Annotated in this window: 54 protein-coding genes (2 of these 54 cut by a window edge); 13 read left to right on the forward strand and 41 right to left on the reverse strand. The window is 69.4% G+C overall.

The genetic code is table 11. The features are described 5' to 3' along the window. From ACIPY8_RS18105 to ACIPY8_RS18135, 7 genes are all read left to right on the forward strand, one after another. Nucleotides 1-462, forward strand: partial view of a heme-copper oxidase subunit III gene (locus ACIPY8_RS18105; protein ID WP_153302215.1) — the 3' portion only. 192 nt of this gene lie to the left of the window's left edge; the window shows 462 of its 654 coding nt (coding positions 193-654); its start codon lies off the left edge, out of view; the stop codon is at nt 460-462. A gap of 20 nt (nt 463-482) precedes the next feature. Beyond that, nucleotides 483-1,286 carry a c-type cytochrome gene (locus ACIPY8_RS18110; RefSeq protein WP_400821435.1) on the forward strand — a complete coding sequence of 268 codons (804 nt, stop codon included), beginning with the start codon at nt 483-485 and terminating at the stop codon, nt 1,284-1,286. Nucleotides 1,287-1,322: 36 nt separating this feature from the next. Next, nucleotides 1,323-2,399 (forward strand): Rieske 2Fe-2S domain-containing protein, encoded by a 1,077-nt coding sequence (locus ACIPY8_RS18115; protein WP_400821212.1) that lies wholly within the window; start codon nt 1,323-1,325, stop codon nt 2,397-2,399. Further along, on the forward strand, nt 2,396-4,210 hold the full coding sequence (locus ACIPY8_RS18120; protein ID WP_400821214.1) for a cytochrome bc complex cytochrome b subunit: 1,815 nt from the start codon (nt 2,396-2,398) through the stop codon (nt 4,208-4,210). Before ACIPY8_RS18115 ends, ACIPY8_RS18120 begins: the two co-directional genes overlap by 4 nt. 77 nt (nt 4,211-4,287) lie before the next feature. Next, on the forward strand, nt 4,288-4,701 hold the full coding sequence (locus ACIPY8_RS18125) for a RidA family protein (RefSeq protein WP_400821217.1): 414 nt from the start codon (nt 4,288-4,290) through the stop codon (nt 4,699-4,701). Continuing rightward, on the forward strand, nt 4,698-5,198 hold the full coding sequence (locus ACIPY8_RS18130; RefSeq protein WP_400821219.1) for a GNAT family N-acetyltransferase: 501 nt from the start codon (nt 4,698-4,700) through the stop codon (nt 5,196-5,198). The genes ACIPY8_RS18125 and ACIPY8_RS18130 overlap by 4 nt, the downstream gene beginning before the upstream one ends. Nucleotides 5,199-5,284: 86 nt before the next feature. Beyond that, nucleotides 5,285-5,704, forward strand: a complete 420-nt coding sequence (locus ACIPY8_RS18135) for a rhodanese-like domain-containing protein (protein WP_400821221.1) — start codon at nt 5,285-5,287, stop codon at nt 5,702-5,704. Between the two features lie 58 nt (nt 5,705-5,762). On the opposite strand, the gene ACIPY8_RS18140 is transcribed toward ACIPY8_RS18135, so the two are convergent. From ACIPY8_RS18140 to ACIPY8_RS18160, 5 genes are all read right to left on the reverse strand, one after another. Further along, nucleotides 5,763-6,197, reverse strand: a complete 435-nt coding sequence (locus tag ACIPY8_RS18140) for a cytochrome c oxidase subunit 4 (RefSeq protein WP_050723757.1) — start codon at nt 6,195-6,197, stop codon at nt 5,763-5,765. Between the two features lie 3 nt (nt 6,198-6,200). Then, nucleotides 6,201-7,934, reverse strand: coding sequence for a cytochrome c oxidase subunit I (gene ctaD, locus ACIPY8_RS18145; protein ID WP_400821224.1), 1,734 nt, complete (start codon nt 7,932-7,934; stop codon nt 6,201-6,203). A gap of 3 nt (nt 7,935-7,937) precedes the next feature. Continuing rightward, nucleotides 7,938-8,840 carry a cytochrome c oxidase subunit II gene (coxB, locus tag ACIPY8_RS18150; protein ID WP_050723755.1) on the reverse strand — a complete coding sequence of 301 codons (903 nt, stop codon included), beginning with the start codon at nt 8,838-8,840 and terminating at the stop codon, nt 7,938-7,940. 96 nt (nt 8,841-8,936) lie between these two features. Then, a complete protein-coding gene (erpA, locus tag ACIPY8_RS18155) occupies nt 8,937-9,302 on the reverse strand; it encodes an iron-sulfur cluster insertion protein ErpA (protein ID WP_400821226.1) in 366 nt (121 codons plus the stop codon). Nucleotides 9,303-9,375: 73 nt separating this feature from the next. Continuing rightward, nucleotides 9,376-10,797, reverse strand: coding sequence for a dipeptidase (locus ACIPY8_RS18160; protein ID WP_400821229.1), 1,422 nt, complete (start codon nt 10,795-10,797; stop codon nt 9,376-9,378). A gap of 46 nt (nt 10,798-10,843) precedes the next feature. Here ACIPY8_RS18160 and ACIPY8_RS18165 point away from each other — a divergent pair, with 46 nt between their 5' ends. Further along, nucleotides 10,844-11,431, forward strand: a complete 588-nt coding sequence (locus ACIPY8_RS18165; RefSeq protein ID WP_400821231.1) for a DUF3043 domain-containing protein — start codon at nt 10,844-10,846, stop codon at nt 11,429-11,431. 67 nt (nt 11,432-11,498) lie between these two features. On the opposite strand, the gene ACIPY8_RS18170 is transcribed toward ACIPY8_RS18165, so the two are convergent. From ACIPY8_RS18170 to ACIPY8_RS18220, 11 genes are all read right to left on the reverse strand, one after another. Continuing rightward, nucleotides 11,499-12,527, reverse strand: a complete 1,029-nt coding sequence (locus ACIPY8_RS18170) for a quinone-dependent dihydroorotate dehydrogenase (protein ID WP_400821234.1) — start codon at nt 12,525-12,527, stop codon at nt 11,499-11,501. Between the two features lie 10 nt (nt 12,528-12,537). Beyond that, nucleotides 12,538-13,008 (reverse strand): transcriptional regulator NrdR, encoded by a 471-nt coding sequence (gene nrdR, locus ACIPY8_RS18175; protein WP_400821237.1) that lies wholly within the window; start codon nt 13,006-13,008, stop codon nt 12,538-12,540. 10 nt (nt 13,009-13,018) lie between these two features. Next, nucleotides 13,019-14,326, reverse strand: a complete 1,308-nt coding sequence (hisD, locus tag ACIPY8_RS18180) for a histidinol dehydrogenase (protein ID WP_400821438.1) — start codon at nt 14,324-14,326, stop codon at nt 13,019-13,021. After that, the gene (locus ACIPY8_RS18185) at nt 14,326-15,558 is read right to left on the reverse strand and encodes a hypothetical protein (protein ID WP_400821239.1); all 1,233 of its coding nucleotides are present in this window, start codon (nt 15,556-15,558) and stop codon (nt 14,326-14,328) included. The genes hisD and ACIPY8_RS18185 overlap by 1 nt, the downstream gene beginning before the upstream one ends. Before the next feature lie 129 nt (nt 15,559-15,687). Beyond that, the gene (gene dnaE, locus ACIPY8_RS18190) at nt 15,688-19,206 is read right to left on the reverse strand and encodes a DNA polymerase III subunit alpha (RefSeq protein ID WP_400821241.1); all 3,519 of its coding nucleotides are present in this window, start codon (nt 19,204-19,206) and stop codon (nt 15,688-15,690) included. Nucleotides 19,207-19,294: 88 nt separating this feature from the next. Then, on the reverse strand, nt 19,295-20,395 hold the full coding sequence (locus tag ACIPY8_RS18195; RefSeq protein ID WP_400821243.1) for a hypothetical protein: 1,101 nt from the start codon (nt 20,393-20,395) through the stop codon (nt 19,295-19,297). Continuing rightward, a complete protein-coding gene (locus ACIPY8_RS18200) occupies nt 20,370-20,975 on the reverse strand; it encodes an RNA polymerase sigma factor (RefSeq protein WP_400821245.1) in 606 nt (201 codons plus the stop codon). The genes ACIPY8_RS18195 and ACIPY8_RS18200 overlap by 26 nt, the downstream gene beginning before the upstream one ends. Before the next feature lie 67 nt (nt 20,976-21,042). Next, complete coding sequence (locus tag ACIPY8_RS18205) at nt 21,043-21,615, reverse strand: GNAT family N-acetyltransferase (RefSeq protein WP_400821247.1); 573 nt, start codon at nt 21,613-21,615, stop codon at nt 21,043-21,045. 35 nt (nt 21,616-21,650) lie between these two features. Then, on the reverse strand, nt 21,651-22,358 hold the full coding sequence (locus ACIPY8_RS18210; RefSeq protein ID WP_400821249.1) for a hypothetical protein: 708 nt from the start codon (nt 22,356-22,358) through the stop codon (nt 21,651-21,653). Continuing rightward, the gene (locus ACIPY8_RS18215) at nt 22,355-22,804 is read right to left on the reverse strand and encodes a DUF6114 domain-containing protein (RefSeq protein WP_400821252.1); all 450 of its coding nucleotides are present in this window, start codon (nt 22,802-22,804) and stop codon (nt 22,355-22,357) included. The genes ACIPY8_RS18210 and ACIPY8_RS18215 overlap by 4 nt, the downstream gene beginning before the upstream one ends. Further along, on the reverse strand, nt 22,795-23,412 hold the full coding sequence (locus ACIPY8_RS18220; RefSeq protein ID WP_400821254.1) for a DUF6230 family protein: 618 nt from the start codon (nt 23,410-23,412) through the stop codon (nt 22,795-22,797). Before ACIPY8_RS18220 ends, ACIPY8_RS18215 begins: the two co-directional genes overlap by 10 nt. Nucleotides 23,413-23,508: 96 nt before the next feature. Between ACIPY8_RS18220 and ACIPY8_RS18225 the strand changes: the two genes are divergently transcribed. Beyond that, on the forward strand, nt 23,509-24,108 hold the full coding sequence (locus tag ACIPY8_RS18225; RefSeq protein WP_400821256.1) for a TetR/AcrR family transcriptional regulator: 600 nt from the start codon (nt 23,509-23,511) through the stop codon (nt 24,106-24,108). Nucleotide 24,109: 1 nt separating this feature from the next. Here ACIPY8_RS18225 and ACIPY8_RS18230 read toward each other — a convergent pair whose 3' ends face one another. From ACIPY8_RS18230 to ACIPY8_RS18320, 19 genes are all read right to left on the reverse strand, one after another. Further along, nucleotides 24,110-25,030, reverse strand: a complete 921-nt coding sequence (locus tag ACIPY8_RS18230) for an RluA family pseudouridine synthase (RefSeq protein WP_400821259.1) — start codon at nt 25,028-25,030, stop codon at nt 24,110-24,112. A 2-nt stretch (nt 25,031-25,032) separates the two neighbouring features. After that, entirely contained in the window at nt 25,033-25,698 is a 666-nt protein-coding gene (lspA, locus tag ACIPY8_RS18235; RefSeq protein WP_400821261.1) for a signal peptidase II, read from the reverse strand. Nucleotides 25,699-25,706: 8 nt separating this feature from the next. Continuing rightward, nucleotides 25,707-26,303 carry a DivIVA domain-containing protein gene (locus tag ACIPY8_RS18240; protein ID WP_400821263.1) on the reverse strand — a complete coding sequence of 199 codons (597 nt, stop codon included), beginning with the start codon at nt 26,301-26,303 and terminating at the stop codon, nt 25,707-25,709. Nucleotides 26,304-26,456: 153 nt separating this feature from the next. Next, nucleotides 26,457-26,753, reverse strand: a complete 297-nt coding sequence (locus tag ACIPY8_RS18245) for a YggT family protein (protein ID WP_400821266.1) — start codon at nt 26,751-26,753, stop codon at nt 26,457-26,459. Between the two features lie 3 nt (nt 26,754-26,756). After that, nucleotides 26,757-27,233 (reverse strand): cell division protein SepF, encoded by a 477-nt coding sequence (locus tag ACIPY8_RS18250; RefSeq protein ID WP_400821270.1) that lies wholly within the window; start codon nt 27,231-27,233, stop codon nt 26,757-26,759. Nucleotides 27,234-27,276: 43 nt separating this feature from the next. Next, nucleotides 27,277-27,957 carry a YggS family pyridoxal phosphate-dependent enzyme gene (locus ACIPY8_RS18255; protein WP_400821274.1) on the reverse strand — a complete coding sequence of 227 codons (681 nt, stop codon included), beginning with the start codon at nt 27,955-27,957 and terminating at the stop codon, nt 27,277-27,279. Then, nucleotides 27,954-29,111, reverse strand: a complete 1,158-nt coding sequence (gene ftsZ / locus ACIPY8_RS18260) for a cell division protein FtsZ (protein ID WP_400821276.1) — start codon at nt 29,109-29,111, stop codon at nt 27,954-27,956. Before ftsZ ends, ACIPY8_RS18255 begins: the two co-directional genes overlap by 4 nt. Before the next feature lie 202 nt (nt 29,112-29,313). Beyond that, complete coding sequence (locus tag ACIPY8_RS18265) at nt 29,314-30,243, reverse strand: FtsQ-type POTRA domain-containing protein (RefSeq protein WP_400821278.1); 930 nt, start codon at nt 30,241-30,243, stop codon at nt 29,314-29,316. A gap of 3 nt (nt 30,244-30,246) precedes the next feature. Beyond that, complete coding sequence (gene murC, locus ACIPY8_RS18270; RefSeq protein ID WP_400821280.1) at nt 30,247-31,644, reverse strand: UDP-N-acetylmuramate--L-alanine ligase; 1,398 nt, start codon at nt 31,642-31,644, stop codon at nt 30,247-30,249. 65 nt (nt 31,645-31,709) lie between these two features. Then, nucleotides 31,710-32,786 (reverse strand): UDP-N-acetylglucosamine--N-acetylmuramyl-(pentapeptide) pyrophosphoryl-undecaprenol N-acetylglucosamine transferase, encoded by a 1,077-nt coding sequence (locus ACIPY8_RS18275; RefSeq protein ID WP_400821282.1) that lies wholly within the window; start codon nt 32,784-32,786, stop codon nt 31,710-31,712. Further along, complete coding sequence (ftsW, locus tag ACIPY8_RS18280) at nt 32,783-34,039, reverse strand: putative lipid II flippase FtsW (RefSeq protein WP_400821284.1); 1,257 nt, start codon at nt 34,037-34,039, stop codon at nt 32,783-32,785. The genes ACIPY8_RS18275 and ftsW overlap by 4 nt, the downstream gene beginning before the upstream one ends. After that, entirely contained in the window at nt 34,008-35,543 is a 1,536-nt protein-coding gene (murD, locus tag ACIPY8_RS18285; protein ID WP_400821286.1) for a UDP-N-acetylmuramoyl-L-alanine--D-glutamate ligase, read from the reverse strand. Before murD ends, ftsW begins: the two co-directional genes overlap by 32 nt. Further along, a complete protein-coding gene (gene mraY, locus ACIPY8_RS18290) occupies nt 35,533-36,645 on the reverse strand; it encodes a phospho-N-acetylmuramoyl-pentapeptide-transferase (protein WP_400821288.1) in 1,113 nt (370 codons plus the stop codon). Before mraY ends, murD begins: the two co-directional genes overlap by 11 nt. Then, nucleotides 36,642-38,054: a UDP-N-acetylmuramoyl-tripeptide--D-alanyl-D-alanine ligase gene (gene murF, locus ACIPY8_RS18295; RefSeq protein ID WP_400821290.1), complete on the reverse strand. Its 1,413-nt coding sequence runs from the start codon at nt 38,052-38,054 to the stop codon at nt 36,642-36,644. The genes mraY and murF overlap by 4 nt, the downstream gene beginning before the upstream one ends. A gap of 28 nt (nt 38,055-38,082) precedes the next feature. Continuing rightward, nucleotides 38,083-39,870, reverse strand: a complete 1,788-nt coding sequence (locus tag ACIPY8_RS18300) for a peptidoglycan D,D-transpeptidase FtsI family protein (RefSeq protein WP_400821292.1) — start codon at nt 39,868-39,870, stop codon at nt 38,083-38,085. Between the two features lie 40 nt (nt 39,871-39,910). Beyond that, a complete protein-coding gene (locus ACIPY8_RS18305; protein ID WP_400821294.1) occupies nt 39,911-40,480 on the reverse strand; it encodes a hypothetical protein in 570 nt (189 codons plus the stop codon). Further along, nucleotides 40,477-41,412 carry a 16S rRNA (cytosine(1402)-N(4))-methyltransferase RsmH gene (gene rsmH / locus ACIPY8_RS18310; RefSeq protein ID WP_400821296.1) on the reverse strand — a complete coding sequence of 312 codons (936 nt, stop codon included), beginning with the start codon at nt 41,410-41,412 and terminating at the stop codon, nt 40,477-40,479. Before rsmH ends, ACIPY8_RS18305 begins: the two co-directional genes overlap by 4 nt. Before the next feature lie 117 nt (nt 41,413-41,529). Beyond that, entirely contained in the window at nt 41,530-41,961 is a 432-nt protein-coding gene (gene mraZ, locus ACIPY8_RS18315) for a division/cell wall cluster transcriptional repressor MraZ (protein ID WP_050723728.1), read from the reverse strand. Between the two features lie 277 nt (nt 41,962-42,238). Continuing rightward, nucleotides 42,239-42,616 (reverse strand): DUF3040 domain-containing protein, encoded by a 378-nt coding sequence (locus tag ACIPY8_RS18320; RefSeq protein WP_400821299.1) that lies wholly within the window; start codon nt 42,614-42,616, stop codon nt 42,239-42,241. 96 nt (nt 42,617-42,712) lie between these two features. Between ACIPY8_RS18320 and ACIPY8_RS18325 the strand changes: the two genes are divergently transcribed. Continuing rightward, the gene (locus ACIPY8_RS18325; RefSeq protein WP_400821301.1) at nt 42,713-43,801 is read left to right on the forward strand and encodes a polyprenyl synthetase family protein; all 1,089 of its coding nucleotides are present in this window, start codon (nt 42,713-42,715) and stop codon (nt 43,799-43,801) included. A 22-nt stretch (nt 43,802-43,823) separates the two neighbouring features. On the opposite strand, the gene ACIPY8_RS18330 is transcribed toward ACIPY8_RS18325, so the two are convergent. Then, a complete protein-coding gene (locus ACIPY8_RS18330) occupies nt 43,824-44,129 on the reverse strand; it encodes an Rv2175c family DNA-binding protein (protein ID WP_400821440.1) in 306 nt (101 codons plus the stop codon). Between the two features lie 198 nt (nt 44,130-44,327). Between ACIPY8_RS18330 and ACIPY8_RS18335 the strand changes: the two genes are divergently transcribed. Continuing rightward, nucleotides 44,328-45,560 carry a LysM peptidoglycan-binding domain-containing protein gene (locus ACIPY8_RS18335; protein ID WP_400821303.1) on the forward strand — a complete coding sequence of 411 codons (1,233 nt, stop codon included), beginning with the start codon at nt 44,328-44,330 and terminating at the stop codon, nt 45,558-45,560. Nucleotides 45,561-45,639: 79 nt separating this feature from the next. Then, a complete protein-coding gene (gene pknB, locus ACIPY8_RS18340; RefSeq protein ID WP_400821305.1) occupies nt 45,640-47,586 on the forward strand; it encodes a Stk1 family PASTA domain-containing Ser/Thr kinase in 1,947 nt (648 codons plus the stop codon). A gap of 174 nt (nt 47,587-47,760) precedes the next feature. Here the strand turns inward: pknB and ACIPY8_RS18345 are convergent, their stop codons facing one another. Then, nucleotides 47,761-49,101 (reverse strand): class II 3-deoxy-7-phosphoheptulonate synthase, encoded by a 1,341-nt coding sequence (locus ACIPY8_RS18345; protein ID WP_400821307.1) that lies wholly within the window; start codon nt 49,099-49,101, stop codon nt 47,761-47,763. A gap of 38 nt (nt 49,102-49,139) precedes the next feature. Continuing rightward, the gene (locus ACIPY8_RS18350) at nt 49,140-49,838 is read right to left on the reverse strand and encodes a lysophospholipid acyltransferase family protein (RefSeq protein WP_400821309.1); all 699 of its coding nucleotides are present in this window, start codon (nt 49,836-49,838) and stop codon (nt 49,140-49,142) included. Between the two features lie 162 nt (nt 49,839-50,000). On the opposite strand from ACIPY8_RS18350, the gene ACIPY8_RS18355 reads away from it, so the two are divergent. Then, nucleotides 50,001-51,833 carry an AMP-dependent synthetase/ligase gene (locus ACIPY8_RS18355; RefSeq protein ID WP_400821312.1) on the forward strand — a complete coding sequence of 611 codons (1,833 nt, stop codon included), beginning with the start codon at nt 50,001-50,003 and terminating at the stop codon, nt 51,831-51,833. 57 nt (nt 51,834-51,890) lie between these two features. On the opposite strand, the gene def is transcribed toward ACIPY8_RS18355, so the two are convergent. The 3 genes from def to ACIPY8_RS18370 all read right to left on the reverse strand — a co-directional run. Next, a complete protein-coding gene (def, locus tag ACIPY8_RS18360; RefSeq protein WP_400821315.1) occupies nt 51,891-52,382 on the reverse strand; it encodes a peptide deformylase in 492 nt (163 codons plus the stop codon). Then, entirely contained in the window at nt 52,382-54,097 is a 1,716-nt protein-coding gene (locus tag ACIPY8_RS18365; RefSeq protein ID WP_400821318.1) for a MinD/ParA family protein, read from the reverse strand. Before ACIPY8_RS18365 ends, def begins: the two co-directional genes overlap by 1 nt. A 66-nt stretch (nt 54,098-54,163) precedes the next feature. Then, on the reverse strand, nt 54,164-56,764 hold the 3' portion of the coding sequence (locus ACIPY8_RS18370) for a pyruvate carboxylase (RefSeq protein WP_400821321.1). The gene runs 807 nt beyond the window's last position; the window shows 2,601 of its 3,408 coding nt (coding positions 808-3,408); its start codon lies off the right edge, out of view — the gene reads right to left on this strand; it ends in the stop codon at nt 54,164-54,166.

The raw sequence follows: 56,764 nt of genomic DNA on the forward strand, positions 1-56,764 counted from the left end.
GCGTTCGTGAACACCGCGATCCTGGTGCTGTCCTCGTTCACGTGCCAGATGGGCGTCTTCGCGGCCGAGGACCTCCAGCCCTACCGCATCGCCAAGGGCCAGAAGAACGGCGCCGGTCGTCGCCGCCTGTTCGGCTGGGGCATGGTCGAGTGGTTCTTCCTCACCTTCGCCCTGGGTGCGATCTTCGTGTCGGGTCAGGTCTGGGAGTACGCGCAGCTCGTCGCCGAGGGCCTGCCGATCAGCGCCGACTCGTACGCCTCGGCCTTCTACATCACGACGGGCTTCCACGCCCTGCACGTGACCGGCGGCCTCATCGCGTTCCTCCTCGTCATCGGACGCGCCTACGCCGTCAAGAACTTCCGGCACAAGGAGGCGACCTCCTCGATCGTGGTGTCCTACTACTGGCACTTCGTCGACGTCGTCTGGATCGTGCTGTTCGTCGTTATCTACTTCCTGAAATGAGAGCGGAGCTGATCCCCGAGATGGCACGAGAGAAGAAGCGCCGTTCGAACGGCCGTCGCAGTCCCCTGGCTGCGGCCGCCCTCATCGGCGCAGGCCTCATGATCACCGGCGCGGTGTACGCCGGAGCGTCCGCGGCATTCGCCGCGACCGACACCCAGACGACCGCGTCGAGCACGCTCACGGTCGAGGACGGCGAGAAGCTGTTCCAGGCGAACTGCGCGACCTGCCACGGTCTCGACATGCAGGGCACCGCGAACGGTCCGAGCCTCTACGGCGTCGGCGAGCTGGCGGTCGAGTTCCAGATGTCGACGGGCCGTATGCCGCTGCAGATGCAGGGCCCCCAGGCTCCGCAGAAGCACCCGCAGTTCACCGAAGACCAGATCCTGGCCGTCTCCTCGTACGTGCAGTCCGTGGCCCCCGGCCCGACGTTCCCGTCCGAGGAGACCCTGGACGGCAAGGGAGACGTCGCGCACGGCGCCGAGCTCTTCCGCGTCAACTGCGCGATGTGCCACAACGTGGCCGCCGCCGGTGGTGCGCTCACCGAGGGCAAGTACGCCCCCGCCCTGACCGAGACCAGCGCGCTGCACATCTACGCCGCCATGGTCACCGGCCCCCAGAACATGCCCGTCTTCGGCGACATGAACCTGTCCGACGAGGACAAGCGCGACATCATCTCGGCTCTGCTCTTCCAGCAGCAGTCCGTGCAGATCGGCGGCTTCTCGCTCGGCTCGCTCGGTCCGGTGTCCGAGGGCCTGTTCGTCTGGATCTTCGGAATCGGCGCCCTGGTCGCCATCACCGTGTGGATCACGGCGAAGTCCAACTGACGCATATTCATCGAAGAGGAACGTACGAGGAGCACCATGGCACACGACGACGACTCGCAGGCTCTCGAAAGGGCCTACCAGCCCTCTCCGGGGCTGGGTGTCGCAGTCAGCGACCCCGTGCAGAACCCGGGGCTGCCGCCGCACCGTGAGCGGATGACCGACAAGGACCCGCGCGCCGAGAAGACGGCCGAGCGCACGGTCTACACCCTGTTCTACCTCTCGCTCGCGGGCAGCATCTGGGCGGTCGCCGCCTACATGCTGTTCCCGATCGAGAGCGGCGCGCTCATCGACATCCGCCAGAACAACCTCTTCATCGGTCTCGGCATCGCGCTCGCGCTGCTGGCGATCGGCATCGGCGCGATCCACTGGTCGAAGGCGCTGATGAGCGACAAGGAGCACATCGAGCACCGCCACCCCACCCGGGGCAAGGACTCGACGCGTGAAGCCGCCGTCGCCGCGTTCGCCGCCGCGAACGAGGAGTCGGGCTTCGGCCGTCGCACCATGATCCGCAACTCGCTGTTCGCGGCGATCATCGCGTCGATCATCCCCGGCGTCACGCTGTTCCGCGGTCTCGCACCGCACAGCACCCCGGAGGACCCGACGGCCGGCGACCCGGTCGCCCTGCTCAAGCACACCATGTGGGAAGAGGGCGCTCGACTGGTCCGCGACCCCGACGGCACCCCGATCCGCGCCGCGGACGTGACGCTCGGTTCCGCGTTCCACGTGATCCCCGAGGAGCTCGCGACCCTGAGCCACCACGACGGCTACCTCGAGGAGAAGGCCAAGGCCATCGTGCTAATGATGCGCCTGCGTCCCGAGCAGCTGATCGAGTCCGAGGAGCGCAAGGACTGGTCGTACGACGGCATCGTCGCGTACTCCAAGGTCTGCACGCACGTCGGCTGCCCCGTCGCCCTGTACGAGCAGCAGACGCACCACCTCCTCTGCCCCTGCCACCAGTCGCAGTTCGACGTCACGGACCACGCCAAGGTCATCTTCGGCCCGGCCGCGCGTCCGCTGCCTCAGCTGCCCATCACCGTCGACGACGAGGGCTACCTCGTCGCCCGCAGTGACTTCACCGAGCCCGTCGGCCCGAGCTTCTGGGAGCGCCATTGAGCACCGCAACGCTGTCCAAAGAGGACAAGGACACCAAGGCGCCTCTCGGCGGCCGCTTCGTCGGCGCCGCGTCGAACTACATCGATGAGCGCACCAGCCTCTCCGGCTTCGTCAAGGAGCTGGGTCGCAAGATCTTCCCCGACCACTGGTCGTTCATGCTCGGCGAGATCGCGCTGTGGAGCTTCGTGGTCGTGTTCCTCTCCGGAACCTTCCTGACGTTCTTCTTCCAGGCCTCGATGGTCGAGACGCACTACACGGGCGCCTACGCGCCGATGCGCGGCATCGAGATGTCCGCCGCCCTCGAGTCGTCGCTGCACATCTCGTTCGACCTGCGCGGCGGCCTCCTGGTCCGCCAGATCCACCACTGGGCCGCTCTGGTCTTCGTCGCCGGCATCGGCGTGCACATGCTGCGCGTCTTCTTCACCGGTGCGTTCCGCAAGCCGCGCGAGCTCAACTGGGTGATCGGCTTCGTGCTCTTCATCCTCGCGATGGCCGAGGGCTTCACCGGCTACTCGCTCCCCGACGACCTGCTCTCGGGCAACGGCCTCCGCATCATCGACGGCATGATCAAGGGCTTCCCGCTCGTCGGAACCTGGATCTCGTTCCTCCTGTTCGGCGGCGAGTTCCCCGGAACCGACATCGTCGGCCGCCTGTACACGCTGCACATCCTGCTGCTCCCGATGCTCGTGATCGCGCTCATCGTCGTTCACCTCATGCTCATGATCGTGAACAAGCACACGCAGTTCGCCGGCCCCGGCCGCACGAACGACAACGTCGTGGGCTACCCGATGATGCCGGTCTACATGTCGAAGATGGGCGGCTACCTGTTCATCGTCTTCGGCACCATCGTGCTGATCGCGACGTTCTTCCAGATCAACCCGATCTGGAACTACGGGCCCTACGACCCCTCCCCCGTCTCCGCCGGAACCCAGCCCGACTGGTACATCGGCTTCGCGGACGGTGCGCTGCGTCTGGCTCCGTCGAACTGGGACGTCGTGTTCCTCGACCACACCTGGTCGTTCGGCATCCTCGCCCCGGTCGCGGTCCTCGGGCTGTTCATCGTGGTCGTCGCGATCTACCCCTTCATCGAAGCGTGGGTCACGGGCGACAAGCGCGAGCACCACATCGCTCAGCGCCCGCGCAACGCGGCCACCCGTACCGCCATCGGCGTCGCCGGCGTCATCTTCTACGCGGTCCTGTGGGCGGCGGCATCCTCCGACCTCATCGCGACGCACTTCATGCTCACGATGGAAGGCGTGATCCACACCCTCCAGGCGCTGCTGTTCCTCGGCCCGATCCTCGGCTACTTCGTCACCAAGCGCATCGCGCTGGCCCTGCAGAAGAAGGATCGTGAGATCGTCCTGCACGGCTTCGAGTCGGGTCGCATCGTGCGTCTCCCGGGCGGCGAGTTCATCGAGGTCCACGAGCCCGTCGACAAGTACGACCGCTGGAAGCTCATCGACGTCGACGGCTACGAGCCGCTCGTCGTGCGTCCCAACGACAAGGGCCGCATCCCGTGGACCGAGAACCTGCGGTCCTCGATCTCGCGGTGGTTCTTCGAGGACCGCCTGGCCCCGCTCACGCAGGCCGAGATCGACGAGGCCGACGCGCACCAGCACCACGTCACGGCTCACAACGAGGAGACCGAGGCAGCGGAGATCCAGGGCGCGCACGAGCGTGCCGGCTTCCCCGACGCCCCGCTCACCGTCGACGAGACCCACGTGGACGAGACGCCGAACACCCCGAGCACGGTCATCGCGACCGAGCCGGTGAAGAAGCCTCGCAAGCCGAAGTCGGAGGACGGCGAGTAAGACCGCCGCTCCCCCATGAGAGGGCCCTGTCCGTTCGCGGACAGGGCCCTCTCATGTCGTCGTGGGAGGATCGGGGCATGGCCTCTGTCGACCGACTCCTCCGTTCCGACTCTCTCGCCGACGCTCCCTACGCACACGCCGCCACCGCACCGGCCGGTTCCCGCCTCATCTTCCTCGCCGGCGCCTGTCCGCTCGACGACGACGGCTCCACCACCTCTCCCGGCGACTATGCTGCCCAGGCCGCGCGCTGCGTGCAGACCCTCACAACGGCCCTGGAGGCGAGCGGAGCCACACTCGACGACGTGATCAGCACGCGCGTCCTGGTGGCCTCCGACCGCCAGCAGGACCTCGTGACGGCCTGGGACGTCATCCACGCCGCGTTCGGCGATCACGACGTCCCCAGCACTCTCCTCGGCGTCACCGTGCTCGGCTACGACGACCAGCTCGTCGAGATCGAAGCGATCGCGGCGGTGGAAGAGGCGGCATCATGAGCGCGAGCATCCGTGAGGCCGTGGCCGAGGACGCCGAGATGATCCAGGCGATCGAGGTCTCGGCGGACGCGCTGCTGATCGACGCGCTCGGCGCTCCCGAATGGCCGCCCGCCGGTGATCCGATCGAGCGTCTCGGACAGCCGGGATTCGTTCTCGTCCTCGAGGGCTCCGACGCCTCTCCTCTCGGCTTCGTTCACGTGCTCGACGTCGACGGTCACGCGCATCTCGAGCAGCTCTCCGTCCTCCCCGAGTCCGGACGTCGGGGCCACGGACGACGACTCGTCGACGCGGCTCTCGCAGAGGCGCGCGACCGAGGCTACTCCCGGGTCACCCTCCGCACCTATGCCGAGATCCCCTGGAACGCCCCGTTCTACGCGTCCTGCGGGTTCCTGGAGAGCATCCCCGAGTCCGGGTTCCAACTGTCGCTCGTCGAGACCGAAGCTTCGCTCGGCATCGACCGCTACGGTCGTCGCATCCAGATGACCGTCGAGCTCTGAGTCCCGACCGCCGATTGGCGGGACCCGACGCCTCTCCGTCCGGATCAGGACGGCGCGCGCCCTCGTACGGTCCCTAGACTGACACCATGATGGATCGCGCCGACTACTACGCCACCAAGCTCGCCGCCGAGACCGATGCGAGCGATGTCCATGCCGCCCGGAAGGCCGGAGACGACCTCGTGATCGTCGACGTGCGCTCCGACGAGGCCTGGGCCCAGGGACGCGTCGCCGGCGCCGTGCACATGCACTACAGCGAGATCGCCGCCCGCGCCCCGATCGAGATCCCCGCAGACGCCCAGGTCGTCGTGTACTGCTGGAGCCCCGGCTGCAACGCGGGTGCGAAGGGTGCTCTCGAGTTCGCGAAGCTCGGCTACGACGTCCGAGAGATGATCGGCGGCTTCGAGTACTGGGTCCGCGAGGGCTACCCGATCGAGGATGCGGACGGCGTGCACCGCCGGCCCGTGGATCCCCTCACCGGAGTCGCCCGCGTCCGGACACGTGCGTAGAGCTCCGGACACGCAGAAGGCCCCGAAGACGTCGTCCTCGGGGCCTTCTGCGTCACGATCAGCGGGCGAAGTTGCCGCGGTAGTACTCGTACACCCAGCCGACGATCGCGACCACGAAGATCGCCAGTCCGATCGGCAGGAGGAAGTGGCCGACGGCCAGACCCACCACGAACACCGCCGCCGAACCGGCGAGCACGAGCGGCCACCAGGACCACGGGCTGAACTCGCCGAGCTCCGGGTCGCCGTCGTCGATGTCGCTCGTCAGGATGTCCTCGGGGAGCTCACCCTGCTGCGCCTTGTGCGTGCGGTCGAGGTAGAACGCGATCATCGCGCCCATGAAGGCGGCGAAGAACAGCGCCACGGTGCCGACCCACTCGATGCGCATCGCGAAGTTGTCGTTCGGGGTGGCCAGGATGTGCCAGCCGGTGTAGACGACGCCGACCAGCGCGAAGAACGCGGTCAGGATCCACCAGAGGATGACGTTGTCGCGCATGGGTCAGTGGCCCTCTCGCTCGCCGGGTGCCGTGGTAGCGAACTCCGCGGCCTCCGGGTGGTTCAGATCGAACGCCGGACGCTCGCTGCGGATGCGCGGGATCGACGTGAAGTTGTGACGCGGCGGCGGGCACGAGGTCGCCCACTCGAGCGAGGCACCGTAGCCCCACGGGTCGTTGACCGTGACCTTCGGGGCCTTGCGAGCCGTGATCCAGACGTTCAGGAAGAACGGCAGCATCGAGGCGCCGAGGATGATCGCGCCGATCGTCGAGACCTGGTTCTGCCAGGTCCAGCCGTCGGCCGCCGAGTAGTCCGCGTAGCGGCGCACCATGCCGTCGACGCCCAACCAGTGCTGGATGAGGAACGTCATGTGGAAGCCGATGAACAGCATCCAGAAGTGCACGTAGCCGAGGCGCTCGTTGAGCATCCGACCGGTCCACTTGGGCCACCAGAAGTAGAACCCGGAGAACATCGCGAACACGACGGTACCGAACACCACGTAGTGGAAGTGGGCGACGACGAAGTACGAGTCGGACAGCGCGAAGTCGAGCGGCGGGGCCGCGAGGATCACACCGGTCAGACCGCCGAACACGAACGACACGAGGAAGCCGAGCGCGAAGACCATCGGGGTCTCGAACGTCACGGACCCTCGCCAGAGCGTTCCGATCCAGTTGAAGATCTTCACACCGGTCGGCACCGCGATGAGCATCGTCATGAGCGCGAAGAACGGCAGCAGCACGGAGCCGGTGACGTACATGTGGTGGGCCCACACCGCGACCGAGAGGGCCGCGATCGCGATCGTCGCGTAGACGAGCGTCTTGTAGCCGAAGATCGGCTTGCGGCTGAAGACCGGGAAGACCTCGGACACGATGCCGAAGAACGGCAGCGCGATGATGTACACCTCGGGGTGGCCGAAGAACCAGAAGAGGTGCTGCCACAGCAGGACGCCGCCGTTGGCCGGGTCGTAGATGTGGGCGCCGAGCACGCGGTCGGCACCGGCGGCGAAGATCGCGGCGGCGAGCACCGGGAACGCCATGAGGATCAGGAGGCTCGTGATGAGCGTGTTCCACGAGAAGATCGGCATGCGCCACATCGTCATGCCGGGGGCGCGCATCGTGATGATCGTCGTGATGAAGTTCACGGCGCCGAGGATCGTGCCGAATCCGGAGATGCCGAGTCCGAGCATCCAGAGGTTTCCACCCGCACCAGGCGAGAACGAGGCGCTCGCGAGCGGCTGGTAGGCGAACCAGCCGAACGAGGCCGCACCCTGCGGCGTGAGGAAGCCGGCGACGGCGATCGTCGAGCCGAACAGGAAGAGCCAGAAGGCGAAGGCGTTCAGACGCGGGAACGCCACATCGGGCGCACCGATCTGCAGCGGCAGGATCGCGTTCGCGAAGCCCGCGAACAGCGGGGTCGCGAACATGAGCAGCATGATCGTGCCGTGCATCGTGAACAGCTGGTTGTACTGCTCCTTCGTCGGGATGATCTGCATGCCCGGGGCGAAGAGCTCGGCGCGGATGACGAGGGCCATCACGCCGCCGAGGAGGAAGAACAGCACCGAGGCGATGAGGTACATGTACCCGATCGTCTTGTGGTCGGTGGAGGTGATCCACTTGACGATGATGTTGCCCTTCTGCTCGACGCGCGAGGAGCTCATGAGAGCGGCCTGGCGTGCCGGGAGGGTCGTCGGACGCGAGCGCGGCGCCTCGTCGGTGCGGGGGGCTTCGGTGGTCGACATGGCTTACTCCTCCCCTTCCTCGGTGCCGGCGGGGGCGGTGGTACCCGGGTAGTTGCCCAGACGGTCGTAAGCGTCCGTGATGTCTCCCGTGTTCCCCTCCTCCTTCAGCGACTCGAGGTAGGCGTCGTATTCGTCCTGCTCAACGACCTTGACGTTGAAGAGCATCATCGAGTGGTACTCGCCGCAGAGCTCGGCGCACTTGCCGGCGTACTCCCCGACGCGGGTGGGGATGAACGACCAGGAGTTGTCCTTCCCGATGTACATGTCCTTCTTGTAGAGGAAGTCGATGATCCAGAAGGAGTGGATGACGTCACGCGACTGCAGGTCGATCGTGACCTTCTTGTCGACGGGCAGCACCAGCGTGGGCAGCTGCTCCTGGTCGATGTTGCCCTCGGCGTCCGGCTGGGCCTGGATGCCCATGGTCCACACGGCGTCGGAGTTGTCGTCCTCGTCGCCGTCGTACTGGAAGTCCCACGCCCACTGCTTGGCGATCGCGGTGATCTCGACATCGGGGTCGTCCCACTTCGCCTCGATCGCGGCCTGGTCGCGGGCCGTGAAGAAGAACATGCCCAGCACGAGGATGAGCGGCACGATCGTGTAGAAGATCTCGATCGGCATGTTGTAGCGCATCTGCACCGGCAGACCCGTCTGTCCCTTGCGGCGGCGGTAGGCGATCGCGGCCCAGGCCATGAGGCCCCAGGTGATCACGCCGACGGCGAGGAGGACGATCCACGAGTTGACCCAGAGCGAGGAGACCCGCTCGGTCTGGTTCGTGGCTGCTGGTCCGTCGTCCACGAAGCCCGGGAGGTACCCGTTCAGCTCGGTGGTGGTACATCCAGCCAGGGCCACGGCGGTCACTACTCCCAGGGGAAGAGCGACCCAACGAAGGCGGCGTTTCGAGGGCACGATGCACCTTTCAGATTGCGGACAGGGCACACCCAAGTCTAGGGCAACCTCACACCCGATTCATGCCAACCACGCAGGTTGGCGGCGCCGATCGGGTCAGTGGAAGCTGTCGCCGCAGGCGCAGCTGCCGGCCGCGTTGGGGTTGTCGATCGTGAAGCCCTGCTCCGAGATCGTGTCCTTGAAGTCGATGGACGCGCCGTCCAGGTACGGGACGCTCATGTTGTCGACGATGACCTCGACGCCGTCGAAGTCGACGGTCTCGTCGCCCTCGAGGAAGCGCTCGTCGAAGTAGAGCTGATAGATGAGTCCCGAGCAGCCTCCGGGCTGCACGGCGACGCGCAGGCGCAGGTCGTCGCGACCCTCCTGCTCGAGGAGGTTCTTGACCTTGGTGGCGGCCGCGTCGGTCAGCTTCACGCCGTGCGCCTGGGTGATCTCTGCCGGGGTGAGTGTGGTGTCGCTCATGTCGCTCCTTGTGATCGGCCGTGCTCGCACACGGCTGGTAGCTCGATTTTACCCTTCGCCCTGCAGGGGAGGGTCAGATCACGACGTCGTTCATCCGCGACAGCAGAAGCGCCTCGGTGGCGACGGCGTGGCGGAACGTGTCGAGGTGCAGCGACTCGTTCGGGCTGTGGGCGCGCGAGTGCGGGTCCTCGACACCGGTCACCAGGATCTGCGCGGACGGGAACTCGCGGACGAGGTCGGCGATGAACGGGATCGATCCGCCCACGCCGAGGTCGATCGGTGCGACGCCGTAGCCGTCGTGCATCGCCGAGCGGGTCAGGGCCACCGCCCAGCCGCTCGTGTCGACGAGGAAGCCGTTGCCGAGGTCGACGTCGGAGAACGTCAGCTCGGCTCCGAACGGGGCGTGCGCCCGCAGGTGCGCCTCGAGGGCGGCGTACGCCTCCTCCCCCGACTGACCGGGCGCCACTCGGGCGCTGATCACGACCGAGACCTCCGGGAGCAGGGTGTTGGACGCCGCGGCGACGCTCGTGGCGTCGATGCCGATGACCGTGACCGACGGCTTGTTCCAGATGCGGCTGAGGATCGTGCCGTCGCCGATGGGAGTGGTCCCCGGCAGCAGCCCCGCCTCGTCGCGCAGCGTCTCCTCCGTGTACTCGGGGGTCGGCGCGTCGCGCTCGGTCATCCCCTCGACGGCGACGGAGCCGTCGGCGTTCCACAGCGTCGAGAGCATCGTGACCGTCGCCATCATGGCGTCGGGCACCGCTCCCCCGAACATGCCGGAGTGCGACGCATGGTCGAGCGTGCGGACACGCACCGTGAAGCGCGCGTTCCCGCGCAACGACACCGTGAGTCCCGGGGTCTCCGAATCCCAGTTGCCCGAGTCGGCGACCACGATCGCGTCGGCGCGCAGCGCCTCCTTGTTGTCGGACAGGAATTGCGCGAAGGAGCGGGAGCCATACTCCTCCTCCCCCTCGATGAACATCGCGATCCCGAGCTCGAGGTCGTCGCCGAGCACCTCGGCCACGGCGCGGATCGACGCGATGTGCGCCATGATGCCGGCCTTGTCGTCGGCGGCTCCGCGACCGTACAGGCGTCCGTCGCGCACGGTCGGCTCGAACGGCGGGGTGTCCCACAGCGCGTCGTCTCCCGGGGGCTGCACGTCGTGGTGCGCGTAGAGGAGGATCGTCGGCTTGCCGTTGCGTGCCGCGCGGGTCGCGAGCACGGCGGGCTGGCCCACCTCGTCGGTGCCGGGGATCGCGGCGCGGAGGACGCGCACGCTGTCGAACACGCCGGTCTCCTCCGCGAGCGCGGCCACGGCCTCCGAGCTGCGCTCCAGCTGCGTCTGATCGAACGCCGGCCATGCCATGCCGGGGATCCGCACGAGGTGGCCGAGGTCGCTCAGAGCCGCCGGCATCCCGATCGCCGCCGCCTCGAGGACGGCGGGCTCGCGGTCGCTGGTCGGAATCTGGTCGCCGGGCTGAACAGGAGAAGTCATGCGAGTAATCTTAAGGTGATCCGCTCTCACCGAACCGAGGAACCTCGTGGCCACTTCCCCCGCATCCCCGCCGACGAACGACGACGCCCCCGAGACGCCCGCCGTGGGCAAGGGTCGTGCCACGCCGAGTCGTGCGGAGCAGGAGGCGGCGCGTCGTCGCCCCCTCGTCGCGAACACCAAGGAGGCCAAGGCCGCCGCGCGCGCCGAGCTCAACGAGCGCCGCTCACGCGCCCAGGCCGGTCTCGCCGCGGGTGAGGAGAAGTACCTCCCCGCGCGCGACAAGGGCCCGCAGCGGCGCTGGGTGCGCGACTACGTGGATGCCGGGTGGCACCCCGCCGAGTTCGTGATGGGTGTCATGGTGATCGTGATCCTCATCTCCCTCCTCCCGCCGAACCTCGCGATCGGCGGCTTCGCGGTCGCCGGGTGGGCCTACCTCGTGATGATGGCCTACCTCGTGCTCGCGATCGGCGGCATGATCCTGCTCGGCTTCCGCGTCAAGCGCAAGGTCGCCGCCCGGTTCGGACAGGAGCGCATGGAGCGCGGGCTGGGCTGGTACGCCGCGATGCGGTCGCTGCAGATGCGGTTCATGCGCCTGCCGAAGGCCCAGGTCAAGCGCGGCGACTACCCCGCCTGACCCCGAAGACCACGAAGGCGCCTCCGCTCGCGAGAGCAGGAGGCGCCTTTCGTATGTGCGCCGACGGTCAGCGGCGGCCGCGGATCAGACCGCGGTTGATCTCCCGACCCCAGAACGGTCCCCGGTACAGGAACGCGGTGTAGCCCTGCACGAGGGTCGCTCCGGCGTCCAGACGCTCCTGGACATCGGAGGGTGTCTCGACGCCACCGACCGCGATCACGCAGAAGTCCGCGGGCACGGCCTCGCGCACGACGCGGAGCACCTCCAGGGAGCGCTGCTTGAGGGGAGCGCCGGAGAGCCCGCCCGCCCCCGCGGCCTCCACGGTCGCGTCGTCGGTCAGGAGGCCCTCCCGACTGATCGTCGTGTTGTGCGCGATGATCCCCGCGAGTCCTTCGGCCACCGCGAGCCGGGCGACGGCCGCGATCTCCTCGTCGGGCAGATCGGGGGCGATCTTCACGAGGAGCGGAGTGGCACCGGACGCCGCCTTCACGGCGCGCAGCAACGGAGCGAGCGTCTCGACCGCCTGGAGGCCGCGCAGGCCCGGTGTGTTCGGCGAGGAGACGTTCACGGCGAGATAGTCCGCCAGCGGGGCGAGGCGGGTCGCGGAGGAGACGTAGTCGGCGGTCGCATCCTCGACGTCCACGACCCGGCTCTTGCCGATGTTGACGCCGATCACCGTGTCGGGCGCTCCCCGGCGCAGCTTCGCGAGACGACGGGCCGCGGCATCCGCTCCCCGGTTGTTGAACCCCATGCGGTTGATCACCGCGCGGTCGGCGACGAGGCGGAACAGCCGCGGCTTCGGGTTCCCGTCCTGCGGGATCGCCGTGAGCGTCCCGACCTCGACATGCCCGAACCCGAGCGCAGCGAGTCCGCGCACCCCGACGGCGTTCTTGTCGAAGCCTGCGGCGATGCCGAACGGCGAGGGGAACGTGAGCCCGAGAGCCTCGACCCGCAGCGAGGGGTCGGGCTTCGTGAGCGCCCGCGTGACGCCGGCGAACGGAGGCGCGCCGAGCACCCTGATCACCGCCATGCCGGCGTGATGGGCGAACTCGGGGTCGAAGCGCGACAGGACGGCGCGGAAGAGCAGCGGATACATCCCTGCCAGATTACCGGTCGGCGGGCTCGCGCTCCGCGTGATCGGCCCGGAGCTCGGTGATCGCGCTCTCGAAGTCCTCGAGCGAGTCGAAGGCCTGGTACACGCTCGCGAAGCGCAGGTACGCGACCTCGTCGAGATCGCGCAGCGGCCCGAGGATCGCCAATCCGATCTCGTTCGTGTCGAGCTGCGAGACGCCGGTCTGACGCACGGCCTCCTCGACGCGCTGCGCGAGGATCGCCAGATCGGCCTCGGTGACGGGGCGCCCCTGGCAGGCCTTGCGGACGCCCGAGATCACCTTCTCGCGGCTGAACGGCTCCATGACGCCGGAGCGCTTGATCACGTTGAGGCTCGCGGTCTCGGTCGTGGTGAAGCGGCCGCCGCACTCGGGGCACTGACGACGTCGGCGGATCGAGAGACCGTCGTCGCTGGTGCGCGAGTCGATGACGCGGGAGTCCGGGTGACGGCAGAAGGGGCAGTGCATCTGACCGATCCTACGCGGTGAAGCGCGCCTCGATCGCCTCGCCGTGCGCCGGGAGGATCTCGGTGTTCGCGAGCGCCACGACTCCGGCGCGGACCGCGGCGAGAGCGTCCCGGTCGTAGGAGATGACCTGCTGGGGGCGCAGGAACGTGTAGGCGCCGAGGCCGGGCGCGTACCGAGCCTGTCCCCCGGTCGGCAGCACGTGATTGCTCCCGGCCATGTAGTCGCCGAGGCTCACCGGCGTCTGGTCGCCGACGAACACGGCGCCCGCGCTCGTGAAGGACGCGGCGGCCTCCTCCGCATCGACCAGGTGGAGCTCGAGATGCTCGGGCGCGTACGCGTTGCTGAACGCCGTCGCCATGTCGCGGTCGTCGACGAGCACGATCGCGGACTGCGGGCCGTCGAGCGCGATGGCGACACGGGCCGAGTGACGGGTGCGTCCTGCCTGGAGCGCCACCTCCGCAGCCACCTGCTCGGCCAGCTCGACGGAGTCGGTGACGAGGACGGCCGAGGCCTGCTCGTCGTGCTCCGCCTGGCTCACGAGGTCCGCGGCGACCAGCCGGGCGTCGGCGGAGGCGTCGGCGACCACGAGGATCTCCGTCGCGCCGGCCTCGGAATCGGTGCCCACCACGCCGGCGACGGCGCGTTTCGCGGAGGCGACGTAGTTGTTGCCCGGTCCGGAGACCACGTCGACCGGGTCCAGGTCCACGGCGGCGACGCCGTGCGCGAAGGCGCCGATCGCGCCGGCTCCGCCCATCGCGTAGACCTCGGTGACCCCGAGCAGCCCCGCGGCGGCGAGGATCGTCGGGTGGATGCGGCCGTCCTGATCCGCCTGCGGGGGCGAGGCCAGCGCGATCTGCGCGACTCCCGCGACCTGGGCGGGCACGACGTTCATGATGACGCTCGACGGGTAGACGGCCTTGCCGCCGGGGATGTAGACGCCGACGCGCTGCACCGGCTGCCAGCGCTGCGTGATCGTGGCGCCGTCGCCGATCCGGGTGGTCCGGGGTTCGGGCACCTGCGCGGCGGAGGCGAGGCGCACACGGCGGATCGCCTCCTCGAGCGCGTCGCTCACCTCGGGGTCGAGGGCGGCCAGCGCCTCCTCGATCTGGGTCGCCGGCACGCGGATGTCGTGCCCGGTGACCCGGTCGAAGCGCTCGGCCTGATCGCGCAGAGCGGCATCGCCGTGCTCGCGGACGTCGTCGACGAGGCGTGCGGCGGTGTCGAGGGCCTCGGCCCTGGCCTGGGTCGCGCGCGGCACGGCGGCGAGCATGTCGGCGGGCGAGAGCTCGCGCCCCCGCAGATCGATCGTGCGCAAGATCAGCCCTTCGTGATGTCCGCGATGTCGTGCAGGTAGCCGATGCGTCCGTCGTCGTGGCGCACGACGTAGGCGCCGCCGCGATCCTCGATCACGAGCGCCCAGGCGCTCGGGCCGATGCGGAAGAGCGGCTCGCCGCGCTCGTCGTGCACATCGCGCTCCGTGGGCGCGAGGATCCAGAACGGCTGACCCGCCGGCGCGGACTCGCGCGGGTTCGTGGCGTCGAGGTCGACGTCGTCCAGCGTCGAGAACGCCTCGGTCTGCGGAGCACCGACCTCCTGCGCCGGGGCCCCGAGCATCGACTCGATGCTCCCGGTGTCGGAGACGATGTCCGGCTCCTCGTTCCACGTGCGGCGGGAGTACGCCGGTGTGTACTCCTCGTCGGAGGTCGCCTGCTCGGTCCCCGTGCCGCCGCCGGAGGCGTGCGAGGAAAGAGGCACCTGCGCGGCGAGGTCGAGACGGGCGACCTCGTCGGTGGCCTGCTGTCCGGAGAGCTCGACGTCGAGACCGTCGGCCGGGAGCGTGACGTAGCTGTCGGGGGCGAGCGTCGGCGACGCCTGCCCGACGGATGCGGCCGCCCCGGACTCGACGGCATCGGGCGCGGGGTCCTCGGGACGTTCGGGGCGCGGGCGCGCGATGACCGGACGTGCGGGGTTGGCGTTCCGGTGGGCCAGGGTCACGAGACGCCCGTGGAAGTCCTCACGGAGGCCGGGGACGAGAGGGGCGAAGACCGTGAGCACGACGAGAGCGAGCGTCACGACGAGCTGCACCCATGGCACCCAGACGAGGGCGGAGACGCCGGTGGCGATCAGCACCGACACGTACTCCCAGAGCAGCTGCGCCCACCAGACCGCTGCGACGGCGAACGCCACGGACGCGAACTGATCGATCCCCAGCGAGCCGACGCGACGGATGCCCTCGGGCGAGAAGCGACGCAGCACGAGGAGGAACACCGCCACGGTGGGCACGCCGATCGGCAGCACCCAGGAGATGCCCTGCGCCCACAGCGCGGGCGACCAGCCGAGCGGCACGAACGACAGGACGAACAGCACCACCCAGGCGCCCACGATCAGGAGCTCGCGGAGGGTGAGGCCGAGGATGCCGTACTCCGGCGTCACCTCGTCGTCGTAGAGGACGCCGTCGTCGTCGGAGAACGACTCGTCGTCGGCGGCGACGGCCGCCGCGGCGTCGGCATCCGTGGGATCACTGTTCAAGGAGGGGTATTCCGTGCTCATGGGTGGTCCTTTCGTCACGGTGCGGGTTCGGACGCCTCGCACCCAACGGGTCACGATCCTACCGGGTGCGCCGGAGAGTGCGCCGGGGAGCGTCCGGGGTGCGACCTCGGATGACGGCGGGGGCGGGCATCACCCGAGACAGGAGGGGCCGAGCAGCGATTTCAGGTCGCCGAACAGGTCGGCGGAGACCTTGACCGGCATCGGCACCTCGAACACCTTGGCGGTGCCGCCGCGATGCACGCGCAGCATCACCTCGGTCTCGCCGCTGTGCCGTCGCAGGATCTCCGCGAGATCCTGCATGACCCGCTCGGTCGCCCGTTGCTCCGCGAGCACGAGCGCGAGCGGTCCCGCCGCGTCGAACGATCCCACGTCGGGGGCGAACGCCGACTGCGCATGCAGGTTGAGGCCGTCGTCGCGCCGGGAGACCCGGCCGCGCACCGCGAGGATCGAGTCCTGCTGCAGCGTGTGCTGGAACTCCGTGTAGGTCTTGCCCATGAACATGACGGTGACCTCGCCGTTGAAGTCCTCGACCGTGATCATGCCGTAGGGGTTGCCGCTGGCCTTCGCCACGCGGTGCTGCACGCTCGTGACGAGACCGGCGACCGTGACCTGGTCGCCGTCCTGCAGGTCCTCGGAGTTGTTGAGGTCGTGGATCGAGATCGATGCGTGCTTCGCGAGCGGCACCTCGAGTCCGGCGAGCGGATGGTCGGACACGTACAGCCCGAGCATCTCGCGCTCGAATGCGAGCTTGTCCTTCTTGATCCACTCGGGGCGGGTCGGCACCTTGGCGGGCGCGACCTCCTCCGTGCCGTCGTAGAGGCTGTCGAAGTCGAAGCCGATCGCGCCCTGGGCTTCGTTCCGCTTGCGGTCGACCGCAGCCTCGACGGCATCCTCGTGGATCTCCATCAACGCGCGGCGCGTGTCGCCCATCGAGTCGAAGGCACCCGCCTTGATCAGCGACTCGACCGTGCGCTTGTTCGAGACGTGCAGCGGCACGGTGGCGAGGAAGTCGTGGAACGACGTGAACCGCTCGTCCTTGCGCGCGGTGACGATGCCGTCGACCACGTTGCTGCCGACGTTGCGCACGGCGCCGAGGCCGAAGCGGATGTCGTCGCCGACGGCGGCGAAGTAGTTGATCGACTCCGAGACGTCGGGTGGGAGGACCTTGATCCCCATGCGACGGCACTCGTTGAGGTAGAGCGCCATCTTGTCCTTGGAGTCGCCGACGCTGGTGAGCAGCGCCGCCATGTACTCGGCGGGATAGTGCGCCTTGAGGTATGCGGTCCAGTACGACACGACGCCGTACGCAGCCGAGTGCGCTTTGTTGAAGGCATAGTCGGAGAACGGCAGGAGGATCTCCCACAGCGCGTTCACCGCTCCGTCGGAGTAGCCGTTCGCGTGCATGCCCGCCTGGAAGCCTTCGAACTGCTTGTCGAGCTCGGACTTCTTCTTCTTGCCCATCGCTCGGCGGAGGATGTCGGCCTGTCCGAGCGAGAATCCGGCCACCCGCTGGGCGATGGCCATGACCTGCTCCTGGTAGATGATCAGACCGTAGGACTCCTCGAGGATGTCGGCGAGCGACTCGGTGAACTCGGGGTGGATCGGCGTGATCGGCTGCGCGCCGTTCTTGCGCAGCGCGTAGTTGGTGTGCGAGTTGGCGCCCATGGGGCCGGGACGGTACAGCGCGATGAGAGCCGAGATGTCACCGAAGTTGTCGGGCTTCATGAGGCGCATGAGCGAGCGCATGGGCCCGCCGTCGAGCTGGAACACCCCGAGCGAGTCACCGCGGGCGAGCAGGTCGTAGGCACCGCGGTCGTCGAGCGCGAGGTGCTCGAGATCCAGCTCCTCTCCCCTGTTCATGCGGATGTTGTCGAGGGCATCCGAGATGATCGTGAGGTTGCGGAGCCCCAGGAAGTCCATCTTGATGAGTCCGAGCGACTCGCACGACGGGTAGTCGAACTGCGTGACGATCTGGCCGTCCTGCTCGCGACGCATGATCGGGATGATGTCGAGCAGCGGCTCGGACGACATGATCACGCCGGCCGCGTGCACGCCCCACTGGCGCTTCAGCCCTTCGAGCCCGAGCGCACGGTCGAACACCGTCTTCGCCTCGGGGTCGGTCTCGATGAGCGCCCGGAACTCGCTCGCCTCCTTGTAGCGCTTGTGCGCGGAGTCGAACATGCCGCCGAGCTCCATGTCCTTGCCCATGACGGGCGGCGGCATGGCCTTGGTGAGGCGCTCGCCCATGCTGAACGGGAAGCCGAGCACACGTCCGGCGTCTTTCAGCGCCTGCTTGGACTTGATCGTTCCGTAGGTGACGATCTGCGCGACGCGCTCCGAACCGTACTTCTTCGTCACGTACTCGATGACCTCGCCGCGGCGACGGTCGTCGAAGTCGACGTCGAAGTCGGGCATCGAGACGCGGTCGGGGTTCAGGAACCGCTCGAAGATGAGGCCGTGCTCGAGGGGATCGAGGTCGGTGATCTTCATGGCGTACGCGACCATGGAGCCGGCACCGGAGCCGCGCCCCGGTCCGACGCGGATGCCGTTGTCCTTTGCCCAGTTGATGAAGTCGGCGACGACGAGGAAGTAGCCGGGGAAGCCCATCTGCAGGATGATGCCGGTCTCGTACTCGGCCTGCTTGCGCACGTTGTCGGGGATACCGCTCGGGTACCGGTAGTGGAGGCCGGCCTCCACCTCCTTGATGAGCCAGCTGTCCTCGGTCTCGCCGTCGGGCACGGGGAAGCGCGGCATGTAGTTGGCGGCGGTGTTGAACTCCACCTCGCAGCGCTCGGCGATCAGGAGCGTGTTGTCGCACGCCTCGGGGTGATCGCGGAAGAGCTGCCGCATCTCGGCGGCGGTCTTGATGTAGTAGCCGTCGCCGTCGAACTTGAAGCGGTTCGGGTCGTCGAGGGTCGAGCCGGACTGCACGCACAGGAGCGCCTCGTGCGCGTCGGCCTCGTGCTGGTGCGTGTAGTGCGAGTCGTTCGTGCCGACGAGCGGGATGTTCAGGTCTTTGGCCAGCCGGATGAGATCGGACATGACCCGACGCTCGATCGAGAGGCCGTGGTCCATGATCTCGGCGAAGTAGTTCTCCTTGCCGAAGAGGTCCTGGAACTCGGCCGCCGCTGCACGCGCCGCGTCGTACTGCCCGAGGCGCAGTCGCGTCTGGATCTCGCCGGAGGGGCAACCGGTCGTGGCGATCAGGCCCTTGCCGTAGGTCTGCAGGAGCTCGCGATCCATGCGGGGCTTGAAGTAGTAGCCCTCCATGCTCGACAGAGAGCTGAGGCGGAACAGGTTGTGCATGCCCTGCGTGTTCTCGCTCCACATGGTCATGTGGGTGTACGCGCCGGAACCCGAGACGTCGTCGCTCTTCTGATCCGGCGATCCCCACTGCACACGGGTCTTGTCGCTGCGGTGGGTGCCCGGCGTCACGTACGCCTCGAGGCCGATGATCGGCTTGACGCCCGCGGCGTTCGCCGCCTTGTAGAACTCGAACGCCGCGAAGGTGTTGCCGTGGTCGGTCACAGCGATCGCCGGCATGTCGTAATCGGCGGCCGCCTGCGTCATCGACGCGATCTTCGCCGCACCGTCGAGCATGGAGTACTCGCTGTGCACGTGCAGGTGGACGAAGGAGTCGGAGGCCATGATCCGAGTCTACTTTCGGCGTCGGACATCCCGGCCGCGACGAGCCCCGGCATCCGCAGGGGATGCCGGGGCTGTGCGCGCGGCCGGGTCAGGGAAGCGAGTCGACGATCGAGACCGTGTACGTGGTCCTCACATCCGGGACGTCGGCAGGTGCCATGTCCTGTTCGGCATCTTCCGTGCGGTCCGCCTTGTACGTGTACTCCGTGACCCATCCGGTGGTCGAGTCGATCGACACCGTCGCCGTCCTCGGGTCGGTCGTGACGAACCGCAGCGTGTAGGTCATGATGTCTCCGTCCACCGACGGTGTCGCCGTGCGGCTCGAGAGAAGGTTCCAGAAGGCCGCTCGCGCCGCCGGCGGCGCGTAGTTCGAGGTCAGAACCTCGCTGACCTGCTGCATCACCCACTCGTCCACGATGTCGGCGGGGATTCCCCAGCTCAGCCCGAGATCCCTCACATACTGGTAGAGCTCATCGGGATCGGAGGGGAGCGCCGCATACGATTCGAGTGTCCCCGAGACGATTCCCCCGTCGCTCGGATACCCGCCGAGGGACGACCAGGGTTCGTACGGCGGCAGGACGGGCAGCATGTTGTCCCATGCGACCTGATTCCCGGGCCCCGGATCGTTCGAGTAGAACTCGAGTCGCTCGTTCAGTGGGCCATCCTGGAAGACCCATTCCCCCGAGCGGTCCGCCGGCATGAAGCTCTGATGCGTGGAGCGCAGCAGAGCCGCGGAGATCGGCGGGTACTCATCCGGACGATACGACCAGGCGAAGATCGAGGCGTACGGTCCCCGATAGGTCAGGGCGTCGCTCACGGCCCGGATGCTGAGATACTGCCCCGCCTGAGGGGTCGTGCCGGGGAAGGGCTCCGTGATCCCGGTCCCTCCGGTCGGCGCGGGATGCGGGAGCACCTCCCCCGGCTGTCGCGGGTCCACCGTGGGGGCGGGGATCGCCTCCACCTGCGGAGCCGGCGCCGTGAGCTGACCGACCACCATGACCGTCGCGGTCGCCGCGGCGACTCCGGCGACGGCTCCGGCGATGAGGAACATCGGCCGACGGCTCACGCGCTTGCGCGCCGTCGCCATGCGGGTGTCGATGCCCTCGAGAAGACGGGCTCGCGCCCCGGCGATCCGCTCGTCGGTGAGACCCACCCCCGTGTTGACCTCACGCACGCGCTCGAAAACGTCCATCGACTTCTCCTTCCTTCTGCTTCACGACTCGGATCGGGCTGGTGCCGCGGTGCGGGTCCAGCCGGGTGCGCACGCGGTTGATGCGGGAGCGCACCGTGCCCACCGGAACACCGAGGGCGGCGGCGACCTCTTCGTACGTCAGGTCCCCCCAGGCGTACAGCAGGAGCGTCTCCCGGTCCCTCGCCGACAGCGACGCGATCCGCGGAGCGAGCTCGCGGGTCGAGATCTCGGCGTCCAGCCGGGCGATCGTCGTCTCGAGGTCGCCATGCGAGATGTGCTCCTCGCGGTGGGCCGATTCGATGCTCGACCGGAGGTGCTTGGCCTCCGTCGCCCGATGCTTCCTGATCAGTCGGGAGGCGATCCCGAACAACCACGGCAGCGCGGTGTCCCACGTGGTGTCGAACGCCTTCCGGCGGGCGAAAGCGACGAGGAACGTCTCGCTGAGGATGTCCTCTCCGGCATCTGCTCCGAGGCGTCGGGCGGCGTACCGTCCCACCACTCCGGCATGCCTGTCGAAGAGTTCGGCGAACGCCCGGGGCTGCCCGAGCGACCGCTGAATGATCTCGCTGTCTGTTTTCACACTATGTATTGCCCGTGCGACGCCGGACGGTTCACGATTTTCTCGAGAATCTTCCTGCACCGCCGTCTCACCGCAGATCGAGCCGCATCAGCACCCGGGGAAACCCGTTCAGAACCGACCCCGTGTCCGCCGCCTTCGTGAATCCGCCGTCTTCGAAGATCTTCCGCGTGCCGACGTACGCCATCGTCAGGTCGACCTTCTCGCCCTGGTTGTCGACCGGGTAGGCCTCGACCATCGGAGCACCGCGCTCGCGCGCGTAGGCGACGGCGCCGTCGACCAGCGCGTGCGTGATCCCCTGCTTGCGATGTCCCGGTCGGACGCGCAGGCACCACAGCGACCACACCTCGAGATCGTCGACGTGCGGGATGAGGCGGTTGGTCGCGAAGCTCGTGTCGCTGCGCGGGTGCAGCGCCGCCCACCCCACGGGTTCGTCGTCGAGATACGCGATCACGCCGGGCGGCGGATCGTGGCGGCAGAGCTCGCGCACCCTGTCGGCACGGGCGGAACCCTTCAACGCCTGATTCTCCTTGCTGCCGATGCGGTAGCTCAGGCAGAAGCACACGTTGGACGTCGGCTTCTTCGGGCCGACGAGGGTCGCGACGTCGTCGAAGTCCGTCGCCGGTCTCACCTCGATGCTCATGCGCCCAGTCTGCACCGCGGCGCCGACATCCGCCGCTAGTCGAGCTCGACGATCCGCTGATCCGTGTTGGTGTAGGTGATCGAGTCCGCCGTGCTGCCCACGAGTCCCATCGTCACGTTCAGGAGACCCGGTTCGATGTCGGTGAGCGGCGGAGGCGTGTCCAGCCCGATGGTCAGCGGCTCCCCGCCCAGCGCGGAGGCGCTCACCGATCCGAGGTACACGCTCACGTGCCCCTGCAGCGACATCGTGTCGGCTGTGGTCACCAGGCCCGGCCCGTCGGGCGGACGCACGGTGAGGGAGAAGCCCGAGATCGTGATCGAGTCGGCGGTGAGCTTGAGCACGCGCACGCCGCCGCCGTCCGCAGTCGGCACCGTGACGATCGAGATCCCGGAGAGGCCGCTGAACGAGAGCGACTCCGATCCCATGGCCGCGGGCGTCCCGGTGAACACCGGGGCGCCGTCGTCGACGGGGGCCGGCACCGGATCGGCGGGCGCGGGGTCCACAGGCGCGATCGGATCCGTCGGCAGCGGGACGACAGGCATCGACGGGTCGGCGGGATCGGCAGGAGCGGTCGGCGTCGGACTCTCCGGCGGCACGCCCGGCTCCGGATCTGGATCCGGGCAGTAGATCAGCGGGATGCAGAAGCCCGCCTGCGGGTGCGGAGCGGCCGCTCCGAGCGTCATCGGCGTCACGAGGAGCGCGACGACGACGGCGGCGGCCGCGAGACCGGACCGGCGGATCACGTCGCGGTCACCTCGCCCTGGTCCGGTGTCGCAGCGACCTCCACGGCCCGCGGCTTCATCCACGCGACGACGAGGATGCCACCGATGACCGACAGGAGCATCCCGACGAGGAATCCGCCGAGGTTGACGCCGATCAGCGAGTACAGGCCGACCGCGAGCGCGATCACGCCGTAGAACACGTGGTGGGCAGGCATCGTGATCGCGAGGATGCCGAGGAGCAGCAGCAGGATGGGGATGACCGTCGCCTGCAGCCCCTCGATCCCGAGCTGCACGTGCAGGTGCCCGAAGTCCAGCTGACCGGAGAAGAACATCTCGATGCCGCCGAGCGCGAGGAGGATGCCACCGACGAAGGGGCGCTGACGGCGCCAGTCGCGGAACCGTCGCGGCGCGGCGGCAGTGGACTCCTCGGAGGTCTCGGTCACGGCATCCGTCCCGTTCAGAAGCATCCCTGCGAGCCGTCCGTGAGCTCGAGCGACATCCCTGTGAGCGTGAAGACCGACGCCTGGGTGCTCCACGCCGTCTGCTGCAGGTTCGTGATCGAGATCGTGTCGGAGTCCTGGGCGAAGTCGCCGGGCGTCCCCTTGGCGTCGGTGTTCACGGTCGAGGCGTCGACCCCGATGCGGATGGCACCGAAGGTCGCGTCGCCCTTGAGACCGGTCATGCCTATCTGGAGGTCGCTGGCGGTCGCGGGGTTTCCTCCGCCTCCGGCCTTGATGAGCACCCCGACGGTGCCCAGCGGCGTCTCGGTGATCACCGACTGGCAGAGGTCGCTGAGCGTCGCGCTCTTGATGTTCGCGATCGCGACGGTGTGCTCGACGCCCTCGGTGTCGGTCGCGACGCCGGCGTACTGCGAGAACCCTGAGCCCTCGAGCTGGCTCGCACCGATCTGGAACTGACTGCCGGACACCGCGAACGACACGGGGACGGCGCCCTGCGCGACTCCTCCGAGGAGCACGGCGGCGACGATCCCGACGGGGACGGCGGCGAGCGTGATGCGTCCGGCGTGCGACGACGTCGCGGCGGACACGACTCTGGACGGCTTCGGGAACTTCATCGATCCTCCTCCTTCGCGCGAACGGCTCCGTCCGCGCGTTCCGATCCTATGTCTTATTGATTCAGAGTCAATACCTGTTGTCGTTAGGCTTCAGGCATGTCGTCGGAGCGCCGTTCTCGTCTCAGCCCCGACGAGCGCCGAGCCCAGCTCGTCGCCATCGGCGTGCGCTTCCTGGCGGAGCACCCCCTCGACGAGCTCACGATCGACGAGCTCGCGCTCCGAGCCGGTGTCTCGAAAGCACTGATCTTCCACTACTTCGAGAGCCGCCAGGGCGTCGAGCGCGCGATCGTCACGACCGCGCGGGACAGCCTTCTGCTCGCGACGGAACCCCGGCAGGACCTTCCGCCGCGCGAGAGGATCCGCGACACCCTGCTGCGGATAGCGGGCTTCGTGCGCGACCACAGCGGCACGTTCTCGTCGCTCGTCCGCGGTGTGGCCAGCGGCGACCCGGCCGTCCGCGCGATCGTCGACGAGTCGCGTGAACTCAACGCCCTTCGTCTCCGCGAGGCTTTCGCGGAGCTGGGAGTGCCCGACGAGTCGGCCCTGCGCGTCGCGCTGCGCGCGTGGGTGTCGTTCACCGAGGAGGCGCTGCTCGAACTGGTCGTGGACCGCCAGGTCGACGACGACGCGGTCGTCGACTTCCTCGAGCGGACACTCGACGGCGTGGTCGCGGCCGCGACCGAGGCGCGCTTCTGACTCAGTCGCCGCGGAGCACGTCGAGTGCGTGCTGGAAGTCCGCCGGGTACGGCGACTCGAACTGCACCCACTCCCCCGTCGCCGGGTGCGTGAAGGCGAGCTGGTGCGCGTGCAGCCACTGCCGCGTCAGACCCAGGCGGGCGGACAGCGTGGGATCGGCGCCGTAGAGCGGGTCTCCGACGCAGGGATGCCGATGCGCGGCCATGTGCACGCGGATCTGATGCGTACGCCCCGTCTCGAGGTGGATCTCGAGCAGCGACGCTCCGGGGAAGGCCTCGAGCGTCTCATAGTGCGTCACGGAGGGCTTGCCGTCGGGGACGACCGCGAACTTCCAGGAATGCCCGGGGTGACGGCCGATCGGGGCGTCGATCGTCCCGGCGAGCGGGTCGGGATGCCCCTGCACGACCGCGTGGTAGATCTTCTCGACCGTGCGCTCCTTGAAGGCGTGCTTGAGGGCCGTGTACGCGGACTCGGTCTTGGCGACGACCATGAGACCGCTCGTACCCACGTCGAGACGGTGCACGACGCCCTGACGCTCGGGAGCGCCGCTCGTCGCGATGCGGAACCCCGCAGCAGCCAGCGCACCCACCACGGTCGGCCCCTCCCATCCGATCGACGGATGCGCGGCCACGCCCGTGGGCTTGTCCACCACGACGATGTCGTCGTCGTCGTACACGATGCCGAGCTCGGGAACCGCGATCGGGATGATCCGCGGCTCCTCCTTGGGCTGCCACTCGACCTCGAGCCAGCCGCCGCCGCGCAGACGGTCGGACTTGTCGAGCACGACTCCGTCGACGCGCACGCCCCCGGCCGCTGCGACGTCCGCGGCGAATGTCCGGGAGAAGCCCAGCATCTTCGCGAGAGCGGCGTCGACGCGCACGCCGTCCAGCCCGTCGGGGACGGGGAGGGAACGGGACTCCACGATCAGCGACCGTCCGATGTCGTGGCTCCGGCGGACGCCTCCGGCTCGTCGGGCAGCGGCGCCGACTCCTCGGCGCGCGCCGCCTCGATCTCGGCGTCCTCGGCGATGGCCGCGGCCTCGGCGTCCTCGTCGTTCTCGACGACGGGGTGCTCGTGGTCGCGCTCACGCGTTCCGTCGAAGCGCAGGCCGAGGACCACGAGGAGCGCGACCGAGATCATGCCGGTCACGATGAACACGTCGGCGACGTTGAAGATCGCCGGGAGCATCCAGGGCATCGAGATCATGTCGACGACGTGCCCGACCCCGAATCCCGGTTCGCGGAACAGGCGATCACCGAGGTTCCCGAGCACGCCCCCGAGCAGACCGCCGAGCACGACGGCCCACAGCCGCGAGCGGAGGCCGAAGGCCTTCCACACGATCACGACCGCGACGACCGCGAGGGCGATCGTGAAGATCCACGTGACGTCCGCCCCGAGCGAGAAGGCCGCTCCGGGGTTGCGAACGTAGTACCACTGAAGGAACTCGCCGAGCACCGGCACCGGCTCCTGGAGGGGCAGATAAGTGATCGTGAGGTACTTCACACACTGATCGGCGGCCAGCACGAGCGCTGCGATGATCGCAACGATCGCGCCGGCCGCCGAACGACGAAGAGGACGGCGTCCTGGCAAAGGACGGCCTACAGACCGATCGCGGAGACCGGGGTCGAATCCGTCGACGCCGACTTCTCGTCGAGGTCGCGGAGCTGACCCTCGATGTAGCCGCGCAGCTGCGACCGGTAGTCGCGCTCGAAGTTGCGGAGCTCGGTGATACGGGCCTCGAGCGTGTTGCGCTCGCGCTCCAGACGGGCCGACTCCTCGCGCTGCTTGGCCTCGGCCTCGGTGCGGATGCGCGTGACCTCGCCCTCGGCGTCGGCGATGAGCTGGGCGCGCTTGGCCTCACCCTCGGCGACGTGCTCGTCGTGCAGGCGCTGCGCGAGCTCGATGATGCCGGCGGTCGCGGTCGCGGAACCGGACGGAGCGGGCTCGGCGGCGGGGGCCTCGACGACGGGCGCGGGCGCCTCGGCGACGGGAGCGGCGGGGGCGGCGGCCGCAGGGGTCTCGCCGGACTCGAAAGCGGCCAGCTTGGCCTTCAGCTCGACGTTCTCCTCGAGGGCCTTGCGCCACTCGATGACGATCTCGTCGAGGAAGTCGTCGACCTCGTCCGGGTCGAATCCGTCCTTGAAGCGGACGTGCTGGAACTGCTTGGTGACGACGTCATCCGGGGTAAGTGCCATGGTGGCTCCTTCGATGAGTTCGGTTGCCAGTTTCGAGAATGGCGTGGTCGTGATGTGGCGCGAACCCGGGGCGCGCACCTGGGAGCCAAGCATAGTCCCCGAGGCTGGCCGCCGCGATGCCGCGACACCCCGCGGCCGGGAACTCCCGGCGTGTCAGCGGAAGATCCCCACGATGTTCATGAGGATCAGGACGATCAGGATCGTGAGCGAGAAGCCGAAGTCGAGAGACAGCGATCCGATGCGCAGCGGCGGGATGAGTCGCCGGAAGAACCGGACCGGCGGGTCGGTGATCGTGTAGACGACCTCCGCGGCGACGAGGCCGGCGCCCTTGGGGCGCCACTCGCGGTTGAACAGCGGGATGTAGTCGAGGATCAGCCGTGCGAAGAGGACGAGCAGATACAGCAGCAGCGCCGTGTGGACGATGCTCGCGATGACGGAGACGAGCCCCACGGGTTACGACTGGTCGAAGCCCGCAGACTCGGCGTCTGCGTGCGCGATGCCACCGTGGCCCGAGACGGCGATGTTCTCCGGCGAGAGCAGGAACACCTTCGAGGTCACCCGTTCGATGCGACCGTACAGGCCCAGCGAGAGTCCGGAGGCGAAGTCGATCAGACGGCGCGCGTCGGCGTCGCTCATCTGCGAGAGGTTGATGATGACCGGCACGCCCTCGCGGAAGCTCTCGGCGATGAGCTGAGCATCGCGGTACTGCTTGGGGTGCACGGTGAGGATCTCGTTCACGGCCCCTCCTGCGGGCTGACGCACGGCTACGGGACGACGCAGCGGGGTGATCGGCGCGGGCGCCGGCTCTTCACGGTCTCGGTCGCGGTCACGCTCGCGGTGGGCACGGGCCGGAGCCTGCTCCTCCTCGTAGACCTCTTCCTCGTCGGCGAGGCCGAGATACACCATGGTCTTCTTCAGCGGGTTACCCATCGTGTCCTCCGGTTCGAACGTGTCGGGCTGGTCTGGTTAGAGGTTAACCCCGGTCGGGGCGGGGTCCCGTGATTGCGGAGCCGATGCGAAGGTGTGTCGCACCCGCGGCGATCGCCTCGACGAAGTCTCCGGTCATCCCCGCGGAGATCCAGTCGGCGGTCGGCTCGACCTCGCGCACCTGATCGGAGATGTCGCGCAGGCGCGCGAACGCGGCAGCCGGTTCCTCGTCGAGCGGGGCGACGGCCATGACGCCGCGCAGACGCAGCGTCGGGAGGGTCAGTACGTGCTCGGCGAGCGACCGGACGTCCGCCGGGGCGACACCGCCACGGCCGGGGTCGTCGGTCAGGTTGACCTGCACGGTGACGTCGAGGACGTCGTCCCCGTCCGCGGCCCGATGCAGTGCGTCGGCGAGCCGGTCGCGGTCGACCGAGTGCACGGCGTCCGCGCTGCGTCGGATCGCGGATGCCTTGTTCGTCTGCGCCTGGCCGATGAAATGCCAGCGCACGTCGAGGTCGCCGAGCTCCGCCGTCTTGCCCGACAGCTCCTGCTGGCGGTTCTCCCCCACGTCGCGCACGCCGAGCGCCGCGAGTTCGCGCACGAGCGAGGCGGGGTGGAACTTGGTCACCACGATGCGGGTGATCTCACCCGGATCGCGCCCGACGAGTCGCGCGGCGTCGGCGATGCGATCGTCGATCGCCGACAGCCGCGCGGCCAGCTCGGTCACTTGAGGAATTCGGGGATGTCGATGTCGTCGTCGGCGAAGGCCGGCTCGAGGCTCGTGGCGGTCACGCGCTGCGGCGTCTGCTCGGGCTTCTCGGTGGACTCGGATGCCGCGGGCGCGGTCTCCTCGTCGCTCGAGAGCGTCACCTCGGGCAGAGTGCTCGCGGCGGCCGGACGGGTGACGACCATCGGGTCGAGGCGCAGCGAGGGCTCTCCGCCGTCGAAACCTGCGGCGATGACGGTGACGCGCACCTCGTCGCCGAGCGTGTCGTCGATGACCGTTCCGAAGATGATGTTCGCCTCCGGGTGAGCGGCCTCCTTGACGAGGTCGGCGGCGTCGTGGATCTCGAAGATGCCGAGGTTCGACCCACCCTGGATCGAGAGGAGCACACCGTGCGCGCCTTCGATCGACGCCTCGAGCAGCGGGGACTCGACCGCGAGCTCCGCGGCCTTGATCGCCCGGTCGGCGCCGCGCGCCGATCCGATGCCCATGAGTGCGGAGCCCGCTCCCTGCATGACCGACTTGACGTCGGCGAAGTCGAGGTTGATGAGACCCGGCGTGGTGATGAGGTCGGTGATGCCCTGCACACCGGCGAGGAGCACCTGGTCGGCCGTGGCGAACGCCTCGATCATCGAGATGCCGCGGTCGCTGATCTCGAGCAGGCGGTCGTTCGGGACGACGATGAGGGTGTCGACCTCTTCCTTGAGCTTCGAGACGCCGGCCTCGGCCTGGCTCTGGCGGCGTCGCCCCTCGAAGGAGAACGGCTTCGTGACGACGCCGATGGTCAGGGCGCCGATCGACTTCGCGATGCGCGCGACGACGGGGGCGCCGCCCGTACCGGTGCCGCCGCCCTCTCCGGCCGTGACGAAGACCATGTCGGCGCCGGTCAGCGCCTGCTCGATCTCCTCGGCGTGATCCTCCGCGGCGCGGCGTCCGACCTCGGGGTCGGCACCGGCGCCGAGCCCGCGGGTGAGCTCGCGGCCCACGTCGAGCTTGACGTCGGCATCGCTCATGAGGAGCGCCTGCGCGTCGGTGTTGACGGCGATGAACTCGACTCCGCGGAGGCCGAGCTCGATCATGCGGTTCACGGCGTTGACGCCGCCACCGCCGACGCCGACGACCTTGATCACGGCGAGGTAGTTCTGGTTCTGGCTCATGGCCGGCCTCCGAAAGATTCGAGCCTGTCTGGTGGTGTCCACCGGCCGGGTTAAACCTTAAACCTCAAGTAGAGGTGTAAAGTATTTCCCGGTATCGGTTTCTCTTGTTCGAAGGTAAGCGCCGCACGCACGCCCGCACGCAGCGACACGGGCGTGTCGCCCGTTTGCCGTCGGAACCTCGCTCTGAGGCGCCCGGCCGGGGTCAGCCGATGACGACCGTGTCCGGCGATGTGACATCGATCGTCGAGGCGCCGGGCACCGCGACGAGCGTCTTCGTCAGCACCTCGCTCTTCGCCGGCGACTGGTCCGAGCTCCCCCACACGATCGTGAGTCCGGAGCTGAGCGTCAGGGTCACGTCATCCGGCGTGGTCGCGCTCACGGTGGTCAGCGCGGCACGGACGTCCGCGGGCACCGACCGCACGACCAGCCCCGCGCTCTCGAACGCCGCCGATCCCGTGCCCGACGGGATGTCGAGCAGAGGCTGCCCGGCCGGCTGGTCCGACGTCGTGGAGAGCGCCACGCCTGCGGCGTCGACGAGCGTGTAGCCGGCGTCCGAGCGGATCACGCCGACCGGGGTGCGCTCGACGATCCGCACCGTGAGGTCGTGCGGCGGCTTCGCCTCGAGCGCGTAGGTCTCGATGAGCGGGAAGGCGAGCAGCGCGGCCTTGACCTCGCTCGAGTCCACGAGCGCCAACGGCGTGCCGACCTGCTCCGACAGCGCCGCCTCCACGGCGGCGGCGTCGAGCGTCGTGGCGCCGACCACCGTGATGCGCTCCACCGCGAAGAGCGGGCTGTAGGCGGCCGCCACGCTGCCCCCGATCAGCACCACCGCGGCGCCGATGGCGCTGAGCCAGACGATGCGACGACGCCGGGACCGCTGTGTGAAACGGCGGATCTCCGCGCGCAGCGCCTTGCGTCGCGCGCGCGCGGCACGCCAGACGTCCCGGGCCGACGTCGGATGCGGCTGGTCCTCCGCGACATCGACGTCGTCGATTCCCTCCCCGTGCGCCGGGACGATCCCCGCGTCGGCGGAGTCCACCGCCCGCGGACGCGATGTGCTCCGCGGGCGACGCGCCGTCGCATCCTCCGTGGCGCCGCCGGGCGACGTCGGGAGCGGGGGCGGCCTGCGCATCCGCTACGCCCCGGTGGTCCGCAGCGACTCGAGCACCTGCGGGATGATCTGGTAGACGTTGCCGCAGCCGAGCGTCACGACGAAGTCGCCGTCGCGCGCGACGGACGCCGTGTAATCTGCGGCCTGCTGCCAGTCCGCCACGAAGTGCACGTGCGAGGGATCCTGGAAGGCGCCGCTCACGAGCTCGCCCGTGACACCGGGCACCGGGTCCTCGCGCGCGCCGTAGACGTCGAGCATGACGGTGTGGTCGGCGAAGGTCTCGAGCACCTCGGCGAACTCGCGGTACATGTGCTGGGTGCGCGAGTACGTGTGCGGCTGCTGGATCGCGATGATCCGCCCGGAGCCGGCGATCGAGCGCATGGCCTCGAGCGCCGCGCGCACCTCGGTCGGGTGGTGGGAGTAGTCGTCGTAGACCGTGACGCCGCGTTCGACGCCGTGTTGCTCCAGCCGGCGGACGGTGCCCCCGAAGCCCTCGACCGCCGAGGCCGCCTCGGCCAATCCGTAGCCCAGGGACAGGAGCACGGCGACGGCGCCGGCCGCGTTGACGGCGTTGTGCACGCCGGGAACGGCGAGCTGCAGACGGACGCTCTCGCCGGCGTGCGCGATGGTCGCGGAGACCGGGCCCGACGCGACGATGTCGGTGAGACGGACGTCGGCGCCTTCGGCCTGGCCGAACGTGATCACCCTCGGGTGCGAGAGACCCGCTCCGACGCGCAGGGCGCCCGCGTCGTCGCTCGAGATCACGACCGACTCGGTGGCGGAGTCGGCGAAGCGCACGAACGCGTCGTGGAAAGCCTCCTCGGATCCGAAGTGGTCGAGGTGGTCGGGGTCGACGTTCGTGATGAGCGCGACCGCGGTGTCATAGAGCAGGAACGTGCCGTCGGACTCGTCGGCTTCGATCACGAAGAGGTCGCCGCTCCCGGTGGCGCTGGAGATGCCGAGCTGCTCGATCACGCCGCCGTTCACGAAGTTCGGGTCGGCACCCAGCGACTGCAGCGCGGTGACGATCATCCCGGTCGACGTGGTCTTGCCGTGCGCACCGGCCACCGAGACCAGTCGCCGGGAACCGATGAGCCAGTGCAGCGCCTGCGAGCGGTGGATCACGTGCAGCCCGCGCTCCTTCGCCGTGACGAACTCCGGGTTCTCCGGCCAGATCGCGCCGGTGTGCACGACCGTGTCGGCGTCACCGAGATGCGCGGCGTCGTGGCCGACGTGCACCGTGGCTCCGGCGGCTGCGAGAGCCCGGAGGTTGTCGCTGTCGGCGCGATCGCTGCCGGAGACGCGGATGCCGGCGTCGAGGAACATGCGGGCGAGGCCGCTCATGCCGGATCCGCCGATGCCGATGAAGTGCGCGGAGGAGATCGACTCGGGGATCGGAAGGGAGAGGTCAGGTCTGATCATGTCGTGTTCAGTCTACTTTTCGGTCGGACGTTCTCGGGGCGGACGTCGGCGCATGTCCGGCCCTCTCAGGAGGCGCCGAGAGCCCGGTCCACCAGCGCGATGACGTTCTCGGTCCCGCTGCGCGTGCCGACGCGCCCTGCTGCCTCGGCCATCGCGGTCAGCCGCGCCGGATCGTTCAGCACGGGGATCACGAGACGTCGCACGGCGTCGCCGTCGAACGTGGCGTCGTCGAGGAGACGGGCGGCTCCGGCGGCGACGGCCGACGCCGCGTTGAGGCGCTGCTCGCCGTTGCCGACCGAGTAGGGCACGTAGAGCGCCGGGATCCCCAGCGCGCTGATCTCGCTCACCGTGGCCGCGCCCGAACGCGACACGACGAGATCGGCGAGGGCGAACGCGAGGTCCATGCGGTCGACGTAGCGCCGCAGCGCGTACCCGGGCACCTCGGGGTCGGCGAGCTCGCTGCGCTCCCCGGTCACATGCAGGAGCTGCCATCCCGCGGCGAGCACGTCGCCCCAGGAGTCGGCCAGCGCCTCGTTGAGACGCTGCGCGCCGAGCGATCCGCCGAACACGAGCAGCACCGGACGCTCGGCGTCGAGCCCGAAGTGCTCCGCGGCCTCGGCGCGTGCGGCCGCCCGGTCGAGCTCGATGACCTCGCGGCGCAGCGGCATCCCCACGACCTCTCCGCCGCGCAGCGGCGTGCCGTCGAAGGCGACGCCGGTCGCCGCGGCCCCTCGTGCGCCCAGGACGTTCGCGAGCCCCGGTCTGGCGTTCGCCTCATGCACGACGAACGGCACGCCTTCACGGCGCGCCGCGACGTAGGCGGGCGCGGAGGCGTACCCCCCGAAGCCGACGACGACGTCGACCGCGTGCGCGCGGATGTGGTCCCGGACCTGGGCGATCGCCCGGCGGAAGCGGGAGGGGAAACGGAGCGCCTGTGCGTTCGGTCGCCGCGGGAAGGGCACCTTGTCGACGATGAGGAGCTCGTAGCCTCGCGCGGGGACGAGTCGGGACTCCAGCCCCTCAGCCGTCCCCAGCACGAGCACGTCCGCCGCGGCGTCGCGCGCGCGGAGACCGTCGGCGACGGCGAGCAGGGGGTTCACATGGCCGGCGGTGCCTCCGCCGGCGAGAAGGTACGTGGTCACCGTGCGACCCTACCCCGCCCTGCCTCTCGACCTGCTCCACGAGACGCCTCGCGCGTCCGTGCAGGTGCCTTGTCCTCGGAGCTCGGGAGCGTGCGCGCGAAGGCGAGCAGCACACCGCACGCGATGAGCACGGCGAGCAGCGCCGTGCCGCCCTGCGACATGAACGGCAGCGGGACGCCCATGACGGGGAAGACCCCGATCACGACGCCGATGTTGAGCACGGCCTGACCCGTGATCCACACCGTGATCCCGCCGGCGGCGACCCGGATGAAGGGGTCGTCGGTCTTGCGGATGACGTGGAACGCGCCGACAGTGAAGATCGTGAACAGGGCGAGCACGACGATGCAGCCGATGAGCCCGAGCTCCTCGCCGACGATCGCGAAGATGAAGTCGTTGCCCGCGGCGGGCAGCCACCCGTACTTCTCCTGGGAGTTGCCGAGGCCGACGCCGAAGATGCCGCCGGAGGCCATGCCCCAGATGCCGTGGATCGACTGGTAGCAGTCGCCCGTGTAGGCCGACATGTCGGAGCACGTCGCGGTGATGCGCCTCATCCGGTCAGGACTCGTGACCGCGAGCGCGATGACCGAGATGATCCCGAGGATCACCGGCAGGATGAACAGACGCAGCTTGACGCCCGAGAAGAACAGGCACCCGAGGAGCACGAGCACGAGCACCATGGCCGTGCCGAGGTCCTTGCCCGCGAGCACGGTGCCGATCGCCAGCGCTCCCACGGGCACCACGGGGATGAACACGTGATGCCAGGTGCCCAGCATCGTGTGCTTGCGCATCAGCACGTAGCCGATCCAGATCGCGAGCGAGAGCTTGAGGAACTCGGCCGGCTGCAGGGTGAAGCCGGCGATCCGGATCCAGTTGCGGTTTCCGCCGTCCTCGATCCCGAGGGGTGTGAACACGAGCAGCTGCAATGCGGTCGCGGCGAACAGCGAGGGCCAGGCCATGCGCTTGAGGAACTTCATGGGCATGCGCGAGAGCAGGAACATGAGCGGGATGCCGAGCATCGCGAACACGCCCTGACGCAGCGCGCCGTCCATGGGGTTCTCGCCCTTGGCCACCGCCGTCGCGCTCGTCGCCGAGAGCACCATGACGATCCCGAAGATCGTGAGGAGGAGTGCCGCCGACGCGATCATGAGGAACTCGGTGGACAGCGGCGTGAACCGTCGTCCGAGCGAGACCCTCGCCGCGAGTCCGCCGATGCGACCGGTGTCAGAGCGCGAGGGGCGTTCGACCTGTGTCATCGCTCCCCCGGTCTATCCAGTCCCGCACCGCCTCGGCGAAGCGGTGTCCGCGATCCGCGTAGCTGGCGAACTGATCGAAGGACGCGGCGGCGGGGGCCAGCAGCACCGTTCCCTCGCCGTCGACGATCCCCGCAGCGATCTCCACGACGCGGTTCATGACGTGACCAGTCTCACCAGCATCCACCTCGAACACCGGCACCGCCGGCGCGTGTCGCGCGAATGCCGCGACCACCTCCGCCCGTTCGACGCCGATCACCACGGCTGCGCGCGCGGTGGCGCCCGCCGTGCCGACGAGCTGGGCGATGTCGACGCCCTTCAGGTCTCCCCCGACCACCCAGACGGCGCCGGGGTACGCCCGGAGCGACGAGGCGGCGGCATGCGGGTTGGTGGCCTTGGAGTCGTCGACCCAGGTGATCCCCGCGTGGCGGGCGACGACCTGGATGCGGTGCGCGTCGAGCCGGAAGCCCTGCAGCGCCGCGTGGATCGCTTCGGGCTCGGTACCGAGCGACCGCGCCAGGGCGCTGGCGGCCAGGATGTTCTGGACGATGTGTGGTGCGGCGAGACCCGCGACCTCGAGGTCGGCGATCGTGGTGAGCTCGAGAGCGCTGCGTGCCCGGTCGTCGAGGAACGCCCGGTCGACCAGCAGCCCCTCGACGACGCCGAGGTCGCTGGGACCGGGGACGCCGAGGTCGAAGCCGATGGCACGCGCGCCGTCGACGACCTCGGCGTCCTCGACCATGAGCCTGGTCGCGTCGTCGGCCTTGTTGTACACGCAGGCGACGCGCGTGTTCCGGTAGACGAGTGCTTTGGCGTCGCGGTAGGCCCGCGCGCTGCCGTGCCACACGAGGTGGTCGTCGGCGAGGTTCAGGCACACCGTCGCGTGCGGATACAGCTGCCCCTCGGGAGCGGAGAGGCCGAGGTACCAGAGCTGGTGGCTGGACAGCTCGACCACGAGCACGTCGAACCCCGCCGGGTCGCGCACGGCGTCGAGCACCGGCACCCCGATGTTCCCGCACGGCGCGGCGCGCAGTCCGCCCTCGACGAGGAGCGTCGCCGTGAGCTGGGTGGTCGTCGTCTTGCCGTTCGTGCCGGTGATCAGCACCCAGTCGGCCGGCGATCCGTCGGGGCGCGTGACCTTGTCGCGCACGCGCCAGGCGAGCTCGACGTCGCCCCACAGTGCGATGCCCGATTCCTGCACCCAGCGGATGACGGGGTGCGACGGAGCGAACCCGGGCGAGGCGATCACGACCTCGGCGTCGAAGTCGACGAGCGCCTGCGGCACCGCGGACAGCGGGCCGAGCTCGAGGCGCGCGCCCACGACGGGCACGAGCTTCGCGTACTCCTCGTCGGCGGACTCGCTGAGCACGAGCACGTCGGCGCCCAGCTCGGCGAGCGTGTCGGTGACCGAGAACCCGGTCGTCGACAGACCGAGCACCGCGACGCGCAGGCCCGACCAGTCGGCGTTCCAGCTCGTCAGGGTCGCGAGGCGGGCCTCAGCCGACACGGGTCAGCCACTCGACGTAGAAGAGGCCGACGGCCGAGACGGCGAGCAGACCCGCGATGATCCACATGCGGACGACGATCGTGACCTCGGACCAGCCCCGCATCTCGAGGTGATGGTGGAACGGGCTCATGAGGAAGAGCCTCTTGCCGCGCGTGATCTTGAAGTAGGCGCGTTGCAGGATGACGGATCCCGAGGCCATGACGAACACGCCCGCGATCACCAGGAGGAGCAGCTCGGTGCGGGTGAGGATCGCCATCGCCGTGATGACGCCGCCGATCGACATGGAGCCCACGTCGCCCATGAACACCTTCGCCTTGGGCGCGTTCCACCAGAGGAAGCCGATGAGGCTCGCGGCGAACGACGCCGCGATGATCGCCAGGCTGAACGGGTCGCGGACCTCGTAGCATCCGCCGATCGCCGCCTTCTCGACCCCCTCGCCGACGCACGACTGCTTGAACTGCCAGAACGCGATGAGGCTGTAGGCGCCCACCACGATCACGCCGGCACCGGCCGCGAGACCGTCGAGGCCGTCGGTGAGGTTCACGCTGTTGGAGGTCGCGACGCCGATCACGGAGATCCAGAGCAGGTACAGCGCCCAGCCGAGCACGACGGTGAACGCGAACAGGTTGAGCCAGGGGATGTCGCGGAACAGCGAGATCGAACCGGAGGCCGGGGTCTGGTCGAACTTGTTCGGGAAGTTCAGCGCCACGATCCCGAACGGGATGATGACGAGCAGCTGTCCGATGATCTTGCGCCAGCCGGAGAGCCCGAGGCTGCGCTGACTGCGCACCTTCATGTAGTCGTCGATGAATCCGACGGCGCCGAAACCGATCATGAGCCAGATCACGAGCAGCGCGGAGAGCGCGGGCGTCCCCCCGCCGACGTAGACGCCGGTGAAGTAGCCCACCATGGTGCCGAGGATGAAGATCACTCCGCCCATCGTGGGCGTGCCGCGCTTGGCCTCGTGGCTGGGATTCTCGATCGCCTCGGGGGTGCGGATGACCTGACCCCATCCCCATCTGCGGAACAGTCGGAGGAAGACGGGAGTCAGGAAGAGAGTGAAGGCGAGCGAGATGGCCGCCGCCATGATGAGTGACCTCACGAGAACGATTCTCCCAGACGATCGCCGAGATGCCGCAGGCCCACGGAATTGGATGACTTGACGAGCACGCGATCGCCGTCGCGCAGCTCGGTGAGCAGGTACTCGAACGCGGCGTCCTGATCGGCGAAGAAGACGGCCTCGCTGTCCCAGGAGCCCTCGCCGATCGCGGAGATGTACAGGCGTCGGGCCTCCGCGCCCACCACGACGATCCTCTGGATGTTGAGCCGCACGGCGAGCAGGCCGATGCGGTCGTGCTCCTCCCCCGCGGTCTCCCCCAGTTCGCTCATGGCGCCGAGCACGGCGACGGTGCGCTCCTCGGGGCCGGTGATCTGCGCGAGCGTGCGCAGCGCGGCCGCCATCGAGTCGGGGCTCGCGTTGTACGCGTCGTTGATGATCCGCACACGATCGCTGCCGAGGGGCTGCATGCGCCAGCGTTCGGCGATCTCGACGGTCTCGAGTCGCGCGATCGCCTGTGCCGTCGACACGCCGAGCACACCGGCGGCGGCGATCGCCGCGAGGGCGTTATTGACGTGGTGGGCGCCGAGCACGCGCAGACGCAGCGGGCGCCGCTCTCCCGCGGCCTCGATCACGCAGGTCGTCCCGGATGCCGAGACCTCGAGGTCGTGTGCGCGGACGTCCGCCGCGGCGCTCTGGCCGAACCCGACGACGGCCAACCCCCGGGAGTCGGCGAGCTCGCGCATGCCGGCGACGCGCGGGTCGTCGACGTTGAGCACGGCCGTGCCGCCGGATGCCGCGGCCGCCACGAGCTCGGACTTCGCGCGCGCGGTGGCCTCGATGCCGCCGAACCCGCCCGCGTGGGCGAGGCCGACCATGAGCACGACCGCGACGTCGGGCTCGACGAGTCCCGCGAGGCGGGCGATGCTGCCGGGGCCGTCGGCGCCGAACTCGCTCACGAGGAAGCGCGTGTCGTGCGTGACGCGCAGCATGGTCACCGGGGCGCCCACCTCGTTGTTGTAGGACTTGATCGGCGCGACGGTCTCGCCCTCGTCGGAGAGGATGCGGGCGAGGAAGTTCTTGGTGGTCGTCTTGCCGTTCGAGCCGGTGATGCCGACGATCTTCAGAGCCCCGCCCGCACGCACGCGCGCGACGACCTCACGGGCGAGGTCCGCGAGTGCCTGCACGGCGTCGGCCACGACGATCTGCGTGATGTCGTCGCCGACGGGGCGCTCGACGATCGCGAGCACGGCGCCGGCCGCGAGAGCGGCGCCGACGAAACGGTGCCCGTCGGTCTCGGCGCCGGGCTTGGCGACGAAGATCGTGCCGGGGCCCATGGTCCGCGAGTCCGTGTCGACCAGGCCGTCGACGATGGTGTCGGGCGTGGCGGTACCGGCGAGCCGCAGATCACCTCCGAGGACGGCGGCGATCTCAGCAAGCGACAGGGCGATCATGACATCTCCAGGCGCGGCACGCGCCGACTCATTCGAATTTGGGAAGCAGTGCGTCCATCGGAGAGGAGGACGGCATCACGCGGTAGGTCTTCATGGTCTGGGTCATCGCCTTCTGGAAGGCCGACGCCGTCGCCGCGGATGATGTGATTCTAGTCGGCTGGTCGAGAGTGACCACGACGACGTACTGCGGATCGTCGACGGGGGCGAAGCCCACCATGCTCGTGTAGTACACGCCCTGCTTGTAGCCGCCGTTGCCGTCGGGGATCTGCGCGGTACCGGTCTTGCTGGTCACGCGGTAGCCCGGAACCTGGATGCGCTCGGCGTTCCCGCCCTGCACGGCGACGTTCTCCAGCATCCTGGTGAGGTCCGCGGCCGTCTGCGGCTGGATGATCTGCTCGGCGGTCGGCGCGTCCGGTGTGACGACCGTGCCGTCGGTCCCGGTGCACGACTCGATGAGCGAGAGTCCGATCTTCTCCCCGCCGTTCGCGATCGCCTGGTAGGCGCCCGCGAGCTGCGGGGCGGTGACCGTGAAGTACTGGCCGAACGTGGTCGTGTACAGCGACTGGTTGTCCCACTCGGCCGTCGGGTGGAGCGTGCCGGCGGACTCGTCGGGGAATCCGACCGTGGGCGTGCCGACGCCGAAGCGGTGCAGGTAGTCGTAGCGGACGTCAGGGCTGACCATGGTGCCGAACTTCGACAGCGCGACGTTCGAGGAGTCGATCAGCGCTCCGGCGAGCGTGTACTGGTAGGCCGGGTGCACGAAGGCGTCGTTGATGACCGCCCCGTTGTCGAACTTCTCGTGCGAGGAGGCGTTGACCGTGGGGCTGGTCATCGTCACGCCCGCGTTCTCCATGATCGCCGCGGCCGTGACCGCCTTGAACGTCGATCCGGGCTCGAACGGGTATGTGAAGAGCTTGCTCCCCCAGGTGTCGGAACCGGATGCGTCGAGGTCGTTGGGGTCCATCGTGGGCCACTCCGCGGCGGCTCGGATCTTGCCGGTCTTGACCTCGACCACCGTGACGGTGCCTCCCTGCGCACCCTGCGCCTGGGCCTCCTCGGCGATCATCTGCTGCATGTACCACTGCAGGTCGGCGTCGATCGTGAGCTGCACGGTGCCGCCGTCGACGGCGGCCGTCTTCGTCTCGCTGCCGGGGATGACCACGCCGTCCTTGCCGGTGCGGTAGCTCTCCTCGCCGTTGGTCGGGGCGAGGCACCGGTCGTCCATCTTCTCGATGCCGGCCTGCGCGGTGCCCGTGCCGTCGAGGAAGCCCACGACGTTGCCCGCGACAGCGCCGTTCGGGTACACCCGGGTCTCCCGCTCCTCGAAGTGCAGGTACGGCACTCCCTCGGCCTTGAGCTCCTTGAGCTGGATGTGCTGCTCGGCGGTGAGGCCCTTCATGATCTCGTACCACTGCGACGCGGGGTTCGCCGCATGCGCCGCCTCGACGCCGGCCCTCAGCGTCTCGGCGTCGAGCCCGGTGATCTCCGCGATGCGCTGCGCGGCCTCGGCCCACGTGACCTTCGGCGGCTTCTTCTCGTCCGTGTCGATGAGGTTCATGACCTTGGGGTCCACGTTCCAGTCGTACACGGTCACGCTCTCCGCGAGGACGCTGCCGTTCGCATCGACGATCGATCCCCGATCGCCGTAGATCGGCGTGCCCTTCGAGATGTACTCGAGCGACTGGGTGACGTGCTCGTCGGCGCGCACGATCTGGATGTCCACGAGGCGCACGATGAAGGCGGCGAGCACCGAGAGGATGACGGCCAGCGCGACGACCGTGCGTCGCCGTGGCGTCCGGGTGGCTCGTGTCGTCATGGACTCTCTCCGTCAGATCGTGATGCGGGTCTCGTGTCGGCTATCGGGTCGTGGGGCTCGGGAGCCCGTCGGTGATCGCGGGCGGCAGTTCCTGCTGAGACTGCCCGGCCGTCGCGTCGTCGGCGGATTCGTCCGTCGTGGCGGGTGGAGCCTGGAGCAGGGCGTTCGCCACGGCCCCCGCGCCGTTCGGATCGATCGTCGACTGCCCTCCGGCCCCGGTGCCCTGTCCGAACACCGCGCCGTCGCTGAGCCGCAGGTAGGAGGGCGACCCGGCGACGACCATGCCGAGCGATGCCGCGCTGCTGGCGAGGGCCTGCGGCGAGCTGAGCCCGGTCAGATCCTCCTGCAGCGCGTCCGTGCGCAGATCGAGGTCGTGCTGCTGGGAGGTGAGGCTGGCGAGCAGGAACGAGTCCTGCGTGATCGCGAGCGAGAGCCCGATCTGCGCGGCTCCGATCGCCATGGCGCCGGCCAGGGCGACGATCGCGTACACGAGCTTGGGCTTGCGGCGCGCCGGCGTGCCGGTGACCGGCTCGAGCCGTCGGCGCGGTGCACGGGTCGGCGCCTCGGTCTCGACCGTGCGGGGCGTACGGGCGATCGCGGACAGGCTCATGACTCACGCACCTTCTCGGCCGCCCGCAGACGGACCGGGATCGCTCGGGGGTTGCGGGCGCGCTCGTCGTCGCCGGCCAACTCCGCGCCGCGCGTGACGACGCGGAAGCGCGGAGCGTGCTCCGGGAGCTCGACGGGGAGGCCCTTCGGGGCGGTCGAGGCCGCGCCGGCGGCGAAGGCCTGCTTGACGAGACGGTCCTCGAGCGACTGATACGACATCACGACGATGCGACCGCCGACCGTGAGGGCGTCCATTGCGGCGGGGATCGCGTCGGCGAGGACGCTGAGCTCGGTGTTGACCTCGATGCGCAGAGCCTGGAACACGCGCTTGGCGGGATGCCCGGCGCGCTGCGCGGCCGCGGGGGTCGCGGCCACGAGGATCTCGACGAGCTGTCCGGAGCGGAGGATCGGCTCCTTCTGCCGCGCCTCGATGATGAAGCGCGCGTATCGACCGGCGAGCTTCTCCTCGCCGTAGCGTTCGAAGATCCGGCGCAGGTTCCCCTCGCTGTAGGTCGCGATCACCTCGGCGGCGGTCACGCCCTTGGTCTGGTCCATCCGCATGTCGAGCGGGGCGTCCTTGGAGTACGCGAAGCCGCGTTCGGCCTCGTCGAGCTGCAGCGAGGAGACGCCCAGATCGAAGAGGATCCCGGAGGCGCCCTGCGCGTGCAGGCCGATCTCGTCGTAGACGGTGTGCACGAGGGTGATGCGGTCGCGGAACCGCGCGAGCCTCTCCCCCGCGATGCGCAGCGCGTCGGTGTCGCGGTCCAGCCCCACGAGGCGGATGTTCGGGAACCGCTCGAGCAGCGCCTCGGAGTGGCCGCCCATGCCGAGCGTGGCGTCGACGAGGACGGCTCCGTCGGCCTGGAGGGCCGGGGCCAGCAGCTCGATGCATCGATCGAGCAGGACGGGGGTGTGGATGTCGCGGAGGTTCATGATCTCTCTCGGGTGACCTCTGTGTGTCGGAGACCAGGGCCCTGATCCCCCTCCGCTTCGCGACCCGGCACCGGGGAAGTGTGTCGGGGCGGGAGCGGCGGGGCATCACGGCCGTGGTCAGAACAGTCCCGGGATCACCTCCTGCTCCAGGTCGGCGTAGGACTCCTCGCCGGCTGCGAGGTAGGTGTTCCAGCTCTCGGCGTCCCAGATCTCGGCGTGGGCGCCGACACCGGTGACGATGAGCTCCTTCTGCAGCCCCGCGTACTGACGGAGGTGCGCGGGGATGGTGATGCGGTTCTGGCTGTCGGGCATCTCCGCGCTGGCGCCGGAGAGGAACAGGCGCATGAAGTCGCGCGCCTGCTTGTTCGCGAGCGGCGCCTGACGGATCCGCTCGTGCATCGCCTCGAACTCGGCCGTGCTGAAGACGTAGAGGCACCGTTCCTGACCGCGCGTGACGACGATGCCGCCACCCAGGTCCTCGCGGAACTTCGCGGGCAGGATGACCCGCCCTTTGTCGTCCAGCTTCGGAGAGTGCGTACCCAGCAGCATCGGCCATCACCCCCTCTGCGTCCGGCCAAACTCGAGGTGCGCCCCACTTTACTCCACTTTCCTCCACAAACATATGGGCAATTGGCAGTATTTCCGTTCGCCGTCTCCAGCAGACGAAAAAGACCCGCGTGATCACGCGGGTCTCGGGCGAAAGCGTCGGGTGGAGGAGAGTGGAGGACAGGTGGAGGAGAATCCCAGGAAAAGGCGTCAACCGGCCCTGTCACACGACGAAGGCCCGGATGCGGTGAGCATCCGGGCCTTCGTGGAGGATCGTGGGTCAGCGACCGTCGTGGCGGCGGTCCCATCTGTCGTTCATGCGGTCCATGAACGACGCGGAGCTCTGCGGCTGCTGCTTCGGGCCGCGCTCGCGAGGCGCTGCGGAGAGCGGCCGACGCACCGGGGTCACGGCGAGCATGACGCCGCCGAGCATGGCGGCGAACCCGATCACACCGACGACGACACCCCACACGTCTCCGAGGATCACGCCGACGATCAGTCCGCCCACGCCGGCGAGGAGCAGGAGCGCTCCGTAGACCAGGTTGCGGTAGCTGAGTGCTCGGTCGCCTGACGGCGCACTCACGACATCGGCGTCATTGTGCAGGAGATGGCGTTCCATCTCATCGAGCAGACGCTGCTCCTGTTCGGAGAGTGGCATTTCGTCCCCCTCGGGTATGGTCTCCTCATTCTACGCGCGCCACGAGCCTGCGGGCTAGCCGTTCGGCCCCAGTTCCCTTTACGTATGCTGGGAGTCGTGCCGTCCCCCAGCCTCGTCCCCGACGCCGTCGCCGCCCGTCTGCTGCTCTTCCTCGACCGGATGCGCGCCGAGTCGATCGAGTACGGACCGGATGCCGCCGCACTGCAGGAATCCGCGGCCGACACGCTGGACGGCGGCAAGCGGCTCCGCGCACGGTTCTGCCACGCGGGCTGGCGCGCCGTCGCCCGTCAGCGTGATCGCGACGCGATCGAGACCGAGGCGCTGTGGGACGTCTGCGCGGCCCTGGAGATCTTCCAGTCCGCAGCGCTCGTCCACGACGATCTCATCGACAACTCCGACACGCGTCGCGGACGCCCGGCCGCGCACCGCGCGCTCGAGGCCTCTCACCGCGGCGCGGGCTGGGCCGGCGACGCCGCCGCGTTCGGCCGTTCGTCCGCGATCCTCCTGGGCGATCTGCTCGTCGCCTGGAGCGACGACCTGCTCGAGGACGCCGTCACCGCCCTCCCCCACGCCCGCACGGTCCGCCGGGAGTACGCCCGGATGCGTCGCGACGTCACGGTCGGCCAGTTCCTCGACATCGCCGAGGAGTCGGCATGGAGCGTGAACGCGACGGACTCGCACGTCGAGCGCGCCCTCCGCGTCGTCTCCCTCAAGTCGGCCAGGTACAGCATCGAGCAGCCGCTCGTGCTCGGCGCCTCACTGGCCGGTGCCGACGAGGAGCAGGTGCGTGCGCTACGCCGCTTCGGCCATCCGGTCGGGATGGCGTTCCAGCTCCGCGACGACGTCCTCGGCGTGTTCGGGGATGCCGCGGTGACGGGCAAGCCCGCGGGAGACGACCTGCGCGAGGGCAAGCGCACCGTGCTCGTGGCGCTGACGCGGCAGTCGCTCGACGTCCCGGCACGCACGCTGTTCGACGAGCTCCTCGGCGATCCGGAGCTCACGGCGGAGCAGGTCTCGTTCCTGCAGGCGACGATCGCCGACTCCGGCGCGCTGGCTGCGGTCGAGGAGATGATCGGCGGCTATGCCCGGGACGCGGACCGCGCGCTCTCCGGCGCTCGGCTGGACAACGCGGCGGTCGGCGATCTGCGCGACCTCGCCCGCGCGGCGACCGTGCGCTCGGCCTGAGCGCACGGAGGACGTCGGACGCTCAGGCGAGCGTTCGCGCGATGCGTCGCACCTCGCTCTTGTGGCCGGCCAGCAGCGCGGCGATCGGCGCGCGACCGAGGGTGTCGTCGTCCGCGAGGAGCCAGTCGACGACCTCGTCGTCGCTGAAGCCCGCGTCCTGCAGCGCGATCACGGTGCCGCGCAGCGAAGACAGCGGGTGCCCGTCGACGATGAACACCGACGGGACCGCGAACACACCGGATCGACGGGATCCGATGAGGTAGTGCTCGTCGATGAGGCGACGCACGCGGCCGAGCGGCTCGCCCAGAACCTCGACGAGGTCCGGCATCGTCAGCCACTCGGTGGGGGTGACCCCGGCGTTCTCGGGATTGCGGTTCTCAGACTGCTCAGACACGTTGCCACTATCTCACCTCCTCGCGGCGCGCGCATGTCGAGAGCTCGTGTCGCATCCGTCACACACGTCACTTCTGTTGACTTCCGTATACATACGTGTCAGCGTGGGCAGACGCCGAACAAGGGGGAACCCGTGAGAAAGCTCGCCGTGCGACAGCCCGCTCCGCGACCGCGCACCGCCGCCGCGCGCCGGGCGACCTACCTGCAACTGGGGGTGCCCGCCGCCGTTCTCGGGACGCTCACAGGCCCCCTCGCCGTCGTTCCCGCCGCGGCGGACACCGCGTCCGTCGCACCGATCGAGCGGGCGCACGCCGGCGCTCGCGCGGTCCCGCTGCAGACGACGCCGGCCACCTACGTCGTGCAGCCCGGTGACACGGTCTCCTCCATCGCGAACGCCTTCGGCCTCCGCACGGTCGACGTGCTCACGTGGAACGGCCTGAGCTGGCGATCGGTGATCTATCCCGGCCAGACGCTCGCACTCACCGGCACCGCCGCCCCGGCGGCAGCCCCCGCCGCCGCCGCCCCCGCACCCGTCGCGACCGCGTCCCACGTCGTCGTCGCCGGCGACACCGTGTTCGGGATCGCACAGAAGTACGGGCTCACCGTCGACGCGGTCCTCGCCGCGAACGGCCTCACCCGCGCCTCCGTCATCTACCCGGGTCAGAGCATCGCGCTGAACGGCACGGCCGCGCCTCCCGCTGCCGCCGCCGCCCCTGCCGCCACCGCGGTGACGCCTGCCCCTGCCGCGACCGGAGCGCAGACGCACACGGTGATCGCGGGCGACACGCTGTTCGCGATCGCGCAGAGGTACGGCACGTCGACGGCCTCGCTGCTCGCCCTCAACGGACTCGGCGCCGGCGCCATCATCTATCCCGGGCAGAGCATCGCGGTCGCCGCAGCGCCGGCACCGGCTCCCGCTCCCGCGGCGGCGCCGACCACCCCTGCGCAGTCCTTCGCCGCCCTCGATGCGGAGCAGGCGGGCAATGCCGCCCTCATCATCGGCATCGGCCGCCAGCTCGGCGTCTCGGACCGCGCCATCGCGATCGCGCTCGCGACGGCGATGGTCGAGTCGAGCATGCGCAATCTCGCCTGGGGCGACCGCGACTCCCTCGGCCTCTTCCAGCAGCGCCCGAGCACGGGCTGGGGGCTCCCCGAGCAGATCCTCGACGCCGACCGCAGCACCCGGGTGTTCTTCGGCGGGGCGGCGGACCCGAACGGACCGTCGACGCGCGGCCTGCTCGACATCCCCGGATGGGAGTCGATGCGCTTCACGGATGCCGCCCAGGCCGTGCAGATCTCCGCCTACCCCGAGCGCTACGGACTGTGGGAGACGCAGGCGTTCCAGTGGCTCGCGCTGTACGGATGACCGTGTTCCGGGCAAACCCGCAGCCTCGAGGGGCGAGCCGCTCCCGTGGCTTTCAGGGAGTCCTCAATAGAATCTTGACGTGACGACCAATCAGCAGGCCGACCCCCTCATCGGGCGGCTTGTCGACGGTCGGTACCGGGTCAGGGCCCGCATCGCCCGCGGCGGCATGGCCACCGTGTACGTCGCCACCGATCTGAGGCTCGAGCGCCGCATCGCCCTCAAGGTCATGCACGCGCACCTGAGCGACGACTCCTCGTTCCAGAGCCGCTTCATCCAGGAGGCGCGCGCTGCTGCGCGTCTGGCCGACCCGCACGTGGTGAACGTGTTCGACCAGGGGCAGGACGGCGAACTCGCCTACCTGGTGATGGAGTACCTCCCCGGCATCACGCTGCGCGAACTCCTCCGCGAGCAGAAGCGCCTCACCGTGCCGCAGACGATCACGATCATGGACGCCGTCCTCGCCGGCCTCTCCGCCGCGCACCGCGCCGGCATCGTGCACCGCGATGTCAAGCCCGAGAACGTCCTGCTGGCCGAGGACGGCCGCATCAAGATCGGCGACTTCGGCCTGGCGCGCGCGACGACCGCGAACACCGCCACGGGACAGCAGCTCCTCGGGACGATCGCCTACCTCGCCCCGGAGCTCGTGACGCGAGGGACCGCGGACGCCCGCAGCGACATCTACGCACTGGGGATCATGCTGTACGAGATGCTCGTGGGCGAGCAGCCCTACAAGGGCGAGCAGCCCATGCAGATCGCGTTCCAGCACGCGACCGAGTCCGTGCCTCGTCCCAGTGCACGCAACCCCGGAGTCCCCGAGCCGCTCGACGAGCTCGTGCTGTGGGCGACCGAGAAGTCGCCCGACGAGCGACCGGACGACGCGCAGCAGATGCTCGAGCGCCTCCGTGAGATCGAGCGCGATCTCGGCATCGCCCCCGCCGTGGCGGCCGCGACCACGCCGCAGCGCGCGCAGGCCGACTCCGCCGACCTCACCAAGGTGATGCCGAGCACGATGGTGCTCCCGAACCCGACCGCTCCCACGCCTGAGGCCGTCGACAACGCCACCCTGCTGCGTCGACGGTCATCGCGTCGACGTGCCCGCGGCGCCCTGCTGCTCACGCTCGTACTGCTCCTCGCGACGATCGCCGGAGGCGTCGGATGGTGGTTCGGCTCCGGCCCCGGCTCCCTCGTGGCCGTGCCGAGCGTCGCCGGGCTGTCGTACGACGACGCGGCGGCGCAGCTGTCCGCCGAGGGCTTCGTACCGGCGCGCGCGGAGGAGAACTCCGTCGACGTCGACCGGGATCTCGCCATCAGGACGGACCCCGACGACGGCGCGCGCCTCGACAAGGGCGCCACCGTCACGGTCTACATCTCGATCGGTCCGGCGGGTCACACGGTCGACGCGCTCAACGGGAAGGACGAGCAGGAGGCGCGGGACTACCTCGCCGACCTCAACGTGAACGTGACCGAGGAGTCCCTCGTGCTGTTCTCCGACGCCGACGAGGGACGGGTCATCAACGCCTACGTCACCCCGCGCGACGGCGGCGACGTCTACGCGTGCGGTGAGGGATGCGAGATCCTCGAGGACGACACGGTCGAGCTCTACGTGTCGGCCGGCGCCTTCCCCGACGTGTCGGGCATGACGGTCGACCAGGCCACCTCGACGCTGACGGACAAGCAGCTGCAGGTGAACCCCGAGATCGCGTACGCCTTCAGCGAGAAGCTCGCGAAGGACCTCGTGATCGGCGTCGCCGACCGTGCGACTCAGGGCAACTGGCGCCCCGGCGACACGGTGCAGCTCATCGTGTCGAAGGGCCCCGAGCTGTTCCCGGTGCCGGACGTGACCGACAAGACCCTCGTCGAGGCGAAGCAGATCCTCGAGTCGGCGGGCTTCACCGCGACGTATGCGGCCTGGGGCGATCTCCCCGGCTTCGCGGAGATGGCCCGCGTCACCGCACAGGACCCCGGCTCGGACAAGACCCTCCCCCGCGGCGGCACGGTCAAGCTCACGATCCAGCTCAGCGGCTGAGCGAGCACACCTGCAGGACCGCCGGACACCCGCAGGACGACGGCGGCCTATCTCTCCGGCATCCGTGTTCGAATCCTGCAGATGGACGGCGGCACCGGATGCTCCGGTCCGACGTGGACCGGACGACGAAGGCCCTCCCCGAGCGGGGAGGGCCTTCGTCGTGGTGTCCGCGGGTCAGCGCTTCTCGAGCTCCTCAGCCACGAGGAACGCCAGCTCGAGGGACTGCATGTGGTTCAGTCGCGGGTCGCACAGGCTCTCGTAGCGCGTCGCGAGGGCGGCTTCGTCGATCTGCTCCGAGCCGCCGAGGCACTCGGTGACGTCGTCGCCCGTGAGCTCGACGTGGATGCCGCCGGGGAACGTGCCCACCGCGCGGTGGGCCTCGAAGAAGCCTCGGACCTCGTCGACGACGTCGTCGAAACGACGGGTCTTGTAGCCGGTCGGCGTCGTGATGCCGTTGCCGTGCATGGGGTCGGTGACCCACAGCGGCTGCGCGCCCGAGTCACGGACCGCCTCCAGCAGCGGCGGCAGCGCGTCGCGGATCTTGCCGGCGCCCATGCGCGTGATGAACGTGAGACGACCGGGCTCGCGGTTCGGGTCGAGCTTGTCGATGAGCGCGAGTGCCGTCTCGGGAGTGGTGGTCGGGCCGAGCTTGACACCGATGGGGTTGCGGATCTTCGAGAAGTAGTCGACGTGCGCGCCGTCGAGCTCGCGCGTGCGCTCACCGATCCAGAGGAAGTGCGCCGAGGTGTTGAACGGCGTGTCCGTGCGGGAGTCGATGCGCGTCATCGGGCGCTCGTAGTCCATCAGCAGACCCTCGTGGCCCGTGAAGAACTCGACGCGCTTGAGCTCGTCGAAGTCGGCACCGGCCGCCTCCATGAACTTGATGGCGCGGTCGATCTCCGCGGCCATGCGCTCGTAGCGCTGGTTGGCCGGGTTCTGCGCGAAGCCCTTGTTCCACGAGTGCACTTCGCGGAGGTCGGCGAAACCGCCCTGAGTGAACGCGCGGATGAGGTTCAGCGTGGACGCCGCAGTGTGGTACCCCTGGAGCAGACGACCGGGGTCGGCCTGGCGCGAGCCCTCGGTGAAGTCGTAGCCGTTCACGATGTCGCCGCGGTAGGCGGGCAGCGTGACGTCGCCGCGCGTCTCGGTGTCGCTCGACCGCGGCTTCGCGAACTGGCCCGCCATGCGACCCATCTTCACGATCGGCATCGAGGCGCCATAGGTCAGCACGACCGCCATCTGCAGGACGGTCTTGATCCGGTTGCGGATCTGATCGGCGGTGGCGCCGGCGAACGTCTCGGCGCAGTCGCCGCCCTGGAGCAGGAAGGCCTGCCCGGATGCGGCACGCGCGAGACGCTCACGGAGGTTGTCGACCTCGCCGGCGAACACCAGGGGCGGGAGCGCTGCGATCTGCGACGAGACCTCGGCGACGCGCTCGGCGTCACCCCACTGAGGCTGCTGCTTGATCGGGAGCGCGCGCCACGCGTCAAGCGCGTCGATGTGGTGCTGGAGCATGCCTTACAGCCTAGTGCGCGGCGCGGGGCCGAGACGCCTCAGGAGCGTCGTGTGACGCGCACCGGGAGACGGTCCTTCACGGTAGACGCGTAGACGTCGTCGTACTCCTGCTCCCCCAGCCGCTGGAGGGCGACCATGATCTCGTCCGTGACGGATCGGAGGATGTAGCGGTCGTTCTCCATGCCCTGGTAGCGGGAGAAGTCGAGAGGCTCGCCGATCACGATGCCGACCCGGACGACGCGGGGCACCTTCTGACCGATCGGCATGGCGGTGTCGGTGTCGACCATGATCACCGGGATGACCGGGACCCTGGCCTCGAGCGCCATGCGCGCGAGGCCGGTGCGGCCGCGGTAGAGCTTGCCGTCGGGGCTGCGCGTGCCCTCCGGGTAGATGCCGAGAAGGTCGCCGCGCCCGAGCACCTGGAGCCCCGTGTTGAGCGATGCCTCCGATGCCTTGCCGCCCGAACGGTCGATCGGGATCTGCCCCGTGGCCTTCATGAAGAACTTGGTCGCCCACCCCTTGAGGCCACGCCCCGTGAAGTAGTCGCTCTTCGCGAGGAACGACATCGGCCGGTCGATCATGAGGGGCAGGAAGATGGAGTCCGCGAAGGAGAGATGGTTGCTGGCGAGGATCGCCGCACCGGTCCGGGGCAGGTTCGCACGCCCCACGATCCAGGGGCGGAACACCGCCTTGACCACGGGGCCGATCGCGACGTACTTCATCAGCCAGTAGAACATCGATGTGAAGTCTAGCGCCGTGTCCGCTCCGCACCATCGCCTGCGCGGATGTGGATGCGCAACCTCGTCAAAAGGCGACCCAGTCTCATCCTTCGTGCGACCCGGTCCCATGCCCTAGACTCGGAAGGGACACCGTGCCCGACCGGTACCGAAGGAGCTGCCGTGGTCCAGTTTGAAGTCCCCGCCGTCGTCCCCGCCGACCCCGACGCGAACATCACCGACCTGCTGGTGAAGCGCGTCGAGGCCACGCCGGACCGTCCCCTGTTCTCCGTCCCCGACGGGGAGAGCTGGCGCGACATCTCGTCCGCCGATTTCCAGACCGCGGTCATCGCTCTCGCGAAGGGCTTCGTCACCGCCGGCATCCAGCCCGGGGAGAAGGTCGGCTTCCTCGCGCGCACGACCTACGAGTGGTCGCTCGTCGACTTCGCGCTGTTCTACGCCGGCGCCGTCATGGTCCCCATCTACGAGACCAGCTCGCCCGCGCAGATCCAGTGGATCCTCGAGGACTCCGGTGCGATCGCCCTCATGGTCGAGTCCCCCGAGCACTTCGCCCGCCTCGACGAGGTGCGCGGCGACCTGCCCCTCCTCCGCGAGGTGTGGCAGATGCATCTCGGCGCGATCGACACCCTCACGGCGCAGGGCGCCGCGGTCACGGACGCCGAGATCGAACGCCTCCGCAACATCGCGGTCGGCTCCGACATCGCGACGCTGATCTACACCTCCGGATCGACAGGGCGCCCCAAGGGCTGCGTGCTCACGCACAGCAACTTCGTGGAGCTCGCCCGCAACTCGGCCAAGTCGCTCGACGAGGTCGTGCAGACGCCCGGCGCCTCGACGCTGCTGTTCATCACCACCGCGCACGTGTTCGCGCGCTTCATCTCGATCCTCAACGTGCACGCCGGGGTCCGCACCGGACACCAGCCCGACACGCGACAGCTGCTCCCGGCGCTCGGCTCGTTCAAGCCCACCTTCCTCCTCGCGGTCCCCCGCGTGTTCGAGAAGGTGTACAACTCGGCCGAGCAGAAGGCCGAGGCCGGCGGCAAGGGCAAGATCTTCCGCGCGGCGGCCGACGTCGCGATCGAGCACTCGAGGCTGCTGGAGCAGGGCAAGAGCATCCCGTTCGGCATGCGGTTGAAGTTCGCGCTCTTCAACAAGCTCGTCTACGGCAAGCTGCGCGACGCGATGGGCGGGCGGGTCGTGTACGCCGTCTCCGGCTCCGCACCGCTCGGCTCTCGTCTCGGCCACTTCTTCCACAGCCTCGGCGTCGTGATCCTCGAGGGCTACGGCCTCACGGAGACGACGGCCCCCGCGACCGTGAACCTCGCCGACAAGTCGAAGATCGGCACGGTGGGCCCCGCCCTCCCCGGCGTCGGCGTGCGTCTGGCCGAGGACGGCGAGATCGAGGTCCGCGGCATCAACGTGTTCCGCGAGTACTGGAACAACCCCGACGCGACCGCGGAGGCCTTCAGCGAGGGCGGCTGGTTCCGCACCGGCGACATCGGCAGCTTCGACGCCGAGGGCTTCCTCACGATCACCGGACGCAAGAAGGAGATCATCGTCACGGCCGGCGGCAAGAACGTCGCGCCCGCCGCGCTCGAGGACCCGATCCGCGCGAATCCGATCATCGGACAGGTCGTCGTGGTCGGCGATCAGAAGCCGTTCATCTCGGCGCTCGTGACTCTCGATCCCGAGATGCTCCCGACGTGGCTCGCGAACAACGGTCTCGACAAGGACATGTCGCTCGCCGACGCCGCGAAGGACGAGGCCGTCCGCGCCGAGGTGCAGAAGGCCGTGGATGCCGCCAACACCCGGGTCTCCCGCGCCGAGTCGATCCGCAAGTTCACGATCCTCGACAGCGAGTGGACCGAGGGCTCGGGTCATCTGACGCCGAAGATGTCGATCAAGCGCAACGTCATCATGAGCGACTTCGCCGACGAGATCTCCGCGATCTACGACGAGCCGGTCTCCACGACGAACGTCGCGATCGGCGGCTGACACCGGCAGATGACGAAGGCCCCCGCCGGTCGGCGGGGGCCTTCGTCGTCCTCGGCGTCAGAACCAGGCGCTCTCGCGCACTTCGCGCATCGCGCGCTTGCGGGTCTCGGCGTCGAGCCGTGACAGGTAGAGCTTGCCGTCGAGGTGGTCCGTCTCGTGCTGCAGCGCCTGGGCGAGAAGCCCCTCGCCCTCCAGGACGACCGGCTCGCCGTCGAGGTCGATGCCCTCGACGCGCGCCCACGGGTACCGGAGGGCGTCGTGCCAGAGGCCGGGGACCGAGAGACATCCCTCCCCCGTCGGCACGGGCTCTCCGCGCACCTCGGTGAGGACGGGGTTGATCACGTAGCCGATGTCGCCGTCGATGTTGTAGCTGAACGCGCGCAGCGCCACGCCGATCTGCGGGGCGGCGACACCGGCGCGTCCCGGCAGCTCGACCGTGTCGACGAGGTCGGCCACGAGGGCGCGCACGCCGTCGTCGATCGTGTCGATCGGAGTGCACATCGTGCGCAGCACCGGGTCTCCGAACACGCGGATCTCACGCACCGCCATCAGGCGCCCTTCGTCCGCAGGCCCTCGACGAGCAGGGCGGCGAGCTGACGCGCGGCGACCCTGGTCTCGGGCTGGAGGTTCGCGAAGACGATGGCCCCGCCCCCGGCGATCTGGGGGTCGTACGGCATGCGCACGACGTGCTGGGCGCGCGTGCGGAAATGCGTCTCCAGCTCGGTCAGGCGCACGAGCGGTGCACCCGGGGTCGACTGGTTGAGCACCACGACCGCGTCGCGCGCCTGCTCGGCGTAGCCGTTCGTCTCGAGCCAGGTGAGAGTCTCGGAGGCGAGTCGCGCCTCGTCGACGCTGAGCCCCGACACGATGACCAGCTGGTCCGCGAGGTCGAGCGTCGCCGACATCACGGAGTGCACGATCCCGGTGCCGGTGTCGGTGAGCACCAGCGAGTAGTAGTGCGCCGCGACGTCGGCGACGTCGCGGTAGTCGCTGTCGCTGAACGCCTCCGCGATACGCGGGTCGGAGTCCGAGGCGAGCACGTCGAGGCGGGTGGCGTCGCGAGCGACGATCGCCGAGATGTCGTGGTACCCCTTGACCTCGTCGTGGATGCGCACGAGGTCGCGCACCGAACGGGTGTGGTTCGGCCGTACGACGCGGTCCGCGAGCGTACCCCGGTCCGGGTTGGCGTCGACAGCGATCACGCGATCCTCGCGGGCGTCCGCGAGAGCCATCCCGAGCAGGCTCGTGATCGTGGTCTTGCCGACGCCGCCCTTGCGGGACAGCACCGGGATGAAGCGGGCCCCGCCGGGGAGCGGCGCGGCGATCCGGGCGGTCAGCGCCTTGCGCTCACGGGCCCGACGGCCGTCGCCGATGTTGATACGGCGTCCGGAGATCGTATAGAGGAAGTGGCTCCACGCCCCCTCGGGCTCGGGCTTGGTGACGCGGTGCGGGTCGAGCAGACGATCCGCGGTGAGCAGGTCGCTGCTCTCGCGGGACGTGTCACTCAGGTCGTCGAGGCGCTTGGAGGTCAGCTGCACCTCCGCGCGCGCCGCACGCCGCGCCGGCGCGGCCGACGACGCGCTCTTCGGGGTGTCCACGGCTGCTCTCTCCTCAGGGTGCGGCTGTCGTTCGACGCTCACACGTGCTCGTGATCGGGTCTCCAGATCGGACTTCGCCTGTGCGATGAAGGCCGCTGCCGCCGCGGCCTCGGCGGCGACGGCGGATGCGGGAGCGTCAGGCTCCGGAACCGGGGGGACGACAGGCACCGGCTCGACGACGGCCTCGGGCTCCGGTTCCGGCTCCGGCTCGGGCTCGGGCTCAGGCTCAGGCTCCGGCTCCGGCTCCGGCTCGGGCTCCGGCGCGGGTTCCGGCTCCGGCTCAGGCTCAGGCTCGGGCTCGGGCTCGGGCTCAGGCTCAGGCTCAGGCTCGGGCTCGGGCTCGGGCTCGGCGACAGTGTCCCGCTCGATCTCCCGCTTCGGCTCGGGTGGCAGCTCGATCACCATGGGCGCGCCGAGCGCGGCATCCGAGATCTCGGCGGCGGCCTTCGCCGCGGCGACGGGCTCGTCGATGATGAGATCAGCGACGACCTCACCCTCGACGATGCCGTCGTCCTCGAGCGCGTCCTCGCCGTCCTGCGGCAGTTCGACGCTGACCTGCGCGGTCCCGGCGATGATGCCGATGCCGGTCGTGTCGATCGACGCGGTGTCGTCGAGCATGCCGCGGGACTCGTCGTCCGGCGGTTCTGCCACGTTCTTCGGGGTCACGTCGTCACTCCAAGTTCATGCGGGCCTCGGGTGCGCTGCATCGAGCGCGGCCCTCGCCGCACAAGATTAGTGCGCCGGACGGATCACGACCAAAAGGTCTCCCGCGTCCACCTGCTGCGTCGCGCCGATCGCGAGGCGCTCGACGACGCCCGCGACGGGTGCGGTGATCGCCGCCTCCATCTTCATGGCCTCGATCGACGCGACCGGCTCGCCCGCGTTCACGGAGTCTCCGACCTCGACCTTGAGCGTCACCACGCCCGAGAACGGCGCGGCGACCTGACCGGGCACCGAGGTGTCTGCCTTCTCGACCTCGTGCGCGTCGACGGCGACCGAGCGATCCCGCACGAACACCGGCCTCAGCTGCCCGTTGAGCGTCGTCATGACGGTGCGCATGCCGCGTTCGTCCGCGTCGCCCACGGCCTCGAGGCCGACGTAGAGCTGCACGCCGCGGTCGATCTCGACGAGGTGCTCCTGCCCCTGCACGAGCCCGTACAGGTAGTCGTTCGTGTCGAGCACCGAGAGGTCTCCGAACTGCTCGCGCGCCTGCGTGAACTCGCGCGTGGGTGCGGGGAAGAGCAGCGTGTTCAGCCGCGACCGGCGCTCGGCCCCGCCCGCGGCGAGAGCCGACCTGTCGTCCGCCGAGATCTCCGTGAGGCCCGTGCGCACGGATCGACCCGCGAGGACCTTGGAGCGGAACGGCTCGGGCCACCCGCCGGGCAGGTCGCCGAGCTCGCCGGCCATGAAGCCGACGACCGAGTCCGGCACGTCGTACTTCTCGGGGTTCGCCTCGAAGTCGGCGGGGTCGGCCTTGACGGCCGCGAGGTGCAGAGCGAGGTCGCCGACGACCTTGGACGACGGCGTCACCTTCGGCACACGGCCGAGGATGCGGTCGGCCGCCGCGTACATGTCCTCGATGAGCTCGAAGTCCTCGGCGAGGCCGAGCGCCTTCGCCTGCTGTCGCAGGTTGGAGAGCTGTCCGCCGGGGATCTCGTGATGGTAGACGCGACCCGTGGGTCCGGGAAGACCCGACTCGAACGGCGCGTAGGTGCGGCGCACCGCCTCCCAGTACGGCTCGAGGTCCGAGACTCCCGCGAGGTCGATGCCGCTGTCGCGCTCGGTGTGCGCGAGCGCCGCCACGAGCGACGACAGCGAGGGCTGGCTGGTCGTGCCGGAGAGCGGCGCGGATGCCGCATCCACCGCGTCCACGCCCGCGGCGCTGGCCGCGAGCAGCGTGGCGAGCTGCCCGCCGGGGGTGTCGTGGGTGTGCAGGTGCACGGGGAGGTCGAAGCGCTCGCGCAGCGCGGTGACGAGCGTCGCCGCGGCGGCGGGGCGCAGCAGACCCGCCATGTCCTTGATCGCGATGATGTGGGCGCCCGCTTCGACGATCCTGTCGGCGAGGCCGAGGTAGTAGTCGAGCGTGTAGAGGTCCTCGGCCGGGTTCAGCAGGTCTCCCGTGTAGCAGAGGGCGACCTCCGCGACCGCCGTGCCCGTCGCGCGGACCGCCTCGATCGCCGGGCGCATCTGCTCGACGTCGTTCAAGGCGTCGAAGATGCGGAAGATGTCGACACCGCTCGACGCGGCCTCCTGCACGAACGCCTCGGTGACCTCGGTCGGGTACGGCGTGTAGCCGACCGTGTTGCGTCCGCGGAGCAGCATCTGGATCGCGACGTTCGGCAGCGCGGCGCGGAGCTTGTCGAGACGCTCCCACGGATCCTCGCCGAGGAAGCGGAGGGCGACGTCGTAGGTCGCCCCGCCCCAGGCCTCGACCGACAGCAGCCCGGGCGTGAGGCGTGCGATGTACGGTGCGGCGGCGGCGAGGTCGCGCGTGCGCACCCGCGTCGCGAGCAGCGACTGGTGCGCGTCGCGGAACGTCGTGTCGGTGATCGCGAGCGCGCTCTGCTCACGCAGATCGCGCGCGAAGCCCTCGGGTCCGAGCTCGAGCAGGCGCTGCCGCGATCCCGGCACCGGCTCGGTCGACAGGTCGATCGCAGGGAGCTTGGTGCGCGGGTCGACCACGCCGGGGTGCGCACCGTGCGGCTTGTTCACCGTGACGTCGACCAGCCAGTTGAGGATCTTCGTGCCGCGATCCTTCGAGGCACGCCCGCGCAGGAGCTCGGGGCGTTCGTCGATGAACGAGGTGCTGACGTCTCCGGCGATGAACGCGTCGTCGTCGAGCAGTGCCTGCAGGAACGGGATGTTCGTCGAGACGCCGCGGATCCGGAACTCGGCCAGGGCACGGCGGGCACGCGCCACCGCCGCGGGGAAGTCCCGGCCTCGGCACGTGAGCTTCGCGAGCATCGAGTCGAAGTGCGGGCTGATCTGCGCGCCCTGGTGCACCGTTCCCCCGTCGAGGCGGATGCCGGCGCCGCCGGGCGACCGGTACGTCGTGATCTTGCCCGTGTCGGGGCGGAACCCCTGGGTCGGGTCCTCGGTCGTGATGCGACACTGCAGCGCCGCGCCGCGCACGTGGAGGTTCTCCTGCTGGAGTCCGAGGTCGGCGAGAGTCTGCCCCGAGGCGATGCGCATCTGGCTCTGCACGAGGTCGACGTCCGTCACCTCCTCGGTCACGGTGTGCTCCACCTGGATGCGCGGGTTCATCTCGATGAAGACGACCTCGCCGGTGCGCTCCCCCGCCGTCTCGAGCAGGAACTCGACCGTTCCGGCGTT

The organism is Microbacterium sp. NPDC089696 (assembly GCF_044749125.1).
Lineage (GTDB): Bacteria > Actinomycetota > Actinomycetes > Actinomycetales > Microbacteriaceae > Microbacterium.

What these genes read in the sequence shown, in the direction of transcription:
- ACIPY8_RS18110 (WP_400821435.1), top strand. Translation starts at nt 483, where the DNA reads ATGGCACGAGAGAAGAAGCGCCGTTCGAACGGCCGTCGCAGTCCCCTG.
- ACIPY8_RS18115 (WP_400821212.1), top strand. Translation starts at nt 1,323, where the DNA reads ATGGCACACGACGACGACTCGCAGGCTCTCGAAAGGGCCTACCAGCCC.
- ACIPY8_RS18125 (WP_400821217.1), top strand. Translation starts at nt 4,288, where the DNA reads ATGGCCTCTGTCGACCGACTCCTCCGTTCCGACTCTCTCGCCGACGCT.
- ACIPY8_RS18130 (WP_400821219.1), top strand. Translation starts at nt 4,698, where the DNA reads ATGAGCGCGAGCATCCGTGAGGCCGTGGCCGAGGACGCCGAGATGATC.
- ACIPY8_RS18135 (WP_400821221.1), top strand. Translation starts at nt 5,285, where the DNA reads ATGATGGATCGCGCCGACTACTACGCCACCAAGCTCGCCGCCGAGACC.
- ACIPY8_RS18140 (WP_050723757.1), bottom strand. Translation starts at nt 6,197, where the DNA reads ATGCGCGACAACGTCATCCTCTGGTGGATCCTGACCGCGTTCTTCGCG.
- ctaD (WP_400821224.1), bottom strand. Translation starts at nt 7,934, where the DNA reads ATGTCGACCACCGAAGCCCCCCGCACCGACGAGGCGCCGCGCTCGCGT.
- erpA (WP_400821226.1), bottom strand. Translation starts at nt 9,302, where the DNA reads ATGAGCGACACCACACTCACCCCGGCAGAGATCACCCAGGCGCACGGC.
- ACIPY8_RS18160 (WP_400821229.1), bottom strand. Translation starts at nt 10,797, where the DNA reads ATGACTTCTCCTGTTCAGCCCGGCGACCAGATTCCGACCAGCGACCGC.
- ACIPY8_RS18170 (WP_400821234.1), bottom strand. Translation starts at nt 12,527, where the DNA reads ATGTATCCGCTGCTCTTCCGCGCCGTCCTGTCGCGCTTCGACCCCGAG.
- nrdR (WP_400821237.1), bottom strand. Translation starts at nt 13,008, where the DNA reads ATGCACTGCCCCTTCTGCCGTCACCCGGACTCCCGCGTCATCGACTCG.
- ACIPY8_RS18185 (WP_400821239.1), bottom strand. Translation starts at nt 15,558, where the DNA reads ATGAGCACGGAATACCCCTCCTTGAACAGTGATCCCACGGATGCCGAC.
- dnaE (WP_400821241.1), bottom strand. Translation starts at nt 19,206, where the DNA reads ATGGCCTCCGACTCCTTCGTCCACCTGCACGTGCACAGCGAGTACTCC.
- ACIPY8_RS18195 (WP_400821243.1), bottom strand. Translation starts at nt 20,395, where the DNA reads ATGGACGTTTTCGAGCGCGTGCGTGAGGTCAACACGGGGGTGGGTCTC.
- ACIPY8_RS18205 (WP_400821247.1), bottom strand. Translation starts at nt 21,615, where the DNA reads ATGAGCATCGAGGTGAGACCGGCGACGGACTTCGACGACGTCGCGACC.
- ACIPY8_RS18215 (WP_400821252.1), bottom strand. Translation starts at nt 22,804, where the DNA reads ATGCTTCTGAACGGGACGGATGCCGTGACCGAGACCTCCGAGGAGTCC.
- ACIPY8_RS18220 (WP_400821254.1), bottom strand. Translation starts at nt 23,412, where the DNA reads ATGAAGTTCCCGAAGCCGTCCAGAGTCGTGTCCGCCGCGACGTCGTCG.
- ACIPY8_RS18225 (WP_400821256.1), top strand. Translation starts at nt 23,509, where the DNA reads ATGTCGTCGGAGCGCCGTTCTCGTCTCAGCCCCGACGAGCGCCGAGCC.
- ACIPY8_RS18240 (WP_400821263.1), bottom strand. Translation starts at nt 26,303, where the DNA reads ATGGCACTTACCCCGGATGACGTCGTCACCAAGCAGTTCCAGCACGTC.
- ACIPY8_RS18250 (WP_400821270.1), bottom strand. Translation starts at nt 27,233, where the DNA reads ATGGGTAACCCGCTGAAGAAGACCATGGTGTATCTCGGCCTCGCCGAC.
- ftsZ (WP_400821276.1), bottom strand. Translation starts at nt 29,111, where the DNA reads ATGAGCCAGAACCAGAACTACCTCGCCGTGATCAAGGTCGTCGGCGTC.
- ACIPY8_RS18265 (WP_400821278.1), bottom strand. Translation starts at nt 30,243, where the DNA reads ATGCGCAGGCCGCCCCCGCTCCCGACGTCGCCCGGCGGCGCCACGGAG.
- murC (WP_400821280.1), bottom strand. Translation starts at nt 31,644, where the DNA reads ATGATCAGACCTGACCTCTCCCTTCCGATCCCCGAGTCGATCTCCTCC.
- ftsW (WP_400821284.1), bottom strand. Translation starts at nt 34,039, where the DNA reads ATGACACAGGTCGAACGCCCCTCGCGCTCTGACACCGGTCGCATCGGC.
- murF (WP_400821290.1), bottom strand. Translation starts at nt 38,054, where the DNA reads ATGATCGCCCTGTCGCTTGCTGAGATCGCCGCCGTCCTCGGAGGTGAT.
- ACIPY8_RS18300 (WP_400821292.1), bottom strand. Translation starts at nt 39,870, where the DNA reads ATGACGACACGAGCCACCCGGACGCCACGGCGACGCACGGTCGTCGCG.
- ACIPY8_RS18305 (WP_400821294.1), bottom strand. Translation starts at nt 40,480, where the DNA reads ATGAGCCTGTCCGCGATCGCCCGTACGCCCCGCACGGTCGAGACCGAG.
- rsmH (WP_400821296.1), bottom strand. Translation starts at nt 41,412, where the DNA reads ATGAACCTCCGCGACATCCACACCCCCGTCCTGCTCGATCGATGCATC.
- mraZ (WP_050723728.1), bottom strand. Translation starts at nt 41,961, where the DNA reads ATGCTGCTGGGTACGCACTCTCCGAAGCTGGACGACAAAGGGCGGGTC.
- ACIPY8_RS18320 (WP_400821299.1), bottom strand. Translation starts at nt 42,616, where the DNA reads ATGCCACTCTCCGAACAGGAGCAGCGTCTGCTCGATGAGATGGAACGC.
- ACIPY8_RS18330 (WP_400821440.1), bottom strand. Translation starts at nt 44,129, where the DNA reads ATGCCGGACCTCGTCGAGGTTCTGGGCGAGCCGCTCGGCCGCGTGCGT.
- ACIPY8_RS18345 (WP_400821307.1), bottom strand. Translation starts at nt 49,101, where the DNA reads ATGCTCCAGCACCACATCGACGCGCTTGACGCGTGGCGCGCGCTCCCG.
- ACIPY8_RS18350 (WP_400821309.1), bottom strand. Translation starts at nt 49,838, where the DNA reads ATGTTCTACTGGCTGATGAAGTACGTCGCGATCGGCCCCGTGGTCAAG.
- def (WP_400821315.1), bottom strand. Translation starts at nt 52,382, where the DNA reads ATGGCGGTGCGTGAGATCCGCGTGTTCGGAGACCCGGTGCTGCGCACG.